Origin of the sequence: Moraxella pluranimalium (assembly GCF_002014825.1) — a bacterium.
Lineage (GTDB): Bacteria > Pseudomonadota > Gammaproteobacteria > Pseudomonadales > Moraxellaceae > Moraxella > Moraxella pluranimalium.
In genome coordinates this window covers 1-57,671 of record NZ_MUYU01000015.1, presented here as the reverse complement: position 1 = coordinate 57,671, position 57,671 = coordinate 1, and the positions used below count along the sequence as shown (strand labels likewise).

51 protein-coding genes (1 of these 51 running past the window's edge) are annotated in these 57,671 nt (G+C 46.2%); 24 read left to right on the top strand and 27 right to left on the bottom strand.

Annotation, left to right across the window (positions count from 1 at the left end; all coding sequences use genetic code 11):
* The 15 genes from metG to B0680_RS06090 all read right to left on the bottom strand — a co-directional run.
* Window positions 1-130, bottom strand: the beginning of a protein-coding gene (metG, locus tag B0680_RS06160; protein WP_078254224.1) for a methionine--tRNA ligase. 1,937 nt of this gene lie to the left of the window's left edge; 130 of the gene's 2,067 nt are visible here — the first part of the coding sequence; the start codon lies at window positions 128-130; its stop codon lies beyond the left edge, outside the window.
* 63 nt (window positions 131-193) lie between these two features.
* On the bottom strand, window positions 194-1,345 hold the full coding sequence (locus B0680_RS06155; RefSeq protein WP_078254223.1) for an ABC transporter permease: 1,152 nt from the start codon (window positions 1,343-1,345) through the stop codon (window positions 194-196).
* Window positions 1,342-2,535, bottom strand: coding sequence for an ABC transporter permease (locus tag B0680_RS06150; protein WP_078254222.1), 1,194 nt, complete (start codon window positions 2,533-2,535; stop codon window positions 1,342-1,344). Before B0680_RS06150 ends, B0680_RS06155 begins: the two co-directional genes overlap by 4 nt.
* Window positions 2,536-2,577: 42 nt before the next feature.
* The gene (locus B0680_RS06145; RefSeq protein ID WP_078254221.1) at window positions 2,578-3,735 is read right to left on the bottom strand and encodes an HlyD family secretion protein; all 1,158 of its coding nucleotides are present in this window, start codon (window positions 3,733-3,735) and stop codon (window positions 2,578-2,580) included.
* Between the two features lie 36 nt (window positions 3,736-3,771).
* On the bottom strand, window positions 3,772-5,217 hold the full coding sequence (locus B0680_RS06140; RefSeq protein WP_078254220.1) for a TolC family protein: 1,446 nt from the start codon (window positions 5,215-5,217) through the stop codon (window positions 3,772-3,774).
* 47 nt (window positions 5,218-5,264) lie between these two features.
* Complete coding sequence (locus B0680_RS06135) at window positions 5,265-5,678, bottom strand: ClpXP protease specificity-enhancing factor (protein ID WP_078254219.1); 414 nt, start codon at window positions 5,676-5,678, stop codon at window positions 5,265-5,267.
* The gene (locus B0680_RS06130) at window positions 5,675-6,304 is read right to left on the bottom strand and encodes a glutathione S-transferase N-terminal domain-containing protein (RefSeq protein WP_078254218.1); all 630 of its coding nucleotides are present in this window, start codon (window positions 6,302-6,304) and stop codon (window positions 5,675-5,677) included. Before B0680_RS06130 ends, B0680_RS06135 begins: the two co-directional genes overlap by 4 nt.
* 145 nt (window positions 6,305-6,449) lie before the next feature.
* Window positions 6,450-7,175 carry a cytochrome c1 gene (locus B0680_RS06125; RefSeq protein ID WP_078254217.1) on the bottom strand — a complete coding sequence of 242 codons (726 nt, stop codon included), beginning with the start codon at window positions 7,173-7,175 and terminating at the stop codon, window positions 6,450-6,452.
* Window positions 7,175-8,380 (bottom strand): cytochrome b, encoded by a 1,206-nt coding sequence (locus B0680_RS06120; protein WP_211271262.1) that lies wholly within the window; start codon window positions 8,378-8,380, stop codon window positions 7,175-7,177. The genes B0680_RS06125 and B0680_RS06120 overlap by 1 nt, the downstream gene beginning before the upstream one ends.
* A gap of 23 nt (window positions 8,381-8,403) precedes the next feature.
* Window positions 8,404-8,988 (bottom strand): ubiquinol-cytochrome c reductase iron-sulfur subunit, encoded by a 585-nt coding sequence (gene petA / locus B0680_RS06115; RefSeq protein ID WP_078254215.1) that lies wholly within the window; start codon window positions 8,986-8,988, stop codon window positions 8,404-8,406.
* A gap of 588 nt (window positions 8,989-9,576) precedes the next feature.
* Complete coding sequence (gene rpsI / locus B0680_RS06110) at window positions 9,577-9,963, bottom strand: 30S ribosomal protein S9 (RefSeq protein ID WP_078254214.1); 387 nt, start codon at window positions 9,961-9,963, stop codon at window positions 9,577-9,579.
* 9 nt (window positions 9,964-9,972) lie between these two features.
* Window positions 9,973-10,404, bottom strand: a complete 432-nt coding sequence (gene rplM / locus B0680_RS06105; RefSeq protein ID WP_078254213.1) for a 50S ribosomal protein L13 — start codon at window positions 10,402-10,404, stop codon at window positions 9,973-9,975.
* Between the two features lie 220 nt (window positions 10,405-10,624).
* Window positions 10,625-10,816: an NF038104 family lipoprotein gene (locus B0680_RS06100; RefSeq protein WP_078254212.1), complete on the bottom strand. Its 192-nt coding sequence runs from the start codon at window positions 10,814-10,816 to the stop codon at window positions 10,625-10,627.
* Window positions 10,817-10,843: 27 nt separating this feature from the next.
* Complete coding sequence (rsmD, locus tag B0680_RS06095; protein WP_078254211.1) at window positions 10,844-11,443, bottom strand: 16S rRNA (guanine(966)-N(2))-methyltransferase RsmD; 600 nt, start codon at window positions 11,441-11,443, stop codon at window positions 10,844-10,846.
* Window positions 11,444-11,551: 108 nt separating this feature from the next.
* Window positions 11,552-12,001 carry a hypothetical protein gene (locus B0680_RS06090; RefSeq protein ID WP_078254210.1) on the bottom strand — a complete coding sequence of 150 codons (450 nt, stop codon included), beginning with the start codon at window positions 11,999-12,001 and terminating at the stop codon, window positions 11,552-11,554.
* A gap of 308 nt (window positions 12,002-12,309) precedes the next feature.
* Between B0680_RS06090 and B0680_RS06085 the strand changes: the two genes are divergently transcribed.
* The 6 genes from B0680_RS06085 to adk all read left to right on the top strand — a co-directional run bounded on the left by B0680_RS06085 (window position 12,310) and on the right by adk (window position 18,997).
* On the top strand, window positions 12,310-13,632 hold the full coding sequence (locus B0680_RS06085) for a hypothetical protein (protein ID WP_078254209.1): 1,323 nt from the start codon (window positions 12,310-12,312) through the stop codon (window positions 13,630-13,632).
* 105 nt (window positions 13,633-13,737) lie between these two features.
* The gene (locus B0680_RS06080) at window positions 13,738-15,741 is read left to right on the top strand and encodes a heme lyase CcmF/NrfE family subunit (RefSeq protein ID WP_078254358.1); all 2,004 of its coding nucleotides are present in this window, start codon (window positions 13,738-13,740) and stop codon (window positions 15,739-15,741) included.
* 2 nt (window positions 15,742-15,743) lie between these two features.
* Window positions 15,744-16,322: a DsbE family thiol:disulfide interchange protein gene (locus B0680_RS10735; protein ID WP_143821372.1), complete on the top strand. Its 579-nt coding sequence runs from the start codon at window positions 15,744-15,746 to the stop codon at window positions 16,320-16,322.
* Window positions 16,323-16,331: 9 nt separating this feature from the next.
* A complete protein-coding gene (locus tag B0680_RS10730) occupies window positions 16,332-16,832 on the top strand; it encodes a cytochrome c-type biogenesis protein (protein ID WP_143821371.1) in 501 nt (166 codons plus the stop codon).
* Window positions 16,833-16,841: 9 nt separating this feature from the next.
* Window positions 16,842-18,101, top strand: coding sequence for a c-type cytochrome biogenesis protein CcmI (gene ccmI / locus B0680_RS06070; RefSeq protein ID WP_078254208.1), 1,260 nt, complete (start codon window positions 16,842-16,844; stop codon window positions 18,099-18,101).
* Window positions 18,102-18,340: 239 nt separating this feature from the next.
* Window positions 18,341-18,997 (top strand): adenylate kinase, encoded by a 657-nt coding sequence (gene adk / locus B0680_RS06065; RefSeq protein WP_078254357.1) that lies wholly within the window; start codon window positions 18,341-18,343, stop codon window positions 18,995-18,997.
* Between the two features lie 69 nt (window positions 18,998-19,066).
* Here adk and B0680_RS06060 read toward each other — a convergent pair whose 3' ends face one another.
* The 3 genes from B0680_RS06060 to B0680_RS06050 form a co-directional block, all read right to left on the bottom strand.
* On the bottom strand, window positions 19,067-21,217 hold the full coding sequence (locus B0680_RS06060; RefSeq protein WP_078254207.1) for an esterase/lipase family protein: 2,151 nt from the start codon (window positions 21,215-21,217) through the stop codon (window positions 19,067-19,069).
* A gap of 112 nt (window positions 21,218-21,329) precedes the next feature.
* Complete coding sequence (locus B0680_RS06055; RefSeq protein WP_078254206.1) at window positions 21,330-22,145, bottom strand: tetratricopeptide repeat protein; 816 nt, start codon at window positions 22,143-22,145, stop codon at window positions 21,330-21,332.
* A gap of 144 nt (window positions 22,146-22,289) precedes the next feature.
* Window positions 22,290-23,621: an MFS transporter gene (locus B0680_RS06050; protein WP_078254205.1), complete on the bottom strand. Its 1,332-nt coding sequence runs from the start codon at window positions 23,619-23,621 to the stop codon at window positions 22,290-22,292.
* 246 nt (window positions 23,622-23,867) lie between these two features.
* Here B0680_RS06050 and B0680_RS06045 point away from each other — a divergent pair, with 246 nt between their 5' ends.
* Window positions 23,868-26,726: an autotransporter assembly complex protein TamA gene (locus B0680_RS06045; protein WP_078254204.1), complete on the top strand. Its 2,859-nt coding sequence runs from the start codon at window positions 23,868-23,870 to the stop codon at window positions 26,724-26,726.
* A gap of 46 nt (window positions 26,727-26,772) precedes the next feature.
* Window positions 26,773-31,842 carry a translocation/assembly module TamB domain-containing protein gene (locus B0680_RS06040; RefSeq protein ID WP_078254203.1) on the top strand — a complete coding sequence of 1,690 codons (5,070 nt, stop codon included), beginning with the start codon at window positions 26,773-26,775 and terminating at the stop codon, window positions 31,840-31,842.
* Window positions 31,843-32,040: 198 nt separating this feature from the next.
* Here the strand turns inward: B0680_RS06040 and hemP are convergent, their stop codons facing one another.
* The gene (hemP, locus tag B0680_RS06035; RefSeq protein WP_228143766.1) at window positions 32,041-32,202 is read right to left on the bottom strand and encodes a hemin uptake protein HemP; all 162 of its coding nucleotides are present in this window, start codon (window positions 32,200-32,202) and stop codon (window positions 32,041-32,043) included.
* Window positions 32,203-32,494: 292 nt separating this feature from the next.
* Between hemP and B0680_RS06030 the strand changes: the two genes are divergently transcribed.
* The 6 genes from B0680_RS06030 (at window position 32,495) to hemE (ending at window position 39,418) form a co-directional block, all read left to right on the top strand.
* The gene (locus B0680_RS06030; RefSeq protein WP_158078306.1) at window positions 32,495-33,559 is read left to right on the top strand and encodes an NUDIX domain-containing protein; all 1,065 of its coding nucleotides are present in this window, start codon (window positions 32,495-32,497) and stop codon (window positions 33,557-33,559) included.
* A gap of 231 nt (window positions 33,560-33,790) precedes the next feature.
* Window positions 33,791-35,143 (top strand): glyceraldehyde-3-phosphate dehydrogenase, encoded by a 1,353-nt coding sequence (locus B0680_RS06025; protein ID WP_078254200.1) that lies wholly within the window; start codon window positions 33,791-33,793, stop codon window positions 35,141-35,143.
* A 77-nt stretch (window positions 35,144-35,220) separates the two neighbouring features.
* A complete protein-coding gene (locus B0680_RS06020) occupies window positions 35,221-35,595 on the top strand; it encodes a DUF6984 family protein (RefSeq protein ID WP_078254199.1) in 375 nt (124 codons plus the stop codon).
* 348 nt (window positions 35,596-35,943) lie between these two features.
* Window positions 35,944-37,158 (top strand): Obg family GTPase CgtA, encoded by a 1,215-nt coding sequence (gene cgtA, locus B0680_RS06015; protein ID WP_078254198.1) that lies wholly within the window; start codon window positions 35,944-35,946, stop codon window positions 37,156-37,158.
* A gap of 15 nt (window positions 37,159-37,173) precedes the next feature.
* Window positions 37,174-38,292 carry a glutamate 5-kinase gene (proB, locus tag B0680_RS06010; RefSeq protein WP_078254197.1) on the top strand — a complete coding sequence of 373 codons (1,119 nt, stop codon included), beginning with the start codon at window positions 37,174-37,176 and terminating at the stop codon, window positions 38,290-38,292.
* Between the two features lie 55 nt (window positions 38,293-38,347).
* Complete coding sequence (hemE, locus tag B0680_RS06005) at window positions 38,348-39,418, top strand: uroporphyrinogen decarboxylase (RefSeq protein WP_078254196.1); 1,071 nt, start codon at window positions 38,348-38,350, stop codon at window positions 39,416-39,418.
* A gap of 58 nt (window positions 39,419-39,476) precedes the next feature.
* On the opposite strand, the gene B0680_RS06000 is transcribed toward hemE, so the two are convergent.
* From B0680_RS06000 to B0680_RS05990, 3 genes are read right to left on the bottom strand one after another with little or no spacing between them, the layout of a single operon-like run.
* Window positions 39,477-39,683, bottom strand: coding sequence for a CPCC family cysteine-rich protein (locus tag B0680_RS06000; RefSeq protein ID WP_078254195.1), 207 nt, complete (start codon window positions 39,681-39,683; stop codon window positions 39,477-39,479).
* A 15-nt stretch (window positions 39,684-39,698) separates the two neighbouring features.
* On the bottom strand, window positions 39,699-40,307 hold the full coding sequence (locus B0680_RS05995; RefSeq protein ID WP_078254194.1) for a hypothetical protein: 609 nt from the start codon (window positions 40,305-40,307) through the stop codon (window positions 39,699-39,701).
* Between the two features lie 44 nt (window positions 40,308-40,351).
* Window positions 40,352-41,638, bottom strand: a complete 1,287-nt coding sequence (locus B0680_RS05990) for an acetyl-CoA C-acetyltransferase (RefSeq protein ID WP_078254193.1) — start codon at window positions 41,636-41,638, stop codon at window positions 40,352-40,354.
* Between the two features lie 292 nt (window positions 41,639-41,930).
* On the opposite strand from B0680_RS05990, the gene B0680_RS05985 reads away from it, so the two are divergent.
* From B0680_RS05985 to folD, 5 genes are all read left to right on the top strand, one after another.
* Window positions 41,931-43,301 (top strand): 3-oxoacyl-ACP reductase, encoded by a 1,371-nt coding sequence (locus tag B0680_RS05985; protein ID WP_078254192.1) that lies wholly within the window; start codon window positions 41,931-41,933, stop codon window positions 43,299-43,301.
* Window positions 43,302-43,389: 88 nt separating this feature from the next.
* Window positions 43,390-44,292, top strand: a complete 903-nt coding sequence (locus B0680_RS05980) for a MaoC family dehydratase (RefSeq protein WP_078254191.1) — start codon at window positions 43,390-43,392, stop codon at window positions 44,290-44,292.
* Window positions 44,293-44,336: 44 nt separating this feature from the next.
* Window positions 44,337-45,599, top strand: coding sequence for a serine hydrolase domain-containing protein (locus tag B0680_RS05975; protein ID WP_078254190.1), 1,263 nt, complete (start codon window positions 44,337-44,339; stop codon window positions 45,597-45,599).
* 48 nt (window positions 45,600-45,647) lie between these two features.
* The gene (gene hpt / locus B0680_RS05970) at window positions 45,648-46,184 is read left to right on the top strand and encodes a hypoxanthine phosphoribosyltransferase (RefSeq protein WP_078254189.1); all 537 of its coding nucleotides are present in this window, start codon (window positions 45,648-45,650) and stop codon (window positions 46,182-46,184) included.
* 139 nt (window positions 46,185-46,323) lie between these two features.
* Window positions 46,324-47,178, top strand: coding sequence for a bifunctional methylenetetrahydrofolate dehydrogenase/methenyltetrahydrofolate cyclohydrolase FolD (gene folD, locus B0680_RS05965; protein WP_078254188.1), 855 nt, complete (start codon window positions 46,324-46,326; stop codon window positions 47,176-47,178).
* Window positions 47,179-47,369: 191 nt separating this feature from the next.
* Here folD and B0680_RS05960 read toward each other — a convergent pair whose 3' ends face one another.
* The 4 genes from B0680_RS05960 to B0680_RS05945 all read right to left on the bottom strand — a co-directional run bounded on the left by B0680_RS05960 (window position 47,370) and on the right by B0680_RS05945 (window position 52,324).
* Window positions 47,370-49,142: a sodium:solute symporter family protein gene (locus B0680_RS05960; protein ID WP_078254187.1), complete on the bottom strand. Its 1,773-nt coding sequence runs from the start codon at window positions 49,140-49,142 to the stop codon at window positions 47,370-47,372.
* Between the two features lie 3 nt (window positions 49,143-49,145).
* Entirely contained in the window at window positions 49,146-49,403 is a 258-nt protein-coding gene (locus B0680_RS05955) for a DUF4212 domain-containing protein (protein WP_078254186.1), read from the bottom strand.
* A 488-nt stretch (window positions 49,404-49,891) separates the two neighbouring features.
* On the bottom strand, window positions 49,892-50,500 hold the full coding sequence (locus B0680_RS05950) for a 3'-5' exonuclease (RefSeq protein ID WP_078254185.1): 609 nt from the start codon (window positions 50,498-50,500) through the stop codon (window positions 49,892-49,894).
* Window positions 50,501-50,509: 9 nt separating this feature from the next.
* Window positions 50,510-52,324 (bottom strand): DUF294 nucleotidyltransferase-like domain-containing protein, encoded by a 1,815-nt coding sequence (locus B0680_RS05945; RefSeq protein ID WP_078254184.1) that lies wholly within the window; start codon window positions 52,322-52,324, stop codon window positions 50,510-50,512.
* A 198-nt stretch (window positions 52,325-52,522) separates the two neighbouring features.
* Between B0680_RS05945 and dcd the strand changes: the two genes are divergently transcribed.
* The 4 genes from dcd (at window position 52,523) to B0680_RS05925 (ending at window position 55,671) form a co-directional block, all read left to right on the top strand.
* Window positions 52,523-53,098 (top strand): dCTP deaminase, encoded by a 576-nt coding sequence (gene dcd, locus B0680_RS05940; RefSeq protein WP_078254183.1) that lies wholly within the window; start codon window positions 52,523-52,525, stop codon window positions 53,096-53,098.
* 147 nt (window positions 53,099-53,245) lie between these two features.
* Window positions 53,246-53,533 (top strand): polyhydroxyalkanoic acid system family protein, encoded by a 288-nt coding sequence (locus tag B0680_RS05935; protein WP_078254182.1) that lies wholly within the window; start codon window positions 53,246-53,248, stop codon window positions 53,531-53,533.
* A gap of 3 nt (window positions 53,534-53,536) precedes the next feature.
* Complete coding sequence (gene dacB, locus B0680_RS05930) at window positions 53,537-55,096, top strand: D-alanyl-D-alanine carboxypeptidase/D-alanyl-D-alanine endopeptidase (RefSeq protein WP_078254181.1); 1,560 nt, start codon at window positions 53,537-53,539, stop codon at window positions 55,094-55,096.
* Window positions 55,096-55,671 carry a DUF4126 domain-containing protein gene (locus tag B0680_RS05925; RefSeq protein WP_078254180.1) on the top strand — a complete coding sequence of 192 codons (576 nt, stop codon included), beginning with the start codon at window positions 55,096-55,098 and terminating at the stop codon, window positions 55,669-55,671. Before dacB ends, B0680_RS05925 begins: the two co-directional genes overlap by 1 nt.
* Window positions 55,672-55,740: 69 nt before the next feature.
* Here B0680_RS05925 and B0680_RS05920 read toward each other — a convergent pair whose 3' ends face one another.
* A complete protein-coding gene (locus B0680_RS05920) occupies window positions 55,741-56,652 on the bottom strand; it encodes a LysR family transcriptional regulator (RefSeq protein ID WP_078254179.1) in 912 nt (303 codons plus the stop codon).
* Between the two features lie 99 nt (window positions 56,653-56,751).
* Here B0680_RS05920 and B0680_RS05915 point away from each other — a divergent pair, with 99 nt between their 5' ends.
* On the top strand, window positions 56,752-57,414 hold the full coding sequence (locus B0680_RS05915; RefSeq protein WP_078254178.1) for a LysE family transporter: 663 nt from the start codon (window positions 56,752-56,754) through the stop codon (window positions 57,412-57,414).
* The last annotated feature ends 257 nt before the right edge of the window (window positions 57,415-57,671 follow it).

Here is a 57,671-nt window from a genome sequence, read left to right as displayed (position 1 = left end):
TATGACCCATGGCTTTCATGGCTCGCACCCAAATGTCGGTTTGGATGTATTCCACCAAATGCCCTAAGTGAATCGGGCCATTGGCATAAGGTAAGGCACTGGTAACAAGAATTTTGCGATTGGCGCTCATGAATTTACCCCAAAAATTATTCAAATGAAAATCTGTCTATCATACCGTAAATCGGTAGAAAAATCATCTAAAATTCGTTGGTATGGTTGCTTGTTGATCATTTGGTTTAAGACTTGGCTTAAGACACAGTCGCCATAGGGCAAGCAGGCTCATGATGAGCATGACGGCAAATAAATAAAACAGCTTGGGTGCGATGAGCTGGGTGGGGACGCCCATTTGATTGAGCTGTACAAACATCTGAATACCTTGTGTGCTTGGCAGAAGCTCGGCAAAATTGACAAGCCACTTTGGCATGCCAACAAAAGGATAGGCAAGCCCTGATAATAAAAACAGTGGCACAGATGAAAAAATCAACAGTTGCCCAACTCGCTCAGAGCGATCAAAAAATGATGACAGTGCTGACGCGATGGCAATGACAGCACCGACAAAAATCGGTGTCGCAAGCACCATGCCCCAAAAATTGCCACCACGGGGATAGTCCTGCTGCCAAAACACAAAGCCATACAGATACCAGCTGGATAAAGTACCAATCAACCCTGCAACGAGATATACAGAGATGAGTTGGCTGATGCGTAGCCTTCGATGTGTTTGTTGAAAACCGCAAATAAGCATGCCGACACCAAGTAGTAGCGTCTGATGAACAATCAAAGGGGCTATGGCGGGAAAAACATAACTGCCATAGCCGCTTGTGGTATTAAATAGTGGCTGTTTGTGTACGAGTGTCGGCAGCTGTAGATGGCTGATTTGGGTAAATTTAGCCATCTCATCAATAAGCACCTGTTCAAGCGAGCTGATCAGACCTGTGCTCACCGTCTGTGTTCTAAGCAAATAAGCCCCGCTCAGATACAGTCCGATGCCACCAGTCTCTCCATGATGGATACTTTGGCTGAGTGTCTTTGGCAGGTATAAAATCCCTTCTGCGTGCATACTTCGTACTTGTTTTAGCGCTTGGGGTAGGTTGTTTGTGATGTCAATGACTTCAACATTTGGGCTGTGTGATGTAGTGCGGATGATGGTGTGGCTGAGTGCGCTTTGTTCTTCATCGACGATAATCAAGGGGAGTGCCTGTGCATGCTCGGCATGATAAGCGGTGGGATAAAAAATGCCATAAAAACCGATTGAGAGCACCATCGTCAATAAAATAGAGCGATTTTTTAGTATTGCAAGAAAAGTTGCGATACAGTCTTGAAATAGTGTCAAAATTGCTTGCTTCATGATGATGCGCCTGTATCGGTGACTAGATTGTTGGTAATTTTGCGCACCAGTATCAAGCAGATGCTACTAAAAATAATGACAAATAGCAGTAAGATGAGTAAATTTGGCAACATAGACTGCCAAGGACTACCGATAATCCAGCTTTGGGTTTGAAGCTTGGCAAAACTTGTAAATGGAATGATATTTGACCAAAACTGCGTAAATGTCGGCGCATTATTGAGCGGTAATGACACACCAGCAAAGCTCATCGATGAGCCGCCATAGACCGCGAGCAGCCCAAAGCTTTTGTTCGCATCACGAACAACTAGAGCAACCATAGCGCCAAATAGTGCATAAGCACCATAAAATAGCACCTGCGCCATCATCAACCACAGTGCGCTACCTGCGATGGCATATTGGCGCACCCAAATCATCCAAGTAAGCCAAATCGCCGCCCATAGAATAATCACTAGCGTGTAAAGGCTTACTTTACCAAGCAAGGCGGCAATGGGTGAATCCTTGAGCCAATCACTAGCTGTACCATCAGCAAATTCAATGCCTATGGCATACGCCACCAAACAGCTTAAGAGTAGATGCAATACTGCCGCCACCACAAACGGCGATAAAAATAGCTCATAACTTAGCGTGGGGTTGAATAAAATTGTCACCTTGACAGTAGGTAACGCCAAATGCAACGACGGTAGGGTGTTTACCAAATACGACTCACTTAAAAATGACTCTACACCTGATAGTACCGCAGATGACATCGCTGACGCACTACCACTGCCCATGCTGTATAAGGCTTGATTGTACACTAAAAGCAGTCCAGGATCTTCGGCATTGACCAAACGAGTTTCGGCATTTTTTGGGATATATAGATAGCCGCCGATGTCCAGTGTGTTGATGGCACGCTCGGCATCTTGTGGATTTTGGCTGACTGTGACGACATCCAGCGATTGATGATGGCTGATATGGCGGATGATATGATGGCTTAGCTCACTTTGATCTCGATCGACGACCATGATGGGCAGATGTTCGGCTTTGGTATGGATGAACATACTTCCAAACAGCACAATCACCAATAGTGGTATGCCAAATAGCGCAAACAAATCCCAACGGCTATCAGAGACTTTGCGCACTTCACGAAAAAAGCTGTCACAAAATCCTGTCAAAAATCGAGAAAATGCGGATGGCTTGGGCGAGTATCTCATAAAAAAAGCTAAATGGCGACCATGATGCTGATGTACTTGATTCTAACGATTTAGTCGAATATCAAAAATGACACTCATGCCTGTGATTAGCCCATCGATTGGCGTGGTTGGTGTGAGTGTCACTTCAAAACTTCTGATGTCATAACCGCCGGTTTGCTTATTGCTTTTGATGGTGGCAAACTCTCCTTCAGCGCCGATATGACTGATGCGAAAATCGACTTTTTTATCCAGTGCAGGGATATATCCCGTCAGAGTGTCGGCACTACGGATGCTTGGTAGGTAGTCTTCACGCACGCTTAGCAGTACATGCTCGCTTGGGTGAATCATGCTAATCACAGGGACGGCGATGGCGACAAGCTCGCTTGGTTTGGCATAGATTTTATTGATCGTACCATCAATTGGGGCGATGAGCGTTGTCTCTGCATCGAGCGCTTGTGCTTCGGCGACAGCGGCCTTGGCGATTTGCACTTGAGCATCGGCGCTGGATTTGGCTTCATCGCTACGACCATGTTTTGCCTTGAGATACTGCTGGTGTGCAGCTTCACTCATCTCAGCCGATGATGTCTTGGCTGCCATCATCTCATCACGACGCTGACGACTGATGACACCTTCTTGATACAGGTATTCTCCCCGATTGGCAGTTTCGTGAGCGAGCTTGGCTTGGGCTTGCAGGCTTTGCCAATTGGCATATAGACTATCGGTATTTTCTTGGCGAGTGCCACGCATGGTTGCTTGCTGTGCCGCGAGTGCAGATTGCAAGGCGGCATCAGCCTGTTGTTTTTTGGCTTCAATTTCTGGACTAATGAGCTTGGCTAGTATTTCGCCTTTTTTCACCATTTGTCCTTCTTTGACATAGATGGCATCGATGCGACTTGGTAGTTTGGTGCTTAGGTTTACGGTTTCACCATCAACTTCCCCTTGCAAGGTGATGATGTCATCGCCCACGAGTTTGTTTTTGGTTTTGGCGATAAACCCATTAGATTCATTGGCTGGGTGTGGTACAGTGCTAGTATCTTCATAGCTTTTTAGCAGTCCATAAGCAATGAGCAGTAGTAGCGATGCGATCAAGACTGCCACTAATAAAATCACGATGGGTTTTTTGTTTCGTTTTTTATAAGTGGCATCAGCTGCTTGCGGATCGCTATGCTCGGTGATTTGGGTTTCGTCTGTCTGCTTTGAAGGTTTGAGTGTTTTGGTCATGGCGATAGTGTATGATAATTATATAGTGTATGATAATTATAAGGTGATGACATCGGCCTGATGTAGATAGTGGCTAAACTGATCAAGCTCACCTGTGTGATGAAGTAAATTTGCTAATGCCATCACATAGCGATAAGCATTCGTCGCCATCTCGCTTTCAACTTGTTGTAATCGAGTCTCGGCATCGACGACATCAGCGACAGTACCAAATCCTTCTTTAAAAGCAAGTCTTTGGATGCGCAGATTTTCGATGGCTGCTGATTTATTTTGTGCAAGTAGCGACTGTGTGCGCTGCGCATGTTGTAGCTCTAGATAAGATAGATGCATGGCACTTGTTAGGTCGGTCGTTGCTTGTGTGGCGCTTAAGGCAGCGGCTTGTGCTTGCAGGTTGGCTGCTTGAATTTTGGCATCACGATCAAGCCCAGAGTATAGCGTATAATTGGCAGCAATACCGACGAACCAGTCACCGTCATCAGGTGTGTATTCACCTAGGGCGAACACTTTGGGTTTTTTAGCGGATTTTGCCAAACCGACACGCTCATTGGCAAGCTCAATATCTTTGGCAAGTTTTTGACTGGTGGGTGCATTGGTGTTGAGCTTATTTACCAAGCTATCCCAATTTGGCTGTAGGGTGCGATTGATAAATAATGGTGTCGTAAGTGTGCTGATGTGCTGACTGTTTAATAAGCTTTGTAATTGAAACAGGCTTTGCTCATAAGTTAGAGTGCTATTTTGGTACAGCTGCTGAGCCTGATTGCGTGCCACTTCAAATTGCATCCGCTGACCACGACTGATAAAACCCACTCGCTCAAGTTGATGTGCATTATTGACATGAAGTTGCATCGCATCATATTGTGCTTTTGCGCTGTGCTGTAATGCTTGTTGTAATTTTGCACCAAAATATAAGCGAATCAGATTGAGTCGCTCAAGCGAAATCTGCTCAAGTTCAGACAATGATTGACGCTGTGCACCAAGTTTGGCGATTTGCTGACTGCTACGAATCGCGCCACCTGTATAGATTGGCATGGTCACAGCGATACTTGGTGTGAATGAGCTGTCTTTTGCATCGAGATGTACTTCGTTTGGCAGGCGAGAGATAGCACGATTTAGTAGTGTATGTGTTGTCGTATTGACAATTTCTGCACTGATGGCGTCCAGACCCAGATTGCCAAGATTGGTGCTTTGGTGATCAAGCTGCTGACCAATATCTTCGGCCAGCTGAGTTTTGAGTGCTTGCGTTGAGATATCAGCGGTCTGATGATAACTAAGTGCTCGCATATTAAGCGATACCGTCGGCCTGCCCAAACCCTGAACGGCTTTGGCTTCTTGTTCGCTAGCTTGGCTAAGCAATGCCGATGCTTGTACACGATTTGACTGTGTGAGCAGGTCGGATTCGGCTTGCTCAAAGCTATAACTGTACGCTGTTGTCGATAAGCTTGCAATGCCAATTAGGACGCCGATAAATTGTGCACAAAGCTGCATAACTCTCACCACTTGAATAAAATTTCAATACAGACAATAAGCATAATCTAATCCAAAATGCGTAAGGTTGTACCTTTGCTTGTTGACTCGTTATCAGTATCGTCATCGGATGCACTATCTGCTTGCTCGGCTTGATAGCCGTCATATTCTGCTGGGTCAAAAAATGCCCCATGCTTAGGGTCTTCTTTGGCATAAATACCCATCACCGCCTGCATCGGAATCCACAGCTCTTGTGAGACGCCGCCAAAGCGTGCAGAGAAACTGATGGCATCATTATCAATCATAAGATTATGCGTCGCTTGATATGAGCAAGCAAGCACCAAACGGCCATCTTGGGCGTATTGTAGCGGTGCGACGACATCAGGGTGCGTGGCATCAATCATGATATAGGCAGTGAACTCGTTGTCTTCTAGCCATTCGTGGAAGGCACGGATAAGATAAGGGCGTTTTGGTGTGGTCATGGATAATCCTTAAAAATCAAACTGGCTTTAAAACTATTTCGCTCAAACAGTCGCTGCTGATATTCAATCAATGGACGGCAAAGGTGGCGTGGTAGGTCAATACCCATCTGTGGCAGTCGCCATAGTAAGGGCAATAAAATCACATCACACCAGCCAAATTCATCAGACATAAAATACGGCTTATGCCCAAATAAGGGCGAGAGCGTGATGAGTGAGTCAGAAAGTGATTTTTTGGCTTGAGCGGCTTTATTGGCATCAAAGCTATCAGGATGAGTTAGTAGGGTGTATGCTTCTGATAGCCAGTCCTTTTGTAGTCGCCAAGCAAGCAAGCGAGTTTGGGCACGCTCTTTTGGGGTGATGGGGAGCAATCTTGGAAATTGGTGGCGTTCTTCGAGATATTCAAAAATGACATTGATTTCATACAGTGCCACATCACGATTGGCGAGCACAGGCAGGGTGCGATAGGGGTTGAGCTCACTTAATTCTTCGGGACGTTCGTCGTCAATGGTATGTAGATGGTAGTTTAATCGCTTTTCTTCTAACAATAGGCGTACCAAATGGCTGTCGATCCCTTGATCGGCGTATAGGATAAACTGTGTTGGGGGTAATTGCGATAAATTTTCCATTGGTCAACGCTTGGAGAAATACGCTGTTAGTTTAACAAAAAATTTGCCCAATGTGTAAAAAAATATCCCAATTCAAAGATAAAAACTTGGATAATCAAAAAGGCTGATTGGGTGACAATCAGCCTTTTGGTTGGTACTTTGATGATTATTTCACATCTTTCCAGAATTCTTTGTTTAGCAAGTAAACAGGAATTAGTAGGATAAGTAGGAATAGTACCACAAATGCACCGTAGATTTTGCGGTCATGGCGGACAGGCTCAGCCATCCACGCCATGAAGTTCACCAAATCACCGACACGAGCTTCATACTCTTCTTTACTTAGGCTTTTTTGCATATTGTGCAATACGTGTGGCATTGCAGCATTTGCAAGTACTAAGTTGTTTGCGCCCCAAGGACGGCTTGGATCTTCGTAGAAGCTAAGTAGATAAGTATATACCCAGTCATCACCACGTAGGCGAGTTTCTAGTGATAGATCTGGTGGTGCAGCACCGAACCATTGACCTTGTACTTCAGGATCAATACCAGCGGTGATGTGATCACCGATTGCATTGGTTGTTACCATCAAGTACTTTTCAACAAGCTCTGGTGGAATGTCCAAATCTTGTGCCAAACGAGAATGGCGAACATACTGAGCTGAGTGACAGCCGACGCAGTAGTTCATAAAGGTTTGAGCACCACGCTGTAGTGAGCCTTTGTTGGTTAGATCAATTGGCGCTTTGCTACATTCTAGGGTTACAGCAGTACCATCAGCTTGGGTATAAGTACCACAACCAGCACCGCCTGCCGCCATGGCGTTGGTGCTAGCAAAAGCACCAACAGTAGCCAACACAGCACCAGCACCGAATTTTACAAGTGAATTAAGTGCTTTCATTAGTGACCTCCGGTTACGCGTTCTGGCGGTTGTTTGCACTTCTCGATTGATGTGTAGAATGGCATCAATAGGAAGTACAAGAAGTAAAGTACAGTACAGATACGACCAACGATTGTAGCAGTTGGGCTAGCTGCTGTACCACCTAGATAGCCTAGGATGATGAAGCTTACAACAAAGATTGCCAATGCGATTTTTGATAGCATACCCTTGTAGCGGATAGAACGTACAGGTGAACGGTCAAGCCATGGTAGGACAAACAATACAGCAATCGCAGCACCCATTGCAATCACACCACCAAGTTTGTGCGGAACGGCACGAAGGATGGCATAAAATGGCATATAGTACCAAACTGGTGCAATGTGTGGCGGTGTTTTTAGACCGTTTGCCACTTCAAAGTTTGGTTTTTCTAGGAAGTAGCCACCACCTTCAGGTACGAAGAACACCACTGCAAAGAAGCAGATGAAGAAGACAACGATACCAACCATATCATGCACTGTGTAGTATGGGTGGAATGGTACGCCATCTAGTGGCACGCCGTTTTTGTCTTTTAGTTTCTTAATGTCGATACCGTCTGGGTTGTTTGAGCCGACATGGTGTAGTGCAACTAGGTGCATGAATACTAAGCCAACCAACACTAGCGGAATAGCGATTACGTGTAGGGCAAAGAAACGGTTAAGTGTGATGCCAGAGATTAGGTAGTCACCACGAACCCATTCAGCCAAACCATCACCAATGAATGGAATTGCCGCAGGTAGGTTCAAAATAACCTGTGCACCCCAGTATGACATATTACCCCATGGTAGTAGGTAGCCGAAGAAGCCTTCAGCCATCAAGCATAGGTAGATACCCATACCGATTAGCCATACTAGCTCACGCGGTTTCTTATAAGAACCGTATAGCAAGCCACGGAACATATGCAGATACACGACAATAAAGAATGCCGATGCACCAGTTGAGTGCATATAGCGAATCAACCAACCGCCTTTAACATCACGCATGATGTATTCAAGCGATGCAAACGCACCTTCTGCGCTTGGGTTGAACATCATGGTTAGCCAAATACCAGTAACTAGCTGGTTGACCAAAACAACCATCGACAATACGCCAAAGAAATACCAAAAGTTGAAGTTCTTTGGTGCGTAGTATTTTGACATATGGTATTCATAAGTTTCGGTCGCAGGGTAGCGTGCATCCACCCAGCTCATAAACTTCTTAGCGATACTCATGATTATGCCTCCCCAACGGTCAAGATAGTGCCACTGATGCTATAGACAGGCACTGGTAAGTTTGTAGGGGCAGGAACACCGCTATAAACACGTCCAGCTAGGTCATATAGCGAACCGTGGCATGGGCAGAAGAAACCGCCATACCAATCAGCGCCACCAAGATCAGCAGCGCCCACTTCTGGACGGAATGTCGGTGCACAGCCTAGATGCGTACAAACGCCTTCAACCACCAGAACCTCTGGGGTCAAAGAGCGAGTTGCATTTTTGCATTCTTCAGGCTGAACCGATAGCTCAGAATTTGGATCGCTTAGTTTAGGGGTTACTTTCTCAAGGTTTGCCACCATTTCTTCGGTGCGTTTTACGACAAAGATTGGTTTGCCACGATATTTCACGGTAATCATCTGACCGTTCTCAACACCAGCGATGTCTTGAACGACAGCAGCACCTGCGGCTTCCGCTTTGGCGCTTGGATACCAAGAACGCACAAATGGGGTGGCAATCGCACCCACACCGACTGCACCGATGGCAGCAGTGGTTGCGATTAGTACTCTACGGCGTTTAACATTCACGCCTTCGGCATGGCTCATTAAAACTTCCTCCAGAAAAAGAATGGGAGTATCCCATACTGGGTGTGTGGCATTTATAATAAAACAATTTTATTATAGATGCCACATTTGCTGTGCCTATTTTGCTAAATATGACTATTTTAAGCTATTTTTGTAATAAAATAAATTCTTCTCTTACAAAGTTTCGAAAAAAAGTCGCAAAAATTTTAATGAATTAACAAAAAAGTGGCTTTTGTTAATCTATAATTATCACTGTTTAATAATTTATAGAATAATCATAAAAAATAAGCCAATTTTCATCTCTCATATGTTACTTTATTTTCGCCAATATTTCTACTTTGCTAAGCCAAAATTGTGTAAAAATTAGACAAATTGACGATTTATCGTTAGAAATTATAAATTAATTGATTTATAAATAACCAAAATAATTATAGTTATACTAACTAAATTTTTACAAGTTTTTAAAAATATAAGTGGAAATAAATTAAGCGTGTGATTTTGGATTTTGGCAATGTTTGTTAATTCATTTTGTTTTGATAAATTATTAAAACTGGATAATAAAAAACTCCCGATAATAATCGAGAGTTTTTTTGAACGATAATCGTAAAATTAACGCTTTGAGAACTGTGGACGACGACGTGCTTTGCGCAGACCAAGTTTTTTACGTTCAACTTCACGAGCATCACGAGTAACGAAACCAGCTGCTTTTAGTGCAGGTTTGTAAGTTTCGTCTTGTTCGATCAATGCACGAGTGATACCGTGACGGATTGCACCTGCTTGACCATTGATACCGCCACCAACAACAGTGATGTATAGATCAACGCTGTTAGATAGGTCTAGAAGTTCTAGTGGCTGACGAACAACCATACGAGAAGTTTCACGACCGAAGTATTCGTCAAGTGATTTACCGTTTACAACGATGTTACCTGTGCCTTTAGACAAGAAGACACGAGCGGTAGAAGTCTTGCGGCGACCAGTGCCGTAATTGCGTTCCATAATGTCTCCTTAGATGTCTAGTACTTTAGGTTGCTGAGCTGCGTGTGGGTGTTCAGTACCCGCATACAGTTTTAGCTTTTTGATCATTGCATAGCCCAAAGGACCTTTTGGAAGCATGCCTTTTACAGCTTTGTGCAACACATCTTCTGGCTTGTGTGCTAGAAGTTTAGTGAAGTTGGTCTCTTTGATACCGCCTGGATAACCAGTGTGGCGATAGTACTTCTTGTCCTGAGCTTTTTTGCCAGTTACAGCAATTTTGTCAGCATTGATTACAACGATATAATCGCCAGTATCAACGTGTGGAGTGTACGATGGCTTGTGTTTGCCACGCAGACGAGAAGCAATTTCAGAAGCTAGGCGACCTAGTGTTTTGCCTTCAGCGTCCACGACATACCAGTCATGTACAACTTCAGCGGGTTTGGCACTGATAGTAGTAGTCATATAAAACCTATTTAGTTGAGTTTGAGAGATAGACAAATAAAAATCTCAAGCCATAAGCTTGATTTTATTTGTTTTTTAAGTTGGGGAAACGAAGGGCTCTCAAAAAACAGTCCCCATTTTACCAAATTTTATAGCACCATTGCAAGTGCTATTTGGCATTTGATAAACTTTTTTGTCAAGATTTGTCACTGATAAATGATACATATACTGTGGTTAGGTATCACTTTTTCTTATCATCATCGTCATCATCACTATCACCCGGAATGATGGCTTTGCCGACGGCGACTGTGCCTTTGACGACGCCTTTGCTGGTTTTGTAGGCGATTTTGGCAGGTACAGTGACGACTTTATGGACGCAAGCTTGTAATAATAGTGCGCTTGACAATAAACTGATTAATAAGATAGCTTTCATAAATTATCCAAATGATGTGCTATGCCATTATAGCGTGGCAATAGGTGTGAGTAAATAGGCGTGCGCTTGCCCGACTTTGGTGTATTTGACGGTGTCAAATTGCTGAAGTGTCTGCTCATTGAGCACGGCATCAATCGGCTTATCCGCTTCAATATAAATCAGCGTATCGCTATGCATGAGCTGACGAGCCTGTAGTGCGTCCATCAGCGGTTGCCATAGCATCGCAGCGTAGGGCGGGTCGATAAAGATGATATCAAAAGGCGTGTCCAATGTCTCAATCACTGCCACTGCATCACCATGGATAATGCGTGTCGTGGTATCGATGTGTAGTAGTTTGGCATTGGCGGTGAGCTGTTTAGCCTGTATGGGATTTTTTTCGATTAAGACAGCACTGCCTGCACCACGAGAAATGCACTCAAAGCCAAGCACGCCACTGCCTGCGCAGACATCAAGCACACGAGCATCAGTAAGCGCACCCATTAGCCAGTTGAACAATGTCTCACGCAAGCGGTCAGGTGTCGGGCGTAGTCCATCGGCATCAATAAAAGATAAAAGACGACGCTTATGCACACCGCCGATGATGCGTACTTGATTGGTTTTTTTGTCGTTATTTTTTTTGGTTTTCATAAATGGCTAAATCTTGGCTTTTATAACTATTTATACTGCTTATAAAGTTTGTTACTTATACAGCTTATGCGGCAGTGTATTTTGTGATTTGTAAAATCACGCCGTCAATTATTGACACAACGCCTTGACAATCGCATCATTCATCTTGGGATCAAATTCAAGCTTGGGCGCACCACAATCAACGCTAATACCCAATGGATAAGCCAGTGCACGACGCTCAAAAAAATATAGATTGGCTGATTTTAGCGCCCCATTAGTACTGACATTGGCGGTATCGAGTACGACAAACTGAAACACCTGTGGCTTGATATATGACCAAGGGCGAAACCAAGTGCTTTTTGGGACTTCGGCGACGATGACACTGCCTGCGGGTAGCTTAGCTTTGGTATCATCAAACCAAGTGTATTCGCTATACACCTGAAAGCAAATCATACCAATGCCTGCAGCGGCCGGCACAATCCATTTTGGCGTTTTTTTATAAAACAATCGAATTGGCAGAACAAGCCCTGCAAACAAAAACCCTGAAAATACGGTTGCCAAAATTTCCCAAAACATCATTGTCGTCGTATCCTTTTGTTAATCAGTTGTTCATCAGTCATTTTATCAACTGTATCAATAAGCCATCCAAAAAGCTTAAGGTGCTGATTTTGATAAATACTTGCAAAATCAATGCGGTTTATTATAGTCAAGCTTGGCAAAAATTGCTAGAAATGTTTTTATAACCCAAATAGATGTATCAATTTATTTACAAAACCTGTCTTGAGCGCCTTTTGTGACTGCTTTGGATAAATGAAAGCAACCATCTTTACAAAAACTATGTTAAAATTATCGCCATTTAACATACTCACAAAGATTATACCAAACCCATGTTTTCGACCCTGTGGCAAACACTGACCGAACATCCTGAATTTATCGCCATGCTGACCATTCCGCCTGTGACGGCTTTTGTCACTTGGGCGCACGTGTGGATGGCGCTTGAGATGCTGTTTCGTCCAATTAAGTTTTGGGGCATTGCCATCAAAAATATGCCCTTTGGGCTCAAAGGCTTGGGCTGGCAGGGGATTGTGCCTGCCAAAGCAGGTAAAATCTCGGGCGTGATTGTTGACCAAACGCTCTCAAAGCTTGGTTCGCTCGATGAATTTTTTCAGGCAATGGAGCCTGAAGAGATGGCGGAGTTTATCACGGCGACGGTGGATAAGAACCTAGAAAGCTTGATTGATGAAATCATGCTAGAGCGTTCGTATGCCCTGTGGACGCATATGCCGTATGCCATTCGCCGTCGTATCTATGCCTATGTACACGCCAAGCTGCCAGATATCATGAAATCGCTTGTCATGGATTTGACTTATAATGTTGAAGAGCTGGTCGATATGCGTGCGATGATTGTCAGCAAGATGGAAAAAGACCGTAAGCTGATGGTAGATATGTTCCTAAGAGTTGGTAAAAAAGAAATTAACTTTATTTGGAAAATCAGCGCACTGATTGGCTTTGGCTTTGGTGTGGTGCAGATGGTGCTGTTTTATTTTGTGCCGCAGCATTGGACAGTGCCGTTTTTTGCGATGGTATGGGGTGCTTTGACCAACTGGATTGCGATTTGGATGGTGTTTAATCCTGTTGAGCCACGCCGTGTGCCATTTATTCGTCTGTTTCGCTATGAGATGGATGGTGATACCAAAAAAGTGGTGTGGATGCGTCCGCATTGGCATCGCTATTCATGGCAAGGCGGTTTTATGAAACGCCAAGATGAAGTGTCAAGCGTGTTTGCAGAAATCGTCGTCAATGAGCTTGTAACACTTGAGAATATCATGCATGAGATGATGTATGGGCTACGCGCAAATAAGACCCGTGAGCTGATGAAATCGCATCTGTATGAGATGCTGGAGTCGCCTGTGGTAGCAACGACGCTCAAGGTGGGCATGGATGAGCGTACTTTAGATGATTTTAAAGATACTATCTTGGATAAATCCATCGATGCGACGATGGTGCCAATCCGTGACCCTAAGCTCAATACCTCACGAGCCAGTAAAATTTTTGGTCTATTTGAAGGGCGGATTCGTGCACTGACGCCCAAAGAATTTCAAAACCTGCTAAGACCTGCTTTCCAAGAAGATGAGATGACGCTCATCGTGCTTGGGGGGATTACGGGCTTTTTGGCAGGATGGTTGCACTTGGTGATGGTGTTTTTTTAGGGAAATGTACCCACACCCACCAAGATAAGCCAAATGGTGCATGGCATCATTCAGCTACTATTATAACAATGCAAAAACTTTGCACAGTAACATGAGTTAATGACGATGTTAATTACAGAACTTGGATATTTTTCGCTATTGCTCGCCTTGGTGCTTGCGATATTACAAGCGATTTTGCCCGCCATTGGTGTCATCAAGCACCAAGTGCAGTGGCAGCGACTGGCACCAAGCCTAGCGACGGCGCAATTTTTGGCGACGATGGTGTCGTTTGGCGCACTGATTGCAGGGTTTTTGTACAATGATTTTAGCTTGGTTTATGTCGCCAAGCACTCAAACAGTCTGTTGCCTTGGTATTATAAATTGTCAGCAACTTGGGGTGGACACGAAGGTTCGCTGCTATTATGGATGACGATTTTGGCGACTTGGTGTATGCTTGTTGCGGTTTTTAGTCGTGGCTTGCCCCTGGATATGCGTGCTCGTGTGCTGTCGATTCTAGGTGCAGTGCAGACAATGATGCTTGCGATGATGATTTTTACTTCATCACCGTATGACCGTGTGTTGCCAAATCTACCTGTCGATGGCGCTGACCTAAATCCACTACTTCAAGACCCGGGATTGATTTTCCACCCACCGATGCTGTATATGGGCTATGTAGGCTTGGCGGTGCCGTTTGCATTTTGTATGGCGGCGCTATGGGCTGGGCGACTGGATGCAGTATGGACTCGCTGGAGTCGTCCATGGACACTGACTGCTTGGGCGTTTTTGACGCTGGGTATCGCGCTGGGTTCTTGGTGGGCATACTATGAGCTTGGCTGGGGCGGTTGGTGGTTCTGGGATCCTGTCGAAAATGCCTCATTGATGCCGTGGCTAGCTTCGACAGCGCTGATTCATTCGCTGGCTGTCACCGAAAAGCGTGGCGTGTTCAAGGCATGGACAATCATGCTGGCGATTTTCTCATTTGCACTTAGCTTACTTGGTACATTCTTGGTGCGCTCGGGTGTCATCACTTCGGTGCATTCGTTTGCTGCTGATCCGACTCGTGGTTTGGCAGTGTTGGCGATTTTGGCAACTGTGATTGGCTTTGGCCTGTTGATGTTTGCGTTGCGTGGTTGGAAATTGACCGTTGAGAGCAGTTATCGTCTAAAATCTCGTGAAACAGTATTGGTGATTAACAATCTCATCTTACTTGTAGCGACATTGGTGGTACTACTTGGCACATTGTACCCAATCATCGCTGACTTCTTTAAGCTTGGCCAGGTCTCTGTTGGCCCACCGTATTTTAATGCCTTGTTTGTGCCTTTGACTTGGCTACTGCTTGGCTTCATGGGTGTGGGTGCGGTGATGCGTTATAAATATGACAGCCGTCCGCTACTAGCGACAATGATGGCGTGCGGTGTCAGTGCCTTAGTGCTTGGTGCATCGGTGGCGTGGCTGATGTCTCAGTTAGCCGAAGAGCCAAAATTTGATTATAGCGTCTATGTGACGGGTATTCTCAGCATATGGGTGCTTGCCTTTATAGTGTTTGACATCAAAGATAAGCTTAAGCACAACAAAGGTAATATCGCTCAAGGCTTGACCAAGCTATCACCGAGCTACTGGGGGATGCAAATTGCCCATCTGGGTGTGCTTGTCTGTGTGCTGGGTGTGGCAGGTACAAGCAGTATGAGTATCGAAAAAGATGTCGCTATGACGGTCGGTGACAGCGTGCATGTACAAGGTTATGATTTTCATCTACAAGCTTTTGAACAGGTGAAAGGGGCGAACTATGATGCCACTCAAGCAACCATCACCGTCAAAGAAAACGACAAGCTCATCACCACACTATATCCACAAAAGCGTGATTATGTCGTCAGCATGATGCCAATGACCGAAGTGGGTATGCGCCCAAGCCTATTAAAAGAAGTCTATGTGGCACTTGGCGAGCCCATCACTGATGCCAAAGGCAAAGTCAATAACAACACTTGGGCGGTGCGTGTCTATGTCAAGCCGATGGTGCGCTGGATTTGGCTCGGTGCGATTATCATGGCTGCCGGTGCGTTTATCGCCATCATTGATAAGCGTTATCGTCTTGGCAAATCAAAAGCAAAACACATCAATCAAGGAGCATAAATATGGCAAAGTCAAACAAACGCTTGCTTACTTTTATCATTCCGCTTGTCATCTTTATCGGATTGGTTATCATGCTATTTATGCGACTGGGCAAAGAAACTGATGTGCAGACCAGTCAGCTGGTGGGTAAGCCGTTGCCTGCTTTTAGCCTGCCGCTGCTGTCCGACCCTGCACGCACGATGACTAATAGTGACTTGCCAAAAGAGCCATTTTTGCTCAATGTATGGGGTTCGTGGTGTCAGACTTGCTATGTTGAGCATCCATTTTTGATGGAGCTACACGCAAAAGGCGTGCCGATGATTGGCGTGAATTATAAAGATGAACTTGCCAATGCATTAGCTTATATTGATAAATACCAAAACCCATTTATCTACACCATCCAGGATTATGAAGGCAAATATGGCTTGGAATTGGGGCTGACGGGCGCACCTGAAAGTATGATTGTCGGCACCGATGGAGTGGTGTATAAGCACGTCTTGGGTGAGATTGGTGAGAAAAATTGGCCAAGTCTGCAGGCGTGTATGACAAGTGTGGCTGATGCGTCCTTGACCAAAGATGCTAAATTGGCAGCGTGTGAGTAGGAGTCCTAGATGAAATTAAATCACTCAATCATGGCGCTACTACTTGGCATGAGTATCAGTACGATGGCGATGGCAAGTATTGATATTTATGAATTTGATTCGCCGCAACAAGAAGCGCAATATCGTGGGCTGATTGAAGAGTTCCGTTGTCCAAAATGCCAAAACCAAAATCTCGCAGGCTCAGATGCGCCCATCGCCCAAGACCTAAAACAAAAAACCTATGAAATGGTCAAAGACGGCCGCAGTGATACCGAGATTCGTAACTATATGTTTGAGCGTTATGGGGATTTTATCAGTTATAAACCCCCTGTACGCCCATCGACTTGGATTTTGTGGTTTTTCCCGCCTGTGCTATTGGTGCTACTGATTCTAGGCTGGATTTATAAGGCGCGCAAAGGTCGCAGTCAGCTGTCAGCTGATGATACACAGGCCTTGAGCAGTAGCGAAGAAGCCAAGCTTGCCAAGATTTTGGCTCAGCATGGCGACAAGACTGATGACAAACAACACTAAGGGCAGTATATGACACAAAGTTTGGTTTTATTTTTTTCGTTGTGTGCTGTCTTGACGGTACTGCTGTCGCTGGTGGTGATTCTGCCTTGGCTAAAAGCAAAAAAAGCTACGGATAACCAGCTGATGTCGGTCAATGTCAAGGTGTTTGGCGAGCGTATCGCCGAGCTTGATGCGGACAAGGCGGCAGGGCTGATTGATGATACACATTATCAAGCACAAATCACCGAGCTAAAACGCCAGCTACTCGATGCACAGACAGTTGCCGAAAGCCATGCGCCAGTCGGTGCTAAGGGTCGTGCCATTGTGATGATTTGGATACCGATTTTGGCGGCGGTGGCGTATCTGACGACAGCTGACCGTACGCCTGTGTTTGCGCTATGGCAAGCCCAAGATACGGTAGGGCAAGTGGCAGATGATTTATTGACCGGTAAGATTGATACACCGCCTGAATGGGCGACCAAAGACTCAGCGGCGCTCATCTCTGCCATGCAGACCAATGTGCATCATCATGCCTATGATGCCAATCGCTGGATGCGTCTATCCGAGCTGTTTATGATGCTTGATGCCAAGCCGCAGGCGATGGAAGCATTGGCACGAGCCAATCGCCTTGAGCCTGATAATGATGAGATTGCGCTGACCTTTGCTCAGACCAGTTTTTTTGTTAATGATGGTAAGCTAGATACAGCATCACGAAATGCACTATTGAGCATTTTGGCAAAAACACCAACCCACGAAGGTGCACTGATGATGATGGCAATGGGTGAAGCCAAAGCGGGTAACTTTAGCGAAGCCAAAGCATGGATTGCACGCCTACGCTCAAGCTTGGTGGCAAGTTCGGGCGACCGCTCTGAAGCCTTAGCAAGCCTTGATAAGCTTGTGGCAAATATCGATGCCCAAGAAGCACAAGTCGCTCAAGGTGTCAGCGTCACAGTCGCAGTCAGCCCTGCAATGGCATCACAAATCAAGCCTGAAGATGTGCTGTTTGTGTCAATTGGCGAGCAGACAGGTGGTGCGCCGTATGCGGTCAAGCGTCTATCAGCCAGCGAGCTAAGTAGCAATCAGGTGGTGGTGAGCTTGAGCGACCTAGATGCAATGATGCCATCACGCACACTCTCAAGCGGCCGTGCATCAGGCAAGGTCTTGGTGGTCAATGCACGCATCAGTAGCTCAGGCAATGCCATCGCCCAATCGGGTGATTTATCAGCCAATCCTGTGGTGCTTGATAAGCAGTCGGCGGTGTCCTTGACGATTTCTCAAGTCGTGCCATAATCTTGGTAATCTGATGCGATTTGCAGATTTGAGTAATCAATAAAACTTGCGCCCAATGGTGCAAGTTTTTTTATTATTTATAACATATATTTATTATAAACTGATAAGTTCACAAAAATCGCACACTTTATTAGATTTTGTCATAAAATTACTTGAACAATTTGGCATCGTGCTTTATAGTAGCTAGGGCAATCGGGCGACTATCCGCCATTCATGACAACATTCGGAGAATTATTATGATGCGTATCATTCTATTAGGCCCACCAGGTGCAGGCAAGGGCACTCAAGCACAGCTTATCTCAAAAGAGTTTGGCATTCCGCAAATCTCAACAGGGGATATGCTACGAGCCGCTATCAAAGAAGGCACAGAGCTTGGTAAGCTTGCCAAGAGCGTCATGGATGCAGGTCAGCTGGTGTCTGATGAGCTGATTATTAATCTGGTCAAAGAGCGTATCAGTCAGCCTGACTGCGCTAATGGCTGTATTTTTGATGGTTTTCCACGCACCATTCCACAAGCTGAAGCGCTAGCGGCAGCAGGCGTGGGTATTGATTTTGTCATCGAAATCAGCGTGCCTGATGATGAAATCGTCAGCCGTATGTCAGGTCGCCGTGCACACCTTGCATCGGGTCGTACTTATCATGTGGTGTATAACCCACCAAAAGTCGAAGGCGTCGATGATGTGACTGGTGAGCCACTGGTACAGCGTGATGATGACAAAGAAGAAGTCGTGCGTGACCGTCTGTCGGTCTATCATGCGCAGACTGCAACCCTAATTGGTCATTATCAACAAGTCGCCCAATCAGGTGAGAACGCCCCTGCGTATCACGACTTTGATGGCACAAAAGCCATCGACACCGTGCGTGATGAGATTTTTGCGGTGCTAAAGAGTAAGTAAATCTGCTTGATAGCAAACACCCCAAGTGATGTGTATCGCTTGGGGTGTTTTTTTGCAGGATTAATTGGGCTATTTTTCAAGATGTGCATACAAAATCTTGCGTAGTTGTAGGATGGTTTTTGGGTTTTCGTGGATATTATGACTGCCTGTGATGATGGTCTCACTGGTTGCGCCATCTAGGTGCGAACTGCTATACGGCACGATGCCGTCAGAGATTTTATCACCGACACTATCGCCTGCTTGATGGATGCCTTTGTTATCCCCCATGATGGTGTGATATGCCACTTTTGGATGAATCTGCACATCTTTGGTCAGTGCCACAAACGATGAGCGATCCGATAGCTGACTTGCGCCATTTTGTAGATATAACGAACCCAGCACGCTGTTATCATCTTCACCCAGATTCATCAGCGTGTTACCGACCATTTGGGTGAGATCAAGTGGTAAGTGAATGATGCGTCGTGCTGCTCGAGTGAACCAACGATCGGCATAATCCGTCCCACGAAACGGCGCAGACAAAAATACCGCCGTATCCACCTGCGGTAGGGCATTGAGCGTGAACCGCTGTTCGAGTGCTTGCTTTTGAGCATAGCTCATTTGGTTATATAGCTTGCGCTGGTCTTTGCTTTCTAGCTGTTGTAGCTTGGGCATCAGCTCATCATCAGACACCATCAGTCGTGAGATGACACCGCCCATGCTATGTCCTATCAAGATGGCATTATGACTGGCTACATCATCGCCTGTCGGATCGACACTGGCAAAGCTGTGCTCAATGAGTTTGGCGATTTGGTAGCGATTTTCTAAAATGGGCAAGTTGGTCGAATACGCAATTTGCCACACCTGATAGCGTTCGTTGAGCTCAGGGTCGGACAGTAGCGTGTTGGTGAGATTGACCCACGTTGTAGGGCTAGATGCCAAGCCATGAAGCATGATGACGACTTTTTGGTTGGGATCATAAGGCTCAAGCATGAACAGCTGTGGTAGGGCAATGCTGTCTTTTTTGGCAAGCATATTTAGGATGCTAAGCTGTTTAAGCTGATTTTCAGATAGCCATAGCGCATACCCTGCCGAGAAATTGGCGGCTAATGGGTAGCTTGTGTCAAATAGCTTAATCTCTTTGTGCTGCTGTGGATTAAAAAAATAACCGTCAAATTCCCGTGCACCAAGCACTTCATCAAGCGTATTGCCTTTTGGGATGATGATAGCGGTCAATAGCACGTGCCCCATTTGGTGAATACGGGCTTGATACTGTGGGTCATTTGGCGTGGGCTGCGCACTTTGGGATTGACCGAGTGACTGACTAATCTGCGCTGTATAGCGGTCGCCAATCGAGCCAACAAAGCTGACACCCAAGCCAAACCGCCGTGAATTGACATCCAATTTGGACAATCTGGCATCATAAGCCGACACCAAATCCGAAAACACGTGCTGACCACCTTTGGCAAGCTTGCTCAGATAATAAGGGTTATTCTCTAGCGACAAGGTCAATGTGGTTGGCTGATTGTCATCGGTTGTGACGACTTTGTTAAATGTCACTTGATTGAACACAGGCTCAATGGTCGGCTTATCCAGTCCATAATGAAACTGGGTCGCACTAGCAAATGCACCACGTTCTTGTGCGTATAATTCACGTACAATGTCATTGATACTGAGATGATAAATATCTTGAATACGAGCATCGGTATCGCTAGCAAGATGCGTATTGCTGACGATAGACTGCTGTAGATGCTGATAAAACAAGTACGCATAGCTGTGCTTGAGTGCATGATACAGGGTATCACGATAGTTACTGGTGCAGGTTTGTTGCGCTTGTTTTTTGGCGAGTAATTCATCTTGTGATGGCGGTGCATTGGCATAATTTGGGTCAATCGGCTCTCTATCGAGTGCCATGCGACAGTCATCCATCGCTGATAGCTGTTGGGCTTTGGTGTAGTATAGTTCGGCAAGCACTGCCAGCGTCTGACGACTGTCTTTGCCAAGCGATAATGCCTTGATACCATCAATACAGTCGGCAAATTCATTCATGCAGCTGTCTTGCTCATAGCCTGATGACAGCAGTGATGAGCGTGTGGATGCGCTGACGGATGTGCCGGTGACAATGCTACTTCTGGTCTGTGCCATCAGTTTGGCTGCGTTTTGCTTCGGCGGGGTAAGATGTGCACAGCCAAATAAGGTCAGCGAAACACCGAGTAAGCAAGCTAATCTACGAACCATTACCATAAAAAATTGCCAAGCGATAATTTATAATACTTTTACAATAAATTCATAAAAAAATTTTCCGCACAGTTACCCATGCGGAAAAAATCTCTCTATCCGACCATGATAGGGCGAATTAGCGTTCTAGCGATTTGATATTCAGCTGATTGTCAGCGATGTTCCAAATGTAGAAATTGCCACTTTCAATCATGCGGATTTGTTCTGCGATTTGGGTGTTGTTTGGGTTTTTGGCTGCCAAATCACGCAGGCGTTTTAGTGCAGCGGTTTTGTTGTCGCTGATAAGGTCGGCTTGGGCGATGCTTTGTTCAGCTTCGATATAGCCAAGTGATGCGGCTTTATCTAGGTATTTGCGACCTTCTTTGAATGCGCCTGTTTCTGATAGCATCATACCAAGTAGGAAGTTGGCTTCAGCGTGGTTTGGCTGTAGCTCTAGGGCTTTTTGCATATGTGCTGTTGCGCGTAGGGTGTAGTCAGTGCCTAGATTTAGGTTACGTGCCATACCGTTGATTTTGGCAGCGCGTAGTACCACGTCAAATGAGGCATCAGGGGCGGTTGCATAAGGCTCTAGCCAGTCTGATAGGTATTTGACGTTTTCTTTGGCGACAAAGTCAGCGGTGCGAGTTGGGAAGTTGGTTGGGTAATGACGAGCGTTCGGGGCGATATCGTCCATGAACTCATCCATTAGGGTAACATCCAGCATAGTTGTGCCTGCACTGTTGGCAGGGATAAGCACAGTTGCAACGGTGCTGACATCACTGACGTTGACGCTTGGCGTTGGTAGATTTTTGACGGCATTGGTCAATAGGTTGGCTGAATTGGCATGGGTGATGGTTTGGGTGATTTCACCACGCAATACAGGTGCATAGGTGCTTGCAAATGCAGTGCTTGCAAATGCTGTGGTACAAAGTAAAGCAAGAGAAAGTTTTTTCATCTTAAGTTCCATAGTTGTCAATGTGCAAATTTACAAAGGATAAAAATTGGTGAAATCATAACAGATTTCACCGCAAGATGGGGTAATTTTTTATTACTCAGATGGACAAAATTTGTTGTTTGATTGTATCTGTTGGCGTAACAATCAAGTCATCATCGGTGTATCATCGGTATTGATTGGTAAGCTGTCTTGATATTGCTTAAGTTTAAAGAACAAAAAAGCACCAAAAACAACATTCACCACACCCGTGATAAAAAACAGCTCAGGCAGGCTACGCTTGAGTAGGGCAAGCACGATAATGGCAAAGATGGCAGAGATAACCATATACAAGGCATTAAAGATGTTATTAGCACCAACGATACGTGAACGATGGTCAACTGGTGAATAAGCCTGCATACAGGTATAAAGCGGAACGATATAAATACCACCGCTCAAGCCGAGCAAAAATAACTCAGCAAAGACAATGTACGTACCATCAGTGGCTAATAATTCGCTGACAGTATAAGGCAGTAGCTTAGGTTCGATAACCAGTGCATTGAGCGAGAAATACAGCGCAATGGCAAAAATCGACAACCCTGCGATACCAAAAGGCAGTAGGCGTAGGCTGACTTGGTTTTTGGTTAGGCTCTTGCATAGTAGCGAGCCAATGGCAATCCCTACCGAAAAAATAGTCAATAAGAAAATCACCACTGACTCATCACCGTGTAAGATGACCTTACTGACTTCGGGGGTCTGCGTCAAAAACGTCGCCCCATAGAACCAAAACCAGCTATTACCCATAATGACAAAGAACAACAGCGGTAAGCTGTACAAATGCTTGATGATGTCATAGCTGGTACGAAAGATATTCCAGTCAATCTGTAAATCAGGTACATGAACGGCGGTTTCAGGGATTTGGCGCGCAGCGATGTAGCCAAATATCGCCACAAGCAGGGTAGTTACCGTCAGCCAATAGTCTGAAAAGAACAATTGCGTCAGCACGCCTGCGGTCATCATACCAGTCAAGATGGCAAGGCTGGTACTGGTCTGAAACAGTCCGTTCGCGCCGACCAGCTCATCTTTGTGCATGGCTTCGGGTAGATAGGCGTACTTAATCGGGCCAAAAAAGGTGGACTGCGCCCCCATCGCAAATAACGAAATGAACAGCAGCCAATAAATTTCATAAATAAAGCCAATGGCGGCTACTGCCATGATGACGATTTCTAAAAATTTGATTTGGCGGGTGAGTTTGGATTTTTCGTATTTATCAGCGATTTGACCTGCCAAAGCAGAAAATAAGAAATAAGGCAAGATAAATAATAACGCTGCCAAGTTATTGAGTAGACTAACTTCCATGCCAAGCTTTGCAGCAGCACTATAAGTCAGCACCAAAATTAATGCTTGTTTAAAGACATTGTCATTAAACGCCCCAAAAAATTGGGTAAAAAACATCGAGCTAAACGCCCGACGACGAAATAGTGAAAGCTGACTTGCCATAAAAGTGTTAAAATCTTAAAAATGATGGCGGGATGGTTTGGTATCGATGCGATTTTGTGTTACAGTGTTCAAAAGATACGCCTGATTATACAAAATTTGCAAGCTTTGATACCTGTTATTCCCATAAATTTTGCTATAATAGCAGGAATTTGACAATTAAGCTGTGAAATTTTCAAGCTGCTAAAGATTTTGGACAAAACTTGTTCAAATCTACCATTGACATTTTTTAGGTTTTGTGAGTTGTTTATGCCAAGTCCACTGATTTGTTCGCCAAAACTTGCCAAGCCGACCTATCTATGGTTGGCTTGCTTATCGGTTTTTGGGCAGTTGACGATGTCTGCTCATGCACAGACGACGGCGCAGACAGCACCGACTTTATTAACCCCTGAACAAATCGATGCTAGATTACTTGCTGCTCGTCAAGCTGTGCCAAACACAAGCACCATTGACCTAGCGAGCCTACACACGCCAAGCGATGTACCATCAGCCAAGACAGCAACGGATACGGCAAATAATACGGCAGTTGATACACTTAATAAGCCGACAGACATATCAGGCAGTCATCAGGGTAATGATGTCAATAATGGTAATAATGGCAATAATGACAGCGCCGATGTGAATGTCGTGCAGGCATTGCCGATTTCACGTATCAATAGCACAGCCGTACCCATTGGACTGGATGTGGCAGCGGCGAATACTGCGGTTACGCCCAACACTTTGAGCACGCTTGGCATTGGTGAGGCAGATGGCATTGACCCGACGGCGTATATTCCTGAATACACTAACACAGATACGACCAATCAGACTTTGGTGGTGGAGCATGACACCGTCAAACAGCCCAATATTTTACGGCGTACCTATGATAGGCTGTTCAATGATGGGGTGAGTAAAGTGCCCCGCCTAAAGGTGCATTTTTTGCAGGCGGATACTGCCAATGGGCAAGCGGATGATGCTCTGATTGAGCTTAAGCGTAGCGACATCAAGCAAGAGCCTTATCAAAATATCAAAGCAGCACTCGAAGACATCACTGTCGATTCGGTAACTGACTTTCAAGGGTCGGTGGCACGCCTAAGACAGACAGCACAGGCGGCGGCTCGTGCGGTGGGCTATTATGATGTGCAGATGCGTATCACCAAAAAAAGCGCAGGCGAGATTAATCTTATCATTGATAAGCTTGGCGAGCCTGTACGTGTGGGCAACCGTGCGCTCGAAGTGCGTGGCGATGGCGCAACCAATCAGGCGTATCAAAGCGTGGTCAATTCATCCGCCATGCAGCCGGGCGATATTTTTAATCATGGCCAATACGAAGTCAGTAAGCTTGCCATCGAAGATACTAGTGGCGAAAAAGGCTTTTTGGATGGTAAATGGCTGAATAATTCGGTTGATGTGATTTTGCCTGATAATATCGCTGATGTCAGCTTAGTGTATGATACCGGTTCGCAGTATCATTTTGATAATGTGGTGTTTTTTACCTTTGATAAGGCAACCGGTCAGCTGACGACCGACCCTGATAAATTACCGGTCAAACCTGAATTACTCAAAAAGCTACTGACCTTTGAGATGGGTGATGCCTATAATCGCCAAGCGGTCAGACAGCTGTCGAATGATTTATTATCCACAGGGTATTTTAATGCGGTGAATACCGAAACGGTCTATCCTGATAAGGCGCAGGCGGCAAATTTGGTTAGCTTTGAAGATACAGCACCTGCGAGTGAGACGCCGAGCACGCAGGCGGTGGATTTGGGCGATGGTACGACGGCGGAGATTGCCCCGATTGAATTTAGTGCATCACAGATTATCAAGGATAAATTGGCGGCAGTCAGTCAAAAAGCCGAGCGACTGTACAATCTGCCTGCCGACCGTGTATTGGCGATTGATAGCCAAGATGAGAATAAGAGCTTGCTTGGGCGTATCAGTGATGCGGTGAGTAATGTTGTCAAGGCGGTGCTACCCGATGAGACCAAAGATGAAGGCGTGCCGTTTGCCTTGGGTGAAGATGGTAAACGCCCCGAGCTTGCGGACAAAAAAACACCCAATCAAGTCTATGCGGACAAAAAAGTCCCCTTGTATGTCTTTGTGGCATCAGACAAGCCACGAGATGGACAAATTGGTCTGGGCTGGGGCTCGGATACAGGCGCGCGCTTGGTGACCAAATTTGAGCACAATCTCATCAACCGTGATGGCTATCAAGCAGGTGTTGAGCTGCGATTGTCCCAAGACAAAAAAGGTGCAAAACTCTACGCATCACGACCTTGGATGCATCCGCTTAATGATAAATTACAAGCCAGTCTAAGCTATGATGAAGAAGTCATCGCGCAGGCATCGGGTTATGATTTGTCCACGCGTACGCTTGAGCAGGGTATTAGCCGTAATATCCAAAGCAAAACAGGCTGGAATCGCACGTATTCACTACGCTATCGCCTAGATGAGCTCGAAAGTGATGCACCGAGCGATACATGGCAAGATTTGCCTGTGGGCTTTGTAGCAGGGGGTGCAACCCAAGAAGTGGTGCTTGCAGGCATGGCACTGCACAAGACAGTAGCGGATAATCCAGTCAATCCACTACATGGCTATCGTCAGTATTATTCGCTCGAAGCAGGTGGTAAAGGCATCGTGAGTGATACAAACCTTGCCATCGCACAAGCGGGTATCAGTGGCGTGTATAGCTTTAGGGATAATGCCTATGGCAAAAATCGTGCACATCAGCTCGTGGCAGGGCTAAAAGGTGGCTATATTTGGGCAGATGAGTTTGACAAAGTACCGTATAAGCTAAGATTTTTTGCAGGGGGCGACCAAAGCATCCGTGGCTATAATTATAACAGCTTATCGCCAACTTCAAGCACGGGCTATCTGCTGGGCGGTCAAGCCCTGGCAGTGGGCAGTCTTGAGTATAATTATGAAGTGATGAAGGATTTACGCTTAGCGGTATTTACCGATGTCGGTAATGCCTATGACAAAAACTTTAATAACGATACCAAAATCGGTGCAGGCGTGGGCGTGCGCTGGGCATCACCGGTGGGACAGCTTCGGGTAGATGTCGCGACAGGGGTCAAAGAAGAAGGCACGCCGATTAAGTTGCACTTTTTTATTGGTTCACCTTTTTAGATGAATCGGTTACAATGTGCTTTGATGACTTAAGTTAAGGATTTTTATGGCAAATCAACCTATCCTACCAACTGATAATCAGACGCTTAGTGCTGATTTGGGGGATGATTTTGCCAAAAATTCTAGCAGCACCCCCAATCCGCCACCAAATCAGTTAAATAACTCAAACAACTCAAACAATCCAAACGAGCCAAATCCACCAAAGCGTACTTGGCTTGTGTATTTACTGCGTCTTATTATCACCACGATGGTGGCGGTGATGATTTTGCTACTGGCTTTGTTGTATGCCGCAGGGACAGAAAGTGGCACAAAATTCTTGGTCGAAAAAATCGCCACCGAAACCGGCACGACGCTCAAATACAGTCAGGGCAATCTGCGTGATGGTCTGTGGGTTAGTGATGTCAAAATCGTGCAAGGCGAAGACATCACCGTCCATGTCAATAAAGCCTACATTCAGCTAGGATGGCGAGCTGTTTTGGCACGCCAAGTACATCTGGTCAATCCTGATATTGACACCATCGAAGTGGTGAACAAAAAACCACCAACTGGCGAGCCGTTTGATTATGCGACCATCAGCCTGCCTGTGACTTTGCACCTTGAAAATGCCAAAGTCAAGCAAGTCCGCTATCTACAAACCGATGCTAAGCCTGTGATTTTGCACGATATTAGCGTGACAGATGCCAAGTGGTCAGGCTCAAAGATTGCGCTTGAACAAGCGGCACTTGGCTATGATGACACCTTGAGCGTCGCCAATGCCGCAGGGCAGATTGACCTATCAGGTGATTATCCACTCGATGCCACAGCTGATGTACATATCAAGGCACTCGATGATGTGTATTTTGACACACTGTCTGTCAAAGCAGGTGGCTCGCTCAAGCGTACCACAGGGACAGTGACCAGCAAATACAATCAGCATGACATCACAGGTAGCTTTATCGCACAGGGCTTGGATGATAATTCACCATTTAGCGCCAAGCTTGACTTTGACCATGTACTACTACCGTATGCCGAAGAGCAAAACATCACACTGTCCAATGGCACTATCACTGCTGATGGTGTGGTGTCAAATATCGAATTGCGTATCAACACCGACCTAAACGCCAAAGACATACCGTCTGGTCGGTATCGTGGTCGTGGCGTGGTGCGTGATGGCGGTATGGATATTGATTTTTTGAGCGCAAGCACGCCAAGTGGTGAGCTGACCGCTCGTGGCAAGATGGAATGGTCAGATGAGTTTGAGCTGGATGCGACAATCACAGGACAAGGCTTTAAAGTCCGCGAAGTCATGCCAGTTGAGTACAAAGATTATCAAGCCTATCTGCCACAGACTTTGACGGGCTCACTTGGGGTTAAATATCGCTTACTTGACAAAGCTAGCAATGACACTCGCTTTGAGTTTGACCTAGCACAGCACGATGGCGAAACAGTGCACGCAACTCTTGCCCAAAATCAATCCAAATCCGATGCGCCGTGGCGTATCGATGCTACTTGGGCAAATCTACGCCGCAGCCAAGTACCGCAGGTCGGTGAGATTGATAGCCGTCAAGGTAATGCTAACATCCGACTTGAAGAAGGTCGCACTTTTATCACTGCCAGTGCTGATATCACTAAGCTACATGAAGCACCAAGCGGCCGCTATACCCTTAATGCCAACATTGAAAAAGGTGAAACGGTTAATTTAACAGATTTTCAATATCAAGGCGGTATGGGTAAGCTTGTTGGCACAGGTCAGCTCAAATTTGCCACCACAACCACGCCTTTGACTTGGCAGATTGATGCCACTGCAAGCCCAATCAAGCCCAATGTCTATTTTGATACGCCAGAGCAGACGCCATTTAGCCAAATTGCAGGGCGTATCATCGCCACAGGGCGGATGCGAGATGAAAAGGGTGTGGGTGTCCATGAGATTGACATCAAAGACGGTGATTTGACAGCGCAGATGCTGACAGGCGAGACGGTGCAGGTATCAGGTCAAGGTGATGCCATCATCCGCCTAAAAGATAACCAAATCAATCACTTAAGTGCCAAATTTGATGGCAATCTTAGCCAAAACTATCTGCCTGAGCTGACCAAATCTGCCATCGGTGTCACGGTGGCAGGGGATTTGAATACGCTTGAATTTAGCCGTGCGGTACTGACCAATGACTCAGGCAAAGTGTCATTGGCAGGTAAGCTTGGTCTGACTGACGGTATCAGCTGGGATATGGCGGGCAGATTGGATGAAGTCAATACTGCCAAATTTGTCAAAGACAGCAATCTGATTGCGACCATCACAGGCGATGTGTCATCACAGGGTAAATACAGCGCAGGCAAGCTGGGCGATGTTACGCTCAAATTCGACGGCAGTGTGCTAAACAAAAACCTACCAACAGGCACAGTGGCGATAGATGCTAAGGGTAGCGGCTCAAAGTTTGTGGTCAATCGCTTTAGCCATCAAGGGCAGGCAGGTAAGCTTGATGCCACAGGCTGGCTGGATTTGTCAAACGGCGTGGCATGGCAGCTTGATGCGGATATGGCATCGCTGAATTTGGGTGCATTTGTCAAACAGCTTAGCACGGATATGACGGGCAAGGTGCGTATCGGTGGCGATTGGGGCAGTAGCGTGCAGATTGTCCGAGTGGATGATTTGAACTTGACAGGGCAGTTCAATGGGCGAGAGCTTAACGCCACAGGCTCGCTGTATGCCGAGCTTGCTTTGCCAAAAGATTTGCAAGGCTATATCAATCGTATCAAGGCGGCAAGCCATCGCCCCCGCTCAAAAGATGAGCTATTGAGCTTGCGTAGCCGTATCGATGCCAATGCTCGCCAAACCCAAAACATCATCAAAAAACTCAATGCTGATAATCTTAAAGTACAAATTGGCGAAAATTATCTTGCTATCACAGGCGATGAATCTCAGCTGACCACGAGTGTGAATATTGTTGATTTGGGGCAGATTGTCGATAAGACAGCAGGCGCTATCCAAGGCGGTATTATCCTGATTAATGATGATAATGCCTTGCCGACTTTGTACATTGATATGGCGGCATCAGGGGTGCGTGCGCCAAGCCTAGTTATCCAAAATGCCCAAGTCATCGGCAAGGTCATCAATCTTGGTAATACCGACAGTCAGCTACTCATGCAGGGCAATGATATCATTGTCATGGGTAAGGTCATCAAATCGGCTCGCGTGGATTTTTCGGGAACTGAAAGCGACCATGTGCTGTCTGTCGCCACCAAAAGCGGGGATATCGAAGCCAGTAGCAAGGTACAAGGCTCATTTGACCGCAATACCATGAAATACACAGGTGTGCTGTCTGATAGTAGCATCAAGAGCCGATTTGGGGTGATGGCACAGCGTCAGCCGACCGAGTTTAGCTATGGAATGAATGACAGTAGCGTGTATGTCGCACCACACTGCTGGCAGACGGCTCGCTCATCCGATGCAGGCGTGGGCGTGATTTGCCTACAAGATACGCTCAGCTACACACCGACCTCGGGCAATGTCAATGTGGTTATCCAAAATCTAGACACCCAAGTATTCTCAGCGGCACTACCAAGCGATATCGAATGGCAGTCATTGCTCAATGGTCGTGCTAAGGTCAGCTGGCAAAAAGGCAGCGAGCCTGTCGTGGATGCAGTGCTGTACTCTGACGATGGGCGACTGGGACTGACATCGGATGATACAGGCTATGTCGAGATGCCGTACAAGCGATTCTCACTGATTGCTCAAAGCGTCGCCAAAGGGCTAAAAATCCGCACCGATGTCTCAGGCGTGGCAGGTCAAGGCTATGCTGATGTGATTATCAATCCGTATCAAGACACCAAGCCAATCTCAGGTGCGCTCGTGATGAATGACATGAATTTGGCGGTGCTCAGACCATTTTTCCCGAATCTACAAGCGCTCACAGGCAAGGTTAGCCTAGCAGGGGGTTTGGGTGGTACTTTGACTAAGCCATTATTCTATGGCAATGCCAATCTTGATAAGGGTTCGCTTGCGATTGTCGGCGTGCCAATGGTGCTGACCGACATCAATGCCACCATGAGTATTCGTGGCACAAGTGCCGAGCTGACCGGTGGCTTTAATAGCGGTGATGGCAAAGGCGTGCTCACCGGCGGACTGGATTGGTCTCAAGAAATCCAAGCCAAGCTTGGTATCTCAGGCGAAAATCTGACGGTCAATCAGCCACCGCTTGTGGTCTCGCAAATCAGCCCTGACCTTGAGATTATCGTCAAGCCATTATCCAAATATGTCGATGTTCAAGGCGTGGTCAGTATCCCGACAGCGACCATCCGTCCACCCGAGACGACAGCGACCATCGTCAGTGAGTCGCCAGATGTGACCGTGCTTGACCGTCGCATCTCGGGCAATGTCGATAAAATCCTTGCCAAAGTTGAGCCGTGGAGCATCAATGCCAATATCGGTGTGGATTTGGGCAAAAATGTCGAGTTTCGTGGCTTTGGGGCGACTTTACCACTAGCAGGTGCGCTACATTTGACACAGTCAGGTCAAGGGGCAATGCAGGCGCTAGGCGTGGTGCAGGTGTCCAAGCGTACCAAGATTGACGGCATTGGGCAAAACCTTGAGCTAAATTACGCCCAAATCCGCTTTAATGGCGATTTGCTCAATCCACGCCTATCTATCGAGGGCGAAAAACAAATCGAAGGTCAAACCATCGGTCTGCGTATTCGTGGTACGGCAAATGCCCCCGAAATCGTGGTATTCAACGATGCAGGTCTAACCGAACAGCAAGCGATGAATGCGCTTATCACAGGGCGTATCAGTGAATCCAACGACTCTCAAATCACCGAACAAGGCTTTCGCTCACAAGTCACCAATCAGCTTGCGGCAGCAGGCTTAAGTCTTGGTTTGTCAGGTACTCGCAATCTGACCAACCAAATCGGTCAAGCACTAGGGCTGCAAAGTCTCACCATCGACGCATCAGGTAACTCAAGCGACACCAATGTCAATGTCACCGGCTACATCACGCCTGATTTGTACATTCGCTATGGCGTGGGCGTGTTTAATGCCGAATCAAGCCTATCGATGCGTTATCAGCTGACCCGCCGAGTCTATGTCGAAGCCACCAGTGCCGCCGAGAACATGGTGGATGTGATTTATCGTTGGAAATTCTAATAAATTTCAATGGCTTATATTGATTTATTAGAAATAACCAAACCAAATGATGACAAAGCAAAAACCCAAAAAGCACCATCGACTGACAGTGCTTTTTGGGTTTTGGAGAAAGCTGTTAAATTGTCGTTTATTTGTGGTTTAAACTCGTTCAAACCATCACTAAGCGACAATTTGGTTTATAAATTATGGTTTGACAAATTATTTGGTCAAAATCAAGCGGTTATTGCGAGTCAGACGCAGGCGATATTCTTCACCTTGATGCTCGATACGGACTTCCTTAGTCATGGCAAATAGATTTTGTGAATACAGCGTTGGTAGGCGAGTGCTTTCACGATTGCTGAAGTAGCGAGCGATGGTCATAGTCATGGCGATTTTCCTTTTATTGACGGGTGATGGGTGGTTATCCCAAGCCGTAAGCTAATACTGATGAACATAAATTGCGTCGAGCGCATCAATGATTATTGCTTGCATAATGTGCAAATAGCTAAATTTGTGAAATCATCTATCAAATGCTATTTGTTATTAAACAATAATAATTATCATTTGTGTTTATGATAGCAGATTTTTGATAAATTGCAAATTTAAATCACCAAAATTGGCAAAATTTATCAAAAAAAGTTTATAACCTATTGAATTAATTACAATGATCATTATGAATACCCATCAAACAACCCCCAAAGATAACCCCGTTATCCGTGTCGCTGTGGCAGTGATTCGTTATCAGGATGAATTTTTGCTCGCGATGCGTCAAGCACATCAGCATCAAGGCGGTAAGCTTGAGTTCGTCGGTGGCAAGATAGAGCAGGGCGAATTGGCGGAGCTTGCGCTCATCCGAGAAGTGGGCGAAGAAATCGGGCTTGATTTACAAACCGACCAGTTGGTTCGTTTTGGCGTGATTGCGCATGATTATACGGATAAGTCTGTTGAATTGCACATTTATCAAGTACATCTAACCAATACACAGTACCACGCATTTCGCCATCGCACGCACGGCTGTGAAAATCAAGCACTGCATTGGCTAAGCATCGATGAGCTACTGATGAGTGGCGAGCTTTTGCCTGCGGCGAATGTGCGGATTTTAGATTGGCTTAGCCTTACTGATAAGCTGATTATTTCGCATGACTTGGCGCACTTTGGCACGATAGATGAGTTTGTGCAGTATTATGTAGCTCATCTACCCAATCAAGCTTGGTTCTATCTACGCCCACAGACTGATGTGGCGATGGCAAGACAGCTGTATCAAGCCATCAATACGCACCGCACTGACATTTGTATGGTGATAAAAGATGACTTATATCTGGCGTACCGTGATGAATTTGATGGTATAAACAGTACCGTGATGGTCAAATTATCCGCACAGACTTTGAGTAAGTGTGTGGATATGCAGGGGCAGATGACGAATTGTGCACAGTGTTTACCAACAGGCTTACCAAAAGATTTACCGCTACTCGTCGGTGTCCATGATACGCATGAAGTCACGCTTGCCAATCACTTAGCACGCCATGCCCGTGTCATCGGTGCACTCGTGTCGCCTGTGAAGATGACCCAAAGCCATCCAACTGTGCAGGCACTCGGTTGGCAGGGCTTTGGCGAGTTGGCAGGGCGACTGAGTATGCCTGCGATTGCTTTGGGTGGACTTGATTTATCGGATGAGCGGACGGCTAGCGTCAATGGTGCAGTGGCGATTGCAGGGATTCGTGGGATGATGACTGGGTAAAATGATGAGCAATGATTAAATGAACCGCAATTTGCCCAAAATATATACAATTTGCACATCATTAACATTAATTTAATAAATATCGTCATTTTTTAAATTGATTAAAATTGCGTCGGCAGTGATTTTGTTTTACAATCTTGTTGATTAAGCAATTTTTTTTATGCCGATGATGTGCCAAATCGCATTATCGGTTCTCCCAAACTGATTTTATCATTGAAAAAAGGTGGCAATATGTCTGCTAATCTGTACCAATCTCATCTGGCGACTCGCCAAGCCCAAGAAGCAACCGCAGCCAAGCTTATCGCAGCGTTGAGCCTGCTTGCAGCAAAAGATGTAACCGTTTCATTCTTTGGTGAGCGTGTGGCACTATCGGTCGCCAAAGTGCTAGCACTGCACGACCAGCATGGTGTGGATGTGGCAGCGTCATTGGCACTGGCAGAAAGCCTAGTTGCTCAAGGCAACACCACCGCTCGCATTGACCTAGGTCAAGCCATCAAAGCAGGCAAATCAGCAGCAGACTTCGCCCAAGGCACAGCGGCAGCGACAGATGTCGTGCTATACGGCTTTGGTCGTATCGGTCGTATCCTAGCACGCCTATTGATGAGCCGTCCTGCATCATCAGCAGGCCTACAGCTCAAGGCCATCGTCGTGCGTCCAGCAGGCGAAGGCGACCTTGCCAAGCGTGCAAGCCTACTTGAGCGTGACTCAGTACATGGCTGGTTCGATGGTAGCGTGAGCATCGATGAAGCCAATAACGGCATCATTGCCAATGGCCGCTTTATCCAAGTCATCTATGCAGCCGACCCAAGCGAAATCGACTACACCGCCTATGGTATCGATAATGCATTGGTCATCGACAACACCGGTAAATGGAAAGATGAAGCAGGTCTAGGCAAGCACCTAGCATCAAAAGGCGTGGCAAAAGTGCTACTGACCGCACCTGCCAAAGGTGACATCAAAAATGTGGTCTATGGTGTGAACCACAGCACCATCGGCGATGACAAAATCGTCTCAGCTGCCAGCTGCACCACCAACGCCATCACCCCAACGCTAAAAGTCCTACACGATGCCTTTGGTGTGGTCAATGGTCATATGGAAACTGTTCACGCATTCACCAATGACCAAAATCTCGTGGACAACCACCACAAAGCCGACCGCCGTGGCCGTGCCGCACCGCTAAACATGGTGATGACCAGCACAGGCGCAGCATCAGCGGTATCAAAAGCCATCCCAGAGCTTAAAGGCAAGCTATCAGGCAACGCCATCCGTGTACCGACGCCAAATGTGTCATTGGCTATTTTGAACCTAAACTTCGAAAAAGAAGTGGGTACAGCTGATGAGCTAAATGCCTTTATGAAGGCTGTCGCCCAAAGCGAACAATGGCAAGAGCAAATCAACTACTCAGATTCACCTGAAGCGGTCTCAACTGACTTCGTCGGTTCTGAAAAAGTCGCCATCTTTGATGCCAAAGCCACCATCGCCAGTGGCAACCGTGCGACCATGTACATCTGGTACGATAACGAAATGGGCTATAGCACCCAAGTTATCCGTGTCGCCGAAGAAATGGCAGGCGTGCGTTACTAATCATCAGCACGACTGATTGACACAACCATCAAATGGCTAAAGCTGTTTGGTGGTTTTCATGCTTAATAGGAATAACAATGAAGCAAAGTTTATCTCCACCACGCTTATTGTCCGAGTGCGAATTGCGATTGATTAAGTATTTGCTTGGTATGTGCCAACTTCCATTTAAGTTAGATTTGTCAATTTCGCAAACTTTTGTCGTGGAATTGCTTGATGATGGTGGTATGGGGTCAATGCAATTTTTGCGTGAGTGTCGTCACAAGCGATTGTATGGTAAGCCATTAATCGAAGTTACAACTTTTGATACAGATGGTAGAAAGGTATTTTTGGAATTATCAGTTGATGAAGATGGTTATCTTTATGAGTTAGATAGTTTTACGACTGATTTTAAAGCTTTAAAAGCCCCATTGGGAACTACATTTATCTTTGAAGATATTTTTATTTATGAATAAGGAATTTGGGGGATTGATAAAATGATAGTTTTTAATGATGATATGTATGAGCTTTAATCGCGAGCGGGAGAACAAATTGTTGACTTGTATGACATGGATAAATTCATTCAACCGGTTCTTATTTATATATCGGATGATGTCAAAAATTTGATTGAGTAAATTGTGTGCATCATTATCATACTCAACCACCAAACCCAATTTGGTGGTTTTGCTTTGTCTGCTCAATAATCCCCCAAAACCTGCCAAACTGTGCTAAAATACATCACTATGCCCAAATTTTGTGCGGTGGGTGGTCGCACGGGCGAAAGATTTTTTATTTTAGTCAGAATTTAGTCAGTTGGAAAAGATATGCGTTTTATTGATGAAGCTGTGATCAGCGTCAAAGCAGGTGATGGCGGTAATGGGATTGTGAGTTTTCGCCGTGAGAAATTTGTCCCAAAAGGTGGGCCAGATGGCGGTGATGGTGGCAAAGGCGGTGATGTCTATGCCATCGCCGATGATAATACCAATACGCTGGTGGATTATCGCTATACTCGTAAATTCGAAGCTCGCCGTGGCGAAAATGGCGGCAGTAAAAACTGCTCGGGCAAAGGGGCGGATGATATTTATCTAGCAGTGCCGATTGGCACGACGATTATTGATACCGATTTGGATTTGGTGATTGGTGATTTGACCGAAAAAGGTCAAAAAATTCTCATCGCCAAAGGTGGTGATGGTGGTTTTGGTAATACCCGCTTTAAATCAAGCACCAACCAAGCACCCCGCAAAGCCACGCCGGGTTTCCCGGGTCAAGCCAAAAATATCAAGCTTGAACTCAAAGTCGTCGCCGATGTCGGCTTGATTGGTCTGCCAAATGCCGGCAAATCAACTTTTATCCGTCAAGTGTCGGCAGCTCGCCCAAAGGTGGCGGATTATCCATTTACCACGCTCGTGCCAAATCTTGGCGTGGTGGATGTCGGCACGCATCAGTCATTTGTGATGGCAGATATTCCAGGTCTAATCGAAGGGGCGTCTGATGGTGCAGGGCTTGGCATTCGTTTTTTAAAGCATGTGGCGCGTACTCGTCGTCTGCTACACATCGTCGATGTACAGCCGATTGATGGCTCAGATCCTGTGGCGAATGCCGAGATTATCTTAAATGAGCTTGAAAAATTCTCGCATGAGTTATCACAGCTACCACAGATTTTGGTCCTAAATAAGATTGACCAAATCCCCGAAGAAGACCAAAACGCCGTCTGTACTGACATCGTGGCACGACTTGGCTGGACAGGCATGGTGTTTCGTACATCGACCTTGACCGGTGATGGTGTGGATGCGGTGAAGTTTCATCTGATGAATGCCATCGAAGAAGAGCGTGAGCGTGAAATCGAAGATCCTATCTTTGCCGAAGAGCAAGCCGAACGCTTCCGCCGTCTCGAAGAAGAAGTGCGTCATAACACCGAAATCCAAAAAGAAGCCTATCGTGCGATGCGTAAAGCACAGCGTGAAGGCATCAGTGATGATGACGATGATGACTTTAATGAAGATGATTATGATGTCAAAGTCGAGTACGCACCGTACTAAGCACATCACAGGTTCATGGATAAGCAGATGAAAACCAAGCGCATCGTCGTCAAAATCGGCTCATCGCTACTGACCAATAACGGTCGGGGGCTAGATCGCACAGCGATTTATGAATGGGCGAGACAAATCGCTGAACTACAAAACAGCGGTCATGAAGTCCTGCTCGTCTCAAGCGGTGCGGTTGCCGAAGGGGTGGTGCGGATGAATCTGCCCGAACGACCCAAAAAGCTAGAAGCATTGCAAGCGTGTGCGTCGATTGGACAGATGGGTTTGATTGAGACTTGGTGGCAGGCACTCATTCAAAAAGGCGTGCAGTCATCACAGGTACTACTGACCCATGATGATTTGGCGCATCGTTCTCGTTATCTGAATATCTCGCAGACCATCGCACAGCTGATGGAATGGCGTGTCGTGCCTGTGATTAACGAAAACGACACCATCAGCTATGATGAGATTAAGTTTGGGGATAATGACAGCTTGGGAGCGATGGCAGCGGCGATGATTCATGCTGATTTGTACATTATCTTGACCGACCAAGACGGCGTATTCACCGACAATCCCCGCACCAATCCTGATGCCAAGCTCATCGAACAAGAGCGCGCGATGGCAGATTATCTGTTTGATGTTGCCGGTGATGGTGGCAAATGGGGCAGTGGCGGTATGCTGACCAAAATCCGTGCAGCTCGCTTAGCAGCGATGAGTCAGTGCCAAACGGTGATTGCCAGTGGCAAGGTGGATGATGTGATTATCCGCCTAGCGCATGGCGAGCGTATCGGCACGCTATTGACGACTGATAGCAGTGATAAGCTAATCGCCAAGAAACAATGGCTCGCTGCACACATCCGCATGGCAGGCACGCTCATCATCGATGATGGGGCAAAGACCGCCATCACGACCAACCACAAGAGCCTGTTGCCGATTGGAGTGCTCGAAGTGCAGGGTGATTTTGATGCAGGGAGTGTGGTTGAGATTGTCGATACTGCCAAAACTCGCATTGCGGTGGGTCAAGTGGGCTTTTCGTCCGCTGATGCCAAATTAATCACCCAAAAAAGCTCCGCCCAAATCCATGATATCTTGCCACACTTTGACGAAAAATCGGTGATGGTACATCGAGATGAGATGGCGATTTTATAGTTATTATTAAATTTAAAATTCACTTTGCTAATAATTTGCTAATTTAGGATAAGCTATGACCGAATTTGCTCCGCTAAAAAATGACCGCCTATTGCGTGCCATTCGCTTTGAGCCTGTGGATACGACCCCTGTATGGATGATGCGTCAAGCAGGGCGTTATTTACCAGAGTACAAAGAAGTCCGTGCGCAGGCGGGGGATTTTTTGAGCCTATGCAAAGATACGGACAAGGCGACCGAAGTCACCTTACAGCCACTGCGTCGATTTGAGCTGGATGCGGCGATTTTGTTCAGTGATATTTTGACCATTCCTGATGCGTTTGATTTGGGTCTATATTTTGCCGAAGGTGAAGGCCCAAAGCTCAAAAAAACCGTTCGAACAGAATCTGACATCGCAGCCTTGCCAAAGATTGATATGAACTCATCGCTAGACTATGTGATGAAAGCAGTGACAAGCATCCGCACGGCACTCAATGGTCAAGTGCCGTTGTTTGGTTTTTCGGGTAGTCCGTGGACATTGGCGACTTATATGGTCGAAGGTGGCTCAAGCCGTGAGTTTCGCCATACCAAGCAGATGATGTATGCCACGCCAGAGCTGCTACACGCACTACTTGCCAAGATTGCTGATGCGGTGGTGGATTATCTGGATGCCCAAATCCGTGCAGGGGCGCAGATTGTGCAGATTTTTGATAGTTGGGGTGGGGCATTGGGTCATCGCCAATTTGCTGAATTTAGCCATCGCTATAACCGTGACATCGCTGCACGCCTAAAAGCCATCCATCCTGATGTGCCTGTGGTGCTATTCACCAAAGGCGGTGGACTGTGGCTAGATATCCAAGCGGACAGCCAAGCTGATGCATTGGGGCTAGATTGGACGATGCCACTGGATAAGGCACGCCATACGCTATCGGCGCTGAACGCCAAAAAAGCCCTACAAGGCAACCTAGACCCTGCGACCATCTATGGCACGCCTGATGCCATCCGTGCCGAAGTCAAGCGGATGCTGGATGATGCCTATGTGCTTGATAAGACAGGCTATGTGGCAAACTTCGGGCATGGCATCACCCAGTGGTCAAACCCCGACCATGCCAAAGCCTTTATTGATGCGGTGCATGAATATCAGATTTAAACAGGGTTAAATTAAAAAGACTTGGGTGTGTGCCAAGTCTTTTTTTTGCCACGAACAATTATTTTGTTTGATGTTTGGCTTGATGCTGTAAATATTGTTCGGTGTATTCATTGAGCGACAAGTAATTTGCACCGCCAGCAAAATCAGGATTGTTAAGCTGTACAATATCATCTTGCCAATTACACTTTAGGCAAATATCAAAACTGCCATATTCTTCAAACATCGGTGTTTTACAGCATGGGCAAGGTAGTAGATTTTCTGACATTTTCTCACCTTTTGTTTATCGATTGGATTGCTGTTTCAAAAACCAACGACGACAATCACTGAGTTGTTCAAAAGATGTACTGATACTAACAACATAATAATCAAATCTGCTTGCGTTGGCTACATATTGACTGTTACTGACAGTCAGTGAATTTTCGCCCAAGCAATATTTACGATGGCTAGCGGCTTCATCAGGTGATGATGTATCAAACGGCACTATACCGAGTGTATCGATATTTTGAGTTATCTGTGCAAAGATTTGATCCGCTGTTTGCTTATCTTTGATGTGGTATACGCCCGTCACCGAGACAAGGCGTATCTGATGTTTGATATAGATGTCAAACCGAGTAGGGCTTGGCAGATGAGCAGTGGCTTTAGAGTAGATGTTGTTAAGCTCAGCTTGTTTTGCTTCAAAATTCAATTTAAGATATTGGTAGAGTTCGGGATTGGCTTGCTTGTCCTGATAATGACTAATCTCAACAAAAAGTATAAAAATCACAAGCAAAACCGCACCAATCACCAAAAGGTATCGAGTGATTTTTGGTGTTTGTCTCCATTCGTCGGTGTCTAGGGTTTGTTCACGAAAAATTTGAACAAATCCTTTTTTGCGTGGCTGATTGCTCATAGAAATAAAAGCCTGTCATACCAAAGCATGACAGGCACAATATCTTAACGCTCCAAAATACAAGTGACGCCTTGACCGCCTGCAGCACAGATAGAAATCAGCGCACGACCCGAGCCTTTTTGGGCTAGTAGCTTGGCGGCGGTAGCCAGAATGCGCCCACCAGTAGCTGCAAATGGATGTCCTGCGGCTAGGCTTGAGCCATTGACATTCAGCTTACTGCGGTCGATTGCACCTAATGGTGCATCAAGCCCTAGGCGAGTTTTGCAAAAATTCTCATCTTCCCAAGCTGCCAGTGTCGATAGCACCTGCGATGCAAAGGCTTCATGAATTTCATAAAAATCAAAGTCTTGTAGCGTAAGACCGGCACGAGCGAGCATCTGTGGCACAGCATAGGCAGGTGCCATCAGTAGCCCTTCGGTCAAGCCTTGCTTACCAATAAAATCCACCGCAGCTGTCTGCTGATGAGTGATGTATGCCAGTGGTTCATAGCCATGCGCAGCCGCCCACTCTTCACTCGATAGCAGTACGCAAGAGGCGCCATCGGTCAGCGGTGTGGAGTTGCCTGCGGTCATGGTTGGGTTGGCGTTCTTTTTGCCAAAGGCAGGTTTTAGCGTGCCAAGCTTTTCAAGTGTGGTATCGGCACGCAGGTTGTTGTCTTGGGTCAAGCCCTTATAAGGCGTGATTAAATCATCAAAAAAGCCTTCTTGATACGCACGAGCCAAGTTTTGGTGGCTATCAAAAGCCAGCTTATCTTGATCGGCACGGCTGATGTCCCACTCAAGTGCGGTGATGGCTTGGTGCTCGCCCATAGATAATGCGGTGCGTGGCTCGCCATTTTGGGGGAATGCGATTAAATCTTTTGGGTTGATGCTCGCCAATGCACTCAAGCGATCTTTGGCAGTTTTGGCATTGCCAAGGCGGATAAGCGCACGACGCAGACCATCACCAAGTGCAATCGGCGCATCTGATGTGGTGTCTGTACCGCCTGCGATACCGCTATCGATGATGCCTAGTGCGATTTTATTGGCGACAGCAAAAGCTGATTGCAGACCTGTGCCACACGCCTGTGAGATGTCATAAGTTGGCGTCGTTGCAGGCAGGCGAGTGTTGAGCACCGCTTCACGAGTTAGGTTCAGATCATTGCTGTGCTTGAGCACTGTACCTGCGACCACTTCGCCGATTGGCTTATCCGCCAAGTCAAAACGCTCAATCAAGCCATCTAGGGCAGCGGTGAGCATATCGATATTGCTGGCATCAGCATAAGCGCCATTACTACGAGCAAAAGGGATGCGATTACCGCCTAGGATGGCGACTTTTTTGATGGATGACATGATAAATTTCCTTTTTTTTGGTCAATGAAATGTAGAAAAGTGGTTCTAGCTTAGCATTAATGAATGATAAAATGGGAAAAAATCACTGATTGATAATAAATAGTTTTTCAATAAATATCTTGTATAACTATAAGTTGGTATAAAGGCGAAAAATTTCACCGTTTTGGTGCAAATCTGCCAAGTTTTGCATACTAAGCCCAAATTGTGTGCTAAAATGATTAGTTAATATCTAAGAATTGATGCGGATTTGATGCTTTGACATCCATCAGCACCACGCAAAAAGGAGAAAGACATGAGTGATCGTTATGGCGAATTGATGCAATCTTCTATCGGCAGAAAAGTTGCCAAAAATCTTGGCTTGCCCGTGCCAATCAAGCTGGACCGCTATGAAGCTGGTCAGCCGATTTTGCGTGGTGAAGTGGCGCTTGGTCTGTCTCAGGGGGATGATACATCGGTGCGAGCACTGCTTGGCGAGTATCTGACTGCACTTGATGCCAAAGTTGCGACCAATCAAGGCGATGACTATCCTGCCAAATCCACATCGCTTGAGAGCCGTCTGACGGATGAGAATGCTCGCTTTAAGGTGGCGATTTTTGATGCGACTAATATCCGCTCGGCCGATGAACTCAAGCAAGTGTATGACTTTTTTCATCCGATTGCCCGCCGTATCAAATCATCAGGCCGTATCATCATCATCGCTCGCCCTGAATGCTGTACAGGCACGGATGTGGGCTTTGCCTTAGCACAGCGTGCGGTGCTTGGCTTTACCAAATCCATCGCCAAAGAATTCAAAAAAGGCATCACCGCCCAAGTGCTCTATGTCCAAAAAGGTGCAGAAAGTGAGCTGCCGCACACGCTGGATTTCTTTATTTCTGCCAAGTCTGCCTATGTATCAGCACAGCCGATTACTATTAAAAAATCTCAAGCGGATACCGCCGATGAACTTAACGGCAAAAAGGTGCTCGTCACAGGCGCAAGTCGTGGTATCGGCAAGGCGATTGCACAGGTGCTGGCTCGTGAAGGCGCAAAGGTGTATTGTCTAGATGTACCCCAAAGCCTAGCCGACCTACAAGCGGTCGCAGGTGAGATTGGCGGTCATGCTTTGCCACTAGACATCACCGCGACCGACGCTGCTGAACAAATCATCAAAGCCTGCGGTACACTTGATGGCGTGGTGCACAATGCAGGCGTGACCCGTGATAAGACCCTTGCCAATATGAGTGAAGAGCAGTGGAATCTGGTGATGAATATCAACCTAGCTGCCATCGCTCGTATCAATGATTATCTACTGTCACATGACGGGCTATCAGCACAGGCTCGCATCGTCTGCGTGTCATCGATTTCGGGTATCGCAGGTAATCTAGGTCAGTCAAACTATGCCATGAGTAAGGCAGGCGTGATTGGCTTGGTGGAAGCTACCGCCAAGCTACTGTCTGACTCGGCTCGCACGATTAATGCTGTCGCACCGGGCTTTATCGAAACTAAGATGACCGGTCAAATCCCATTCGCCATCCGTGAAGCCGGTCGCCGTATGAACTCAATGAGTCAAGGCGGTGAGCCTGTCGATGTGGCAGAGACCATCGCATGGATGCTATCGCCAAAAGCAGGCGGTATCAATGGTAATATTGTGCGTGTCTGCGGTCAAAGCGTGCTCGGTGCTTAAATCTAGCATCTAGCACCAAAGCAATTTACGCCTGATGTGCTCATTGGGCGTTGTATCAGTTTACTGGCGAGTGCCAAAGGATAGGATTATGTCGGATTTGCATTTTAAAGAATTGCCAAAGATGCACACCACTTATGCCAATGTCATCAAAAGCTTGCTACCGCATGGCGACAGCAAGGCAAGCACACTACCGACATCGGTATATACGGTGGATAAGCTTGCAATTGATGAGAGCAACTTAAAAGAATATCGCAAAATCTGTGGGTTCATGGATGATGGGCGAGTGCCTGCGACTTATTTTGCGGTGCTATCACAGACTTTGCAGATGAATATGATGGCAAAGCCAGAGTTTCCGTTTGCGATGCTTGGGCTTGTACATATCGAAAACAGCGTTACGCAGCATCGAGTGATTTTTGATACCGAAACTGTGTCAATGGCAGTGCGCTTAGATAACCTACAAGCACACGAAAAAGGTCAGCAGTTTGATTTTATCACCACTGTATCTGTTGATGATGAAGTGGTGTGGGAAGGGGTATCGACTTATCTGTCCCGCCAAAAAAAGAGCAAACAAGAGCGTGATGCCCAAAAAGCAACCGCCGATAAGCCTGCCCCTGTCACGGCCAAGCTTGAGCCTGTCGATGGCGGTGTGCATGAGATGATTTCGGTTGCCGAAGACATCGGCCGTCGCTATGCCTTCGTCTCGGGTGATTTTAATCTCATTCACTTGCACCCCTTGTCCGCTCGTGCCTTTGGTTTCCCAAAAGCGATTGCGCATGGGATGTGGAGCAAGGCAAAATCACTGGCAATTTTATCAAAAAACTTCAAACTGCCATCTGCCTATCGTGTGGATGTGTCATTTAAGTTGCCTGTATTTTTGCCATCGACGGTTGAGCTCATCAGTGATGCACCGTGTGAGCTGGGTGTAGAATTTGGCGTCTATGCCACCAAGGGCGATAAGCCGCATTTGGTTGGTAGTATTGCGTATTTGTAATCCTTGATGTTTTTAAAATTTATAAATAATAGATAAGAGAAATTATGGCTAATTGGCAAGACTTTGATGAAATTTTGGCAAAATTACAGCTCGATGATGTCCCTGCTGGTGGTGCACTCGTGGTGTATCATGATGGTCAAAAAGTGGTCGATACCGCTGTGGGCGAGTCATTGCCAAATCAGCCGTGGTCATCATCGACCTTGTCGGTGAATTTCTCTATCGGTAAAGGTGTGATGGCGACCTTGATTGCGGTGCTTGTCTCAAAAGGACTGCTTGACTATGAGCGAGCCATTGCCGATGATTGGGCAGAATTTGCCCAAAATGGCAAACAACACATCCGCCTAAAAGATGTGCTTAGCCATAGTGCAGGTTTGTTTGATATCACAAGCATCACCACCGATGCCAATGATTTGCTTGATTGGCAAGGAATGTGCCAAAAGGTTGCCGCCATGCCGATTGGCACGCCAAAAGCCCAAGAGACCAATCATTATGCCAGTGCTTATAGTGCGCTCGTGTCGGGTTGGGTGCTGGGTGGTTTGGTTGAGCGTGCGACGGGCAAGCCACTTCAGCAGGTGCTAGATGAGTATCTTGCTAAGCCTTTAGGGGTGGTCGGTGAGCTGTTTTATGGAGTGGATGCGTCTTTGATTGGGCAGATTGCCAAGCCTGAACGGTATTTTTATGAACTACCGACCCAAAGCACGCCACGCCGTAAGCCGGTGCTCAAGCCTGATAGCGATGCGACTTTGCAGACCTTTGGCAGTTTACCTGTTGCACCACTATGGCAAAGTGCGCTCGGTGATGCGACCATCAACACCGCCAATGTCAATCGTCTGTATTTTGACACCAGTCGCATGAATTTGGTCAATTACAAAAACGCACTGATGCCAAACAGTCGTGATGGGCTTGAATATCATCGCTCGGATGTGCTGATGGCGTGTATTCCTGCCGCTAACGGCGTCTCAACTGCTAATGCGCTTGCCAAGATTTATGCCATGCACGCCAATGATGGCGTATGGCAGGGTGAGACACTGATTGATACGGCGACTTTGGCAAAAATGCGTAGTATCCAAACAGACGGCTATGATGCGGTGATGCCTGCCAATATGCGTTGGCGGATGGGCTTTCATCGTGTCTTTAGCCTACAAAATGCCGATACCGCCTATGGGCATATGGGCTATAATGGCTCGGTGGCGTTTTGTGACCCATCACGCAAACTGTCTTTTGTTTTTATTCATAATTTTGATACCACAATGCTCAATGATATTCGCCAGTTTGCGTTATCGGAGATGGCGTTGGGTATCGCATAATTATTCATTTTAAGTAATCAGTATCCAAATTTTATCTTAGGAGTAGCCATGAGCGAACCGCGTCAGATGAATGTGATGATTTCTGCCGAAGAAATCTCAAAGCGTGTCAAAGAATTGGGCGAGCAAATCAATGCTCATTATAAAGACAGCGACAAAGAGCTGATTTTAATCGGCTTATTGCGTGGCTCGGTGATTTTTATGGCGGATTTGTGCCGTGAAGTGACTAAGGCACACGAAATTGATTTTATGACTGTATCAAGTTATATTAACAAAAGCACCGTATCAAGCGGCGATGTCAAAATCATCAAAGACCTAGACAGCGAAATCAAAGGCAAAGATGTGCTGATTGTCGAAGACATCATCGACTCTGGTCGCACGCTATCTAAAGTCGTCGAAATCCTACAAACTCGTGAGCCAAACTCAATCGAGCTATGCACTTTGGTGAGTAAGCCATCACGCCGTGAGATTGAGATGCCTGTTAAGTTTATGGGCTTTGAAGTGGAAGACCGCTTTATCGTCGGTTATGGTCTTGATTATGACCAAAAATATCGCCATTTACCATTTATTGGTGAAATCGGTCTGTAATTTTTTTTGTTTGAGCCATCGTGATTGTTCGATGGCTTTTTTTATGATCGATAGAGAATTGTCGCTAGTAAATTTGGCATAAATTGACTATAATTTATGTGGTATAAATTTCTTTTGACCTAAACAAAAAAGGTGACTTATGGCATTGGTATTAGACGGCAAAGCATTGGCAGCACAAATCGAAAATGAGCTTACAGAGCGAGTAGCGGCGTACAAAGCAAAGACAAATCGTACACCGATTCTAGCAACCATCTTGGTGGGTGACGACCCTGCATCAGCGACCTATGTCCGCATGAAAGGCAATGCCTGTAAGCGTGTGGGCATGGATAGTATCCGAGTTGAGATGCCTGAGAGCACCACGACCGAAGAGCTACTTGCCAAGATTGATGAGCTCAATGCCAACCGTGATGTGCATGGGATTTTGCTACAGCACCCTGTGCCTGCGCAGATTGATGAGCGTGCGTGCTTTGACCGTATCAGCCTAGCCAAAGATGTTGATGGTGTCACCTGTTTGGGCTTTGGCAATATGTCAATGGGTGAGCCTGCCTATGGCTCATGCACACCGCAGGGCATCATGCACTTATTAAATCATTACAATGTTGAGCTGGCTGGTAAGCACGCTGTCGTCGTCGGTCGCAGTGCTATCCTAGGCAAGCCAATGGCAATGATGCTACTAAACGCTAACTGCACTGTGACCATCTGCCATTCTAAGACCAAAGATTTGCCAACTCATATCGCCAATGCTGACATCGTCGTCGGTGCGGTCGGTGTGCCTGAGCTGATTAAAAAAGACTGGATTAAACCAGGTGCGGTGGTTGTGGATGCAGGATTTCACCCGACAGATACCGGTGGTTGTGGCGATATTGAGCTTGGTGGTATTGATGCTGTGGCATCAGCTTATACGCCTGTACCGGGTGGTGTCGGCCCAATGACGATTAATACGCTGATTCGTCAAACGGTCGAAGCTGCCGAAAAAGAAGCAGGGCTTGCTTGATTGTTATACTGATATAATGATAAATGCACTCAAAAATTGGGTGCATTTTTATTTGGCATAATTTCTTATTAACTTTCAAAGCTAAAATGATGCCAATGCTTAAAGTGGGTGATAATGTGGTTATCAAGGATGTCGATACCAAAAACAAAAGCCGTCCAAGTGGACGACTTTTGGGTAGGTGGGTGAGCTGATTAGTGATCAACTGCAGCACCAGCACCTTTTGGATAGCGAACGCTTTCGACTAGGTCTTGTACGTCTTTTGGTGGCGGTGGGGTCATTGATGAAACAACGAACGCAACGGCGAAGTTAATCAGCGCACCGATTGCACCAAAAGATAGTGGCGAGATACCCAAGATCCATTCTGCTTCCACGTTTTGGAAAGTGTTTGTACCTGGGATAAAGAACCAGCCCATGTATAAGAATACATATACGCAAGTAATCACACCACCGACAATCATACCTGCTGTTGCGCCTGCTGAGTTGATGCGTTTTGAGAAAATACCCATCATCAAGGCAGGGAACAGTGTAGAGCCTGCGATACCAAAGGCAACGGCAACAACCTGAGCGGCAAAGCCTGGTGGGTTGATACCTAGATAAGTTGCAACCGCAATCGCTACAGTCATCGAGATACGAGCTGCCATCAATTCGCCCTTATCAGTGATGTCAGGCTTGATGGTTTTCTTAATCAAGTCATGCGAGATGGCAGACGAGATGGCAAGCAATAGACCGGCAGCGGTAGATAGTGCAGCAGCCAAGCCACCAGCAGCAATCAGACCGATAACCCAACCTGGTAGGTTTGCAATTTCAGGGTTGGCTAGTACCAAGATGTCGTTGTTTACGGTTAGCTCATTGCCTGCCCAGCCTTTTTCGGCAGCGACAGTCGTATTGAACTCTTCGTTCTTGTCATTGTAGTACTGGATGCGGCCGTCACCGTTCTTGTCTTCGAACTTCAACAGACCGGTATTTTCCCAGTTGACCACCCACTCAGGACGCTCAGCGTGTACCAATGCAGGTGCATCACGGCCTTCTGGATAGACGGTGTTGATGATGTTCATACGCGCCATCGAGCCAACCGCAGGGGCAGTCGTGTATAGCAATGCGATGAAAATCAGTGTCCAGCCAGCCGAAGTACGCGCATCAGAGACTTTTGGCACAGTAAAGAAGCGGATGATAACGTGTGGCAAGCCTGCTGTACCTACCATCAACGACATGGTTAGTAGGAACATGTTTAGTTTGTTTGGCACATCAGCGGTGTATTGATCAAAGCCAAGGTCGGTAACTAGCATATCAAGCTTTTGTAGGATTGGCGTACCGCTTGCAACATCAGTGCCAAACATACCAAGCTGTGGAATTGGGTTGCCAGTTAGGTTTAGCGAGATGAAAATTGCAGGTACGATGTAAGCAATCATCAAGACGACATACTGTGCCACCTGAGTATAGGTAATGCCTTTCATACCGCCAAGTACCGCATAGAACAGTACCACAACCGCAGCAATCAATAGACCTGTGGTGCTATCAACTTCCAAGAAGCGAGAGAACGCCACGCCTGCACCAGTCATCTGACCGATTACATAAGTCGTACACGCCAAAATCAAGCACACCACCGCAACCAAGCGAGCGGTCTTTGAGTAGAAGCGGTCGCCGATAAAATCAGGTACGGTGAATTTACCAAACTTACGCAGATACGGCGCAAGTAGTAGCGCAAGCAGTACGAAACCACCAGTCCAGCCCATCAAGTAGGCAGATGCCGCATAGCCACCCATCGCAAGCATACCTGCCATCGAGATGAATGACGCCGCACTCATCCAGTCAGCACCGGTCGCCATACCATTGACAACAGGGTGTACGCCGCCACCAGCGACATAGAATTCTTTGGTTGAGCCAGCGCGCGCCCAAATCGCAATACCGAAGTATAGGGCGAATGACAGACCGACAAAGATAATATTAATCCAAAACTGACTCATGGCTTAGTCCTCCGTGACGCCAAATTCTTTATCAATTTTTGCCATTTTCCATGAGTAATAGAAAATCAATAGAATAAAGCAAATCATTGAACCTTGCTGACCAAACCAAAATCCAAGGTCTGAGCCACCAAACTGAATGCCTGCCAATAGCGGACGCAGCCAAATCGCAAAGCCATGCGAGCACAGCAACCAAATGACAAGACAGACAACAATTAGACGAACATTGGCTTTCCAATATCCCTGTGCATCATGTTGTGACATAAATCACTCCTTATGAGAAAGGGCAGGGATAAGGCAGTGTGACATCGATGATGTATCGATGAGTGAATGCAATCCCTGCGAAGTGTCTTCCTTTTTATGACCAATCTACTTTTTATTTTGCATTGTTATAACGCTATTTGAAAGCAGATGGTGATAGAATAGCATAACTTTTTGTTAATGCAATATATTTGTATCAAAAAATTGTAAAAAGTTACGCTTATGTTACGCATAGTGTGGTTGACTGAATGATAAAATTCATAAAAATCAATGACTTGTAAATTTCTAAAAGTTGACAAATTTTGACCGCTAATGCATGAAATTATCCATATTACACATAATCATCATGCCAAAAATGCTAAGTGGATGATTTTTAAGGTGAAAATTTACAGTGCATCGCTTGTATTTTTGGGAATATTCAGCGTAATAAAAAAGCCATTATCAAACTGATAATGGCAATGAGTTGGGGTTTATTTTGGATGTGTGAAAAATCACACTCGGCGGTGCTTTAATGCCAGATACATCATCGCCACATTGATGGCGTCATTGAGTGCATCATGGCGGGGCAAATCAGGAATGCCAAGCGTTTTGACCATATTTGCCATCGTCAAATCGACATCCGCATCATAGTATTTGTGCTTGGTTTCTTGGGCGTGAAACAGCCGAGAGACTTCAATTTGTGGTTGGGGCAGTTTGATGCCAAGCATCGGTTTGAGAAATTTATTCACCATCGCCACATCATATTCCAAGAAATAACCCACAAGCGGACGACCGCCAACAAAGTGCAAAAATTGCTCAATGGCATCTTCAACCGTCGTGCCATGTGTCAAATCTTTTGGGCGTAGTCCATGAATGGTGACATTGGTCGCCTCCATCATACCTTCGGGTTTGATGAGTATCTCAAAGGTCTCGCTGGTCAAGATTTTATTGCCACGGATTTTGACCGCACCGATGGAGATGATTTGTGCTTCTGCCACATTGAGACTGGTGGTCTCGCAGTCAAAGCTGACCAGCTCATCAGGATGTGTGTCGTACAAAAACTCATAGCGTTTGTCCCGCAGTTTGGTGCGATAATAGTGCTGTACAAGCTTATTAAACATCATCTCCCCCTATGAATATTGTAGGTTGAAATGACTGCTGACAAAGCCCTTAAAGCGTTTCACCACTTGCAAGGCATCCTTGAGCAAGTCCCGCTCAAGCGTCGATAGGCGTTCGGTGGCGACTTGGTTGGGTAGGACTTCTTGACCTTGTTTGATGGCGGTGAGTCCATTTTTTAGGCGAGTGTGCATCAGATATGCCAACGCTTCGCTGACATCTTGGCTGAGTTGTTTTTCGATAATGCCCATTGATGCAAGCTTTGCGATACGCTCAAAGGTGTTGGTCTCGCCGATTTTGGCTTGTAGGCTAAGCGCACGCACGCCATGTACGACGGGGAAAGTGCCCATTTTTTTGATATCCATTTTGTGCTTTTTTTGCCCAAGAAACTGCGCAAAGAATCCTTGCCCATCTTCGTTGAACTGATTGACTGCACGGGCAAAGCCCATCAGCATACCCACATCGTCACTTAGATTATTCATCAGGTATGATTGCACTTCTTGTAATAAGCTGGTATCGCCTGCAACAGCTTTGGCATCCACAAAAATCGCCAAATTCATCATGTTCTCACCGCTGGCACTGCGACACCATGAGCCGACCATCTGACGAAAATCGCTCAAATTTTGGCACCAAGTCGGATTATTGACCATCACTTTGCCTTGACAAGGTGGATAGCCAAAGCTGGTCAGCACTTCTGAGAACCGTTCGGCGTATGGCATGACGGTGGCGATATCGATACCATCTTTGACGATGAGCGCATTGTCTTGGTCGGTCTTGAGCACCTGCTCGCCACGCCCTTCAGAACCCATAACAATCAAGCAAGAGTTCGCCACGATATCAGCAGGGGCGATGAGTTGCCATGCTTTTTCGAACAATCTGGCGTTCAGCACTTGCATTAGCTGAGCAAGCTGCTTGGCTTGCATCCCATTGGCAAATAGTGCTGAGATGGTGCTTGTCATCTGTGATGCGACGGCGGTTAGCTCATCGAGCGTGGTGGCGACTTCGAGTTTCTCGGCAATCAGGTGGCTGTGATTGGACAAAAACGCCAAGATATCCACCTGCTCAAGAATACCAAGCGGGTCGCCATTTTTGGTGACGACCACACGCTGAACACGGTGGTTCATCATCTTAAGCAGGGCGGTGAACATAAAATCATCGATATCCACGCTGATAAGCTCAAAGCGTGCCAAGTGATGTACCGCTTCATGGACATTGACAATGCCATCGCTTTGGGTGATGACATCACGAAACAGCGACTCGGTCACAAGCCCGATACGCCCCTCGTGATGAATGAGTAGCGATTTGGATTTGTGGCTTTGCATGGCTTTGCCCGCTTCAAGTAGACTGATATTGCCACTATAAAGCTCATCATAAGGGCGGTAGGCGTCTTTGACTTTGGCGGTGAATAGACCTGCCAGCTCATTATCTCGCTTGTTGCCGGTTTGGGCTTGGAGCTTGTCGGCGATATTGGCAAAAAAATACGCCCCAAATTCGCTGTTTTTTTCGATCAGCTCTCGGATGATGCTTTTTGGGATGGCGTACAGTAGGCTTTGATCAACGGCGATAAAGCTGTGGCGATAAGTCTGCTCAAACAGCGCCCGTGTATCAAAGCTGTCTGATGGATGATATAGCGCCAACACTTCGCCGTCGGCATCGACTTCTTGGATCATGCCCTTGATGACGATATATAAAGTATCAATGCTGTCATTGGCCTGTATGACGGTCGCTTGATCATCAAAAAATACGATGTCGGTGGCTTTTTCGAGTGTCTGACGCTGTGAGCTGGTCAGGCTATTATAAGGGGCGGTGCTAAAGTCAAAACGGTTCATGAGCAATCCTTATCATGAAATATTAACACAAACAGTGGGGAAATTTTTATAGAAAATCCTGTTTGATATATTAGCAGATGGCAAGAATTTGACAAGTGGTATAGATAAATAAACTTAGCCAAAAATAAAAAATTTGCTACAAAACTGCGGGCAAATATTTTATAATGACTGTCAATTAACATCATTCACGAGTAAACAATGTCTATCAAATCCGATCGCTGGATCCGCAAAATGGCCGAAGAGCATGAGATGATCTCGCCATTTGAGCCAAATCAAGTGCGTTATAATGAACAAGGCGTCAAGCTGGTCAGCTATGGCACATCAAGCTATGGCTATGATGTCCGCTGTGCCAATGAATTTAAGGTCTTTACCAATGTGCATTCCGCTATTGTTGACCCAAAAAACTTTGACGAAAGAAGTTTTATCGATATCGTCGGTGATGAGTGCATCATTCCACCGAACTCATTTGCACTGGCTCGCACGGTTGAGTATTTCAAAATCCCCCGTGATGTGCTGACTGTGTGTCTTGGCAAATCGACTTATGCACGCTGTGGCATCATCGTCAATGTGACACCGCTTGAGCCTGAATGGGAAGGTCATGTGACGCTTGAATTTAGTAATACCACCAACTTGCCTGCTCGTATCTATGCCGGTGAAGGCGTGGCGCAGATGCTATTTTTCCAGTCGGATGCCGATGATGTCTGCGAAACATCGTACAAAGACCGTGGCGGTAAATATCAAGGTCAAACAGGCGTGACTTTGCCAAAGACCTAAAACCAAATGCTGTGTTATCACAATCAAACCCTTAAGTATCTCTTAGGGGTTTTATAATTTATGTACAATAGTTACAAAATAGCACGGAATTTTGGCGAGTGCTATTATACAATAAGCCATATTTTAAGCTAATATTGAGAATGTATTATGAGCGATATCCGTATCGAAAAAACACACAATTTTGATTTTGCCACCGCACGAGACAGAGCCAAGCAGTGGCTAGCCGAAGCCGAACAAGAATTTGGACTAAAAGCCACCTACATCGAAGGCGATACCGTCGATACTGCTAGCATCAGCAAGGCAGGCGTGGATGCCAAAGCGGTGCTGGACGCCCAAAAAATCGTCTTTGAAGCATCGCTTGGGTTTTTTGCCAAGCCATTAAAAGGGCTGATTAGCGATGGGATTAATGACGGTTTGCAGAAGTATTTTGCGTAATAAATGAATATGATGAGATTGTTATTTAAAAAATTGACACTAGCCTGCTTGGCAATGGGTTCGGTATCTGCAGTTGCGCAATTACCACCTGTTTTGTCAAATAAACTTGCGGCTGCTGGATTGAATGAATCGCAGGTAAGTGTGCTAATCAAGCCATTAGCACAGGGCAATTATGAAGTAATGCATCGCACAAGCGAGCCAAGATTACCCGCCTCAACTCAAAAGTTAGTCACAACATATGTTGGGCTAGATACTATGGGTGCGGATTATCGCTGGGCAACTCAGGTGTATCAACAGGGTGCACGTGTTAATAATACGTTGCTTGGAGATTTGATTATTAAAGGAAATGGAGACCCTTCGTTTACATATAATGATCTAAGGGTTTTGTTGCAAAGGATTTATGCTTCAGGCATTCATCATGTGCAAGGTGATATCATTATTGATAACCATGTATTTTCAAATGTTTCGTATGATATTGCTGCATTCGATGGACAGCCTCAAAAATGGTATAACGCAGCGCCAAATGCGCTTTTGATTAATTTTGGCACAGTGGAAATTGATGTCTTGGCTGATATCCGCTCTAGTACGGCATTGGTACAAGTTTTGCCAACTTTGGCGGATTTTGAAGCGCCAACAACAGCCAGTGCTGGTGCGGGTGGTTGTGGTAAAAAACATATGCCTTGGGTGACGCTTACGCAGACCGCATTGACAATGGGGCGAGTAGCGAATAACTGTGGTAGATTTAGCCATCAAGTTACTTTTGATGACGCAAATAAACTAGCAATCAAATCTATCAAAGGTGAGTGGCAGAAGATTCAACCAGATTTTCAGGGTGATGTTCGGCTAATTACGCAACAAGAATTAAAAAGAGTAAATTTAAATTACCCAATTTTAACCCAATTTTCTAGACCGCTTAGTGAGCAAATCTACCAAATCAATCAAGATTCTAACAATGTCATGACTGAACAATTGGCATTGAGCATTCCTTTGGCTAAAGGTGAGATGGTCAGTGATTACCCTAAAGCTTTTTTTGCAATTGATCAGTGGTGGAAGGCAAACTTAACAACACTGCCACCAGTTATCACTCGTGCCTCTGGTCTATGTAGGGATTGTGCTATTACACCTGAGTCCATGGCAAGCTTATTGACTCATGCTTATCATTCAGATAAGTTTAACTATTATCTTGAGTCTTTACCTAATGTTGGAATGACTGGCACAATGAAAAGTTATGCCTTGCGAAATCCTAATGGGCCGGCAATTGCAAGATCGTGGGTTAAGACAGGGACTTTGGACAATGTAAAAGCGATTGCAGGATATGCAAAAGATTTAAGTGATCAATGGTATGTGGTTATTGCAATTATTAACGCGCCAATGGCTGGCGCCAACACGAAATCGTATATTTTCTTAGATGGGGTTTTAAATACAATTACCTCGCATCGTAGCCTGCCTTTGATTCAATCAGAACAGGTAGAGCAGACTCAGATGGGTTCACAGCCCAATCAAGGTGTACCAAATATGACGCCAACATCCATTCAGAATAATGCAGTGATGGGAGATGAATAATGACAGCAGAGATGATTATTAGCATTTGTTTGGGGATTGGTCTGGCGGCGAGTACGGGCTTTCGGGTGTTTGTGCCGTTGTTTGGTTTGTCTTTGGCGGCGTATTTTGGCATCATTCCGCTCAATGAGACTTGGGCATGGGTTGGTAGCTTATCCGCCTTGATTATCCTAGGGGTGGCAAGCGTGGTTGAGTCCATCAGCTATCTGGTACCTGTGGTGGATAATCTACTTGATACCATCGCTGTGCCATTGGCAGGCGTGGCAGGTACGCTTGTGATGGCAAGCACCTTGACCGACATGAGTCCTGCGATGACTTGGGCGCTTGCCATCGTCGCAGGGGGTGGAGCGGCAGCGACCATCAAGACCACATCGGCTGCGACTCGTGCGGTATCGACCGCGACCACAGCAGGCGTTGCCAATCCTGTGTTTGGGGTGGCGGAGACGGGTGCAGCGATTGGGCTGTCGGCATTGTCTATCTTTGTACCGGTGCTTGGTTTTGTGGCGGTATTGATTGCGTTTTTTGGGTTGATTTGGCTTGGACTGCGTATCAAGCGTAAGATGGCGCAATCATCATAACCCAAGATAAAACCCCTTTAATAACCTGCGCTAGATGTATCTGGTGCAGGTTTTTTGTATCTTTTGGCATCAGTCACTTTGTGTACTATCCAGCACCAACTGACAAAACGCCTGCACTGCATCATCATCCTGTCGTGACAAGAGGACGATGGCAGTGATGATAATCGGCTTGCCATCATCATCGGTCAGTGGGATAAAGCCACTGTCACCGGCAAAATTTGCCAAACTCTCAGGCACGAGCGCCACAAGCTCACTACAGGCAACCAGTGCGATTTGGGCGACGGCGGATGTGGTCTCGGCATAGATTTTCGGCTCAAAACCGACCGACTTACACGCGCTGATGACTTCATCAAAGGACTTTGGGCTGACGAGCCGTTTATGCATCACAAAGCTTTCGTGCGCAAGTGCCGATAGCTTTAATGTCTTTGCTTTGGCAAGCGGATGGGTTTTTGGCAGTACGGCGCACAGCGTGTCATTTTTGATAGGAATGCTACGAATGCCTGATGCTTGATGACTATCAAGCGGTGCACGCACCAGCGCCACATCGATTTTACCATCGGCAAGTAGGGCGGTCGCACCTGCGCTATTAATCTCTTGGACGATGATTTTGGTATCAGGATATTGCTTGCCAAATTCATCGATGAGTCGTGGTAACATCTGCGTCATCGACTGCGTAATCGCACCCACACGGATGGTGTGATTGACGCCTTTTAGCACATCATCTATCTCTTGTTGTAGCGTCATCATCTGCTGGACGAATAGCTGTGCCTTAGGCAGGATGCGTTGCCCTGTACTGGTCAGCTGTACGCCATTTTTTGAGCGGTGAAATAGCACCGTGCCCAGATTGGCTTCGAGCGTCTTGATATGCTCGGTCAACGGGGGCTGCGACATACCCAGTCGCTCGGCGGCACGCCCGATACTGCCTTCTTGGGCAACGACGGTGAACAGATACAGATGGCGAATCAGACGAAAGTTAAGCATAGTTTTATCCTATGGATGATAGCTTTTAAATATATTTTACCTATAAAAATAAAGCTTGTACACTACCCACATCTTTTTTATCACAGCGTGGAGTGACAGATGTTTGGTATCACTGATTTGACGGCTTATGTATTGACGGTGCTTGTGCTGATTGCGCTACCGGGCCCAAATTCGATGTTTTGTTTTGGTACGGCGTTGGCACATGGATTTACTAAGGCGAAATTTGCCATCATGGGGACCTTTCTTGGTAATGGCACGCTGATTATGGCATCGGCATTGGGCGCAGGGGCATTGCTCACTCGTTATCCGTTTTTGTTCGGTGCGATAAAGATGGTAGGGGCGGCATATTTGACTTATCTGGGTGGGCGGTTGTTGTTGAATATGACCAAGCTTGGCAAAGCGGATAAGCCATCGCCTACAAAGCAAGTGGCAATGACGCCAACTGGTACAAAATCCATGACCCAATCAAGCACTTTATTCAAAAAAGCGTTATTAATCGCACTGCTCAATCCCAAAGGCTTGGTATTTTTCCCTGCGGTGATGATTCAGTTTGTGGCGACCGATACGGCAAATCCGATGATGAGTCTGCTCGTGCTTAGGCTGATTTTCCAAAGTTGTAGCTTGATGTTTCTACTGATACTCACCAAATGCTCGGGTCTGATTGGTCAAAAGCTGGGTCAATTTGCTTGGCTCAATCAAGTGGGGCAAACTGGTGCAGGGCTGATTTTCTTGGGATTTGCGGTCAAGCTTGCGATGGCGTGATGACTGACTAAATACATGGCAATGTCAAAATATCGGCTGATATTATTGAATTTATCTGAACAAAAATTTGGGTTTGTATTATAATCACAATAAAACCACCCAAAAGCTTTGGGAAATCCAAATCAACTGCTATGAGTGGTGATTTTGTACTGGTATATTTTTTGAGTAGGTATGATAGTTTTGGTATGTAGTCCAGTAGGATGCATACCATGCACCATCAAAAAACTTTTAATCAACGGTGTAGTGGTCAACTAATT

Coding starts and splice junctions, on each gene's coding strand:
- B0680_RS06155 (WP_078254223.1), bottom strand. CDS start 1,345: ATGAAGCAAGCAATTTTGACACTATTTCAAGACTGTATCGCAACTTTT.
- B0680_RS06150 (WP_078254222.1), bottom strand. CDS start 2,535: ATGAGATACTCGCCCAAGCCATCCGCATTTTCTCGATTTTTGACAGGA.
- B0680_RS06145 (WP_078254221.1), bottom strand. CDS start 3,735: ATGACCAAAACACTCAAACCTTCAAAGCAGACAGACGAAACCCAAATC.
- B0680_RS06140 (WP_078254220.1), bottom strand. CDS start 5,217: ATGCAGCTTTGTGCACAATTTATCGGCGTCCTAATTGGCATTGCAAGC.
- B0680_RS06135 (WP_078254219.1), bottom strand. CDS start 5,678: ATGACCACACCAAAACGCCCTTATCTTATCCGTGCCTTCCACGAATGG.
- B0680_RS06130 (WP_078254218.1), bottom strand. CDS start 6,304: ATGGAAAATTTATCGCAATTACCCCCAACACAGTTTATCCTATACGCC.
- B0680_RS06125 (WP_078254217.1), bottom strand. CDS start 7,175: ATGAAAGCACTTAATTCACTTGTAAAATTCGGTGCTGGTGCTGTGTTG.
- B0680_RS06120 (WP_211271262.1), bottom strand. CDS start 8,380: ATGAGCTGGGTGGATGCACGCTACCCTGCGACCGAAACTTATGAATAC.
- petA (WP_078254215.1), bottom strand. CDS start 8,988: ATGAGCCATGCCGAAGGCGTGAATGTTAAACGCCGTAGAGTACTAATC.
- rpsI (WP_078254214.1), bottom strand. CDS start 9,963: ATGGAACGCAATTACGGCACTGGTCGCCGCAAGACTTCTACCGCTCGT.
- rplM (WP_078254213.1), bottom strand. CDS start 10,404: ATGACTACTACTATCAGTGCCAAACCCGCTGAAGTTGTACATGACTGG.
- B0680_RS06100 (WP_078254212.1), bottom strand. CDS start 10,816: ATGAAAGCTATCTTATTAATCAGTTTATTGTCAAGCGCACTATTATTA.
- rsmD (WP_078254211.1), bottom strand. CDS start 11,443: ATGAAAACCAAAAAAAATAACGACAAAAAAACCAATCAAGTACGCATC.
- B0680_RS06090 (WP_078254210.1), bottom strand. CDS start 12,001: ATGATGTTTTGGGAAATTTTGGCAACCGTATTTTCAGGGTTTTTGTTT.
- B0680_RS06085 (WP_078254209.1), top strand. CDS start 12,310: ATGTTTTCGACCCTGTGGCAAACACTGACCGAACATCCTGAATTTATC.
- B0680_RS06080 (WP_078254358.1), top strand. CDS start 13,738: ATGTTAATTACAGAACTTGGATATTTTTCGCTATTGCTCGCCTTGGTG.
- B0680_RS10735 (WP_143821372.1), top strand. CDS start 15,744: ATGGCAAAGTCAAACAAACGCTTGCTTACTTTTATCATTCCGCTTGTC.
- B0680_RS10730 (WP_143821371.1), top strand. CDS start 16,332: ATGAAATTAAATCACTCAATCATGGCGCTACTACTTGGCATGAGTATC.
- ccmI (WP_078254208.1), top strand. CDS start 16,842: ATGACACAAAGTTTGGTTTTATTTTTTTCGTTGTGTGCTGTCTTGACG.
- adk (WP_078254357.1), top strand. CDS start 18,341: ATGCGTATCATTCTATTAGGCCCACCAGGTGCAGGCAAGGGCACTCAA.
- B0680_RS06060 (WP_078254207.1), bottom strand. CDS start 21,217: ATGGTAATGGTTCGTAGATTAGCTTGCTTACTCGGTGTTTCGCTGACC.
- B0680_RS06055 (WP_078254206.1), bottom strand. CDS start 22,145: ATGAAAAAACTTTCTCTTGCTTTACTTTGTACCACAGCATTTGCAAGC.
- B0680_RS06050 (WP_078254205.1), bottom strand. CDS start 23,621: ATGGCAAGTCAGCTTTCACTATTTCGTCGTCGGGCGTTTAGCTCGATG.
- B0680_RS06045 (WP_078254204.1), top strand. CDS start 23,868: ATGCCAAGTCCACTGATTTGTTCGCCAAAACTTGCCAAGCCGACCTAT.
- B0680_RS06040 (WP_078254203.1), top strand. CDS start 26,773: ATGGCAAATCAACCTATCCTACCAACTGATAATCAGACGCTTAGTGCT.
- hemP (WP_228143766.1), bottom strand. CDS start 32,202: ATGACCATCGCTCGCTACTTCAGCAATCGTGAAAGCACTCGCCTACCA.
- B0680_RS06030 (WP_158078306.1), top strand. CDS start 32,495: ATGAATACCCATCAAACAACCCCCAAAGATAACCCCGTTATCCGTGTC.
- B0680_RS06025 (WP_078254200.1), top strand. CDS start 33,791: ATGTCTGCTAATCTGTACCAATCTCATCTGGCGACTCGCCAAGCCCAA.
- B0680_RS06020 (WP_078254199.1), top strand. CDS start 35,221: ATGAAGCAAAGTTTATCTCCACCACGCTTATTGTCCGAGTGCGAATTG.
- cgtA (WP_078254198.1), top strand. CDS start 35,944: ATGCGTTTTATTGATGAAGCTGTGATCAGCGTCAAAGCAGGTGATGGC.
- proB (WP_078254197.1), top strand. CDS start 37,174: ATGGATAAGCAGATGAAAACCAAGCGCATCGTCGTCAAAATCGGCTCA.
- hemE (WP_078254196.1), top strand. CDS start 38,348: ATGACCGAATTTGCTCCGCTAAAAAATGACCGCCTATTGCGTGCCATT.
- B0680_RS06000 (WP_078254195.1), bottom strand. CDS start 39,683: ATGTCAGAAAATCTACTACCTTGCCCATGCTGTAAAACACCGATGTTT.
- B0680_RS05995 (WP_078254194.1), bottom strand. CDS start 40,307: ATGAGCAATCAGCCACGCAAAAAAGGATTTGTTCAAATTTTTCGTGAA.
- B0680_RS05990 (WP_078254193.1), bottom strand. CDS start 41,638: ATGTCATCCATCAAAAAAGTCGCCATCCTAGGCGGTAATCGCATCCCT.
- B0680_RS05985 (WP_078254192.1), top strand. CDS start 41,931: ATGAGTGATCGTTATGGCGAATTGATGCAATCTTCTATCGGCAGAAAA.
- B0680_RS05980 (WP_078254191.1), top strand. CDS start 43,390: ATGTCGGATTTGCATTTTAAAGAATTGCCAAAGATGCACACCACTTAT.
- B0680_RS05975 (WP_078254190.1), top strand. CDS start 44,337: ATGGCTAATTGGCAAGACTTTGATGAAATTTTGGCAAAATTACAGCTC.
- hpt (WP_078254189.1), top strand. CDS start 45,648: ATGAGCGAACCGCGTCAGATGAATGTGATGATTTCTGCCGAAGAAATC.
- folD (WP_078254188.1), top strand. CDS start 46,324: ATGGCATTGGTATTAGACGGCAAAGCATTGGCAGCACAAATCGAAAAT.
- B0680_RS05960 (WP_078254187.1), bottom strand. CDS start 49,142: ATGAGTCAGTTTTGGATTAATATTATCTTTGTCGGTCTGTCATTCGCC.
- B0680_RS05955 (WP_078254186.1), bottom strand. CDS start 49,403: ATGTCACAACATGATGCACAGGGATATTGGAAAGCCAATGTTCGTCTA.
- B0680_RS05950 (WP_078254185.1), bottom strand. CDS start 50,500: ATGTTTAATAAGCTTGTACAGCACTATTATCGCACCAAACTGCGGGAC.
- B0680_RS05945 (WP_078254184.1), bottom strand. CDS start 52,324: ATGAACCGTTTTGACTTTAGCACCGCCCCTTATAATAGCCTGACCAGC.
- dcd (WP_078254183.1), top strand. CDS start 52,523: ATGTCTATCAAATCCGATCGCTGGATCCGCAAAATGGCCGAAGAGCAT.
- B0680_RS05935 (WP_078254182.1), top strand. CDS start 53,246: ATGAGCGATATCCGTATCGAAAAAACACACAATTTTGATTTTGCCACC.
- dacB (WP_078254181.1), top strand. CDS start 53,537: ATGAATATGATGAGATTGTTATTTAAAAAATTGACACTAGCCTGCTTG.
- B0680_RS05925 (WP_078254180.1), top strand. CDS start 55,096: ATGACAGCAGAGATGATTATTAGCATTTGTTTGGGGATTGGTCTGGCG.
- B0680_RS05920 (WP_078254179.1), bottom strand. CDS start 56,652: ATGCTTAACTTTCGTCTGATTCGCCATCTGTATCTGTTCACCGTCGTT.
- B0680_RS05915 (WP_078254178.1), top strand. CDS start 56,752: ATGTTTGGTATCACTGATTTGACGGCTTATGTATTGACGGTGCTTGTG.